General features: G+C 71.2%; 33 protein-coding genes. 13 read left to right on the top strand and 20 right to left on the bottom strand.

Translation table 11 applies throughout. From position 1 onward, the window contains the following. The coding region (locus ABZY12_RS30960) for an enolase C-terminal domain-like protein (RefSeq protein ID WP_356896150.1) at positions 1 to 480 on the top strand (480 nt) is incomplete at its 5' end. A gap of 26 nt (positions 481 to 506) precedes the next feature. Next, the gene (locus ABZY12_RS30955; RefSeq protein ID WP_356896148.1) at positions 507 to 1,475 is read left to right on the top strand and encodes a hypothetical protein; all 969 of its coding nucleotides are present in this window, start codon (positions 507 to 509) and stop codon (positions 1,473 to 1,475) included. Positions 1,476 to 1,610: 135 nt separating this feature from the next. Here ABZY12_RS30955 and ABZY12_RS30950 read toward each other — a convergent pair whose 3' ends face one another. The 9 genes from ABZY12_RS30950 to ABZY12_RS30910 all read right to left on the bottom strand — a co-directional run bounded on the left by ABZY12_RS30950 (position 1,611) and on the right by ABZY12_RS30910 (position 11,693). Continuing rightward, on the bottom strand, positions 1,611 to 2,597 hold the full coding sequence (locus ABZY12_RS30950; protein WP_356896146.1) for an arabinan endo-1,5-alpha-L-arabinosidase: 987 nt from the start codon (positions 2,595 to 2,597) through the stop codon (positions 1,611 to 1,613). A gap of 101 nt (positions 2,598 to 2,698) precedes the next feature. Continuing rightward, positions 2,699 to 3,583: a carbohydrate ABC transporter permease gene (locus ABZY12_RS30945; RefSeq protein WP_356896144.1), complete on the bottom strand. Its 885-nt coding sequence runs from the start codon at positions 3,581 to 3,583 to the stop codon at positions 2,699 to 2,701. Then, positions 3,580 to 4,548, bottom strand: coding sequence for a sugar ABC transporter permease (locus tag ABZY12_RS30940; protein ID WP_356896142.1), 969 nt, complete (start codon positions 4,546 to 4,548; stop codon positions 3,580 to 3,582). Before ABZY12_RS30940 ends, ABZY12_RS30945 begins: the two co-directional genes overlap by 4 nt. Then, complete coding sequence (locus tag ABZY12_RS30935) at positions 4,545 to 5,885, bottom strand: extracellular solute-binding protein (RefSeq protein ID WP_356896140.1); 1,341 nt, start codon at positions 5,883 to 5,885, stop codon at positions 4,545 to 4,547. Before ABZY12_RS30935 ends, ABZY12_RS30940 begins: the two co-directional genes overlap by 4 nt. A 247-nt stretch (positions 5,886 to 6,132) precedes the next feature. Further along, positions 6,133 to 7,662, bottom strand: coding sequence for an alpha-N-arabinofuranosidase (locus tag ABZY12_RS30930; protein WP_356896138.1), 1,530 nt, complete (start codon positions 7,660 to 7,662; stop codon positions 6,133 to 6,135). Positions 7,663 to 7,709: 47 nt separating this feature from the next. Then, positions 7,710 to 8,720, bottom strand: a complete 1,011-nt coding sequence (locus tag ABZY12_RS30925) for an arabinan endo-1,5-alpha-L-arabinosidase (RefSeq protein ID WP_356896136.1) — start codon at positions 8,718 to 8,720, stop codon at positions 7,710 to 7,712. 283 nt (positions 8,721 to 9,003) lie between these two features. Next, positions 9,004 to 10,260 (bottom strand): cation:proton antiporter, encoded by a 1,257-nt coding sequence (locus ABZY12_RS30920; RefSeq protein ID WP_356896134.1) that lies wholly within the window; start codon positions 10,258 to 10,260, stop codon positions 9,004 to 9,006. Between the two features lie 4 nt (positions 10,261 to 10,264). Beyond that, positions 10,265 to 10,750, bottom strand: a complete 486-nt coding sequence (locus ABZY12_RS30915; protein WP_356896132.1) for a TrkA C-terminal domain-containing protein — start codon at positions 10,748 to 10,750, stop codon at positions 10,265 to 10,267. A gap of 91 nt (positions 10,751 to 10,841) precedes the next feature. Next, positions 10,842 to 11,693 (bottom strand): class II glutamine amidotransferase, encoded by an 852-nt coding sequence (locus tag ABZY12_RS30910; protein ID WP_356896130.1) that lies wholly within the window; start codon positions 11,691 to 11,693, stop codon positions 10,842 to 10,844. A 520-nt stretch (positions 11,694 to 12,213) separates the two neighbouring features. On the opposite strand from ABZY12_RS30910, the gene ABZY12_RS30905 reads away from it, so the two are divergent. From ABZY12_RS30905 to ABZY12_RS30890, 4 genes are all read left to right on the top strand, one after another. After that, the gene (locus ABZY12_RS30905; protein ID WP_356896128.1) at positions 12,214 to 12,624 is read left to right on the top strand and encodes a hypothetical protein; all 411 of its coding nucleotides are present in this window, start codon (positions 12,214 to 12,216) and stop codon (positions 12,622 to 12,624) included. Between the two features lie 156 nt (positions 12,625 to 12,780). Further along, positions 12,781 to 13,371 carry a carbonic anhydrase gene (locus ABZY12_RS30900; RefSeq protein WP_356896126.1) on the top strand — a complete coding sequence of 197 codons (591 nt, stop codon included), beginning with the start codon at positions 12,781 to 12,783 and terminating at the stop codon, positions 13,369 to 13,371. Then, a complete protein-coding gene (locus ABZY12_RS30895; RefSeq protein WP_356896124.1) occupies positions 13,368 to 14,867 on the top strand; it encodes a SulP family inorganic anion transporter in 1,500 nt (499 codons plus the stop codon). Before ABZY12_RS30900 ends, ABZY12_RS30895 begins: the two co-directional genes overlap by 4 nt. Positions 14,868 to 15,240: 373 nt before the next feature. Beyond that, positions 15,241 to 16,794 carry an FAD-dependent oxidoreductase gene (locus ABZY12_RS30890; protein ID WP_356896122.1) on the top strand — a complete coding sequence of 518 codons (1,554 nt, stop codon included), beginning with the start codon at positions 15,241 to 15,243 and terminating at the stop codon, positions 16,792 to 16,794. A 451-nt stretch (positions 16,795 to 17,245) separates the two neighbouring features. Here the strand turns inward: ABZY12_RS30890 and ABZY12_RS30885 are convergent, their stop codons facing one another. After that, entirely contained in the window at positions 17,246 to 17,836 is a 591-nt protein-coding gene (locus ABZY12_RS30885; RefSeq protein ID WP_356896154.1) for a helix-turn-helix domain-containing protein, read from the bottom strand. A 106-nt stretch (positions 17,837 to 17,942) separates the two neighbouring features. On the opposite strand from ABZY12_RS30885, the gene ABZY12_RS30880 reads away from it, so the two are divergent. After that, positions 17,943 to 18,893 (top strand): TIGR03620 family F420-dependent LLM class oxidoreductase, encoded by a 951-nt coding sequence (locus ABZY12_RS30880; RefSeq protein ID WP_356896120.1) that lies wholly within the window; start codon positions 17,943 to 17,945, stop codon positions 18,891 to 18,893. Between the two features lie 216 nt (positions 18,894 to 19,109). Here the strand turns inward: ABZY12_RS30880 and ABZY12_RS30875 are convergent, their stop codons facing one another. The 6 genes from ABZY12_RS30875 to ABZY12_RS30850 all read right to left on the bottom strand — a co-directional run bounded on the left by ABZY12_RS30875 (position 19,110) and on the right by ABZY12_RS30850 (position 26,025). Then, a complete protein-coding gene (locus ABZY12_RS30875; protein WP_356896118.1) occupies positions 19,110 to 19,667 on the bottom strand; it encodes an XRE family transcriptional regulator in 558 nt (185 codons plus the stop codon). Positions 19,668 to 19,677: 10 nt separating this feature from the next. Then, complete coding sequence (locus ABZY12_RS30870) at positions 19,678 to 22,008, bottom strand: helix-turn-helix domain-containing protein (RefSeq protein WP_356896116.1); 2,331 nt, start codon at positions 22,006 to 22,008, stop codon at positions 19,678 to 19,680. A 167-nt stretch (positions 22,009 to 22,175) separates the two neighbouring features. Beyond that, positions 22,176 to 22,397, bottom strand: a complete 222-nt coding sequence (locus ABZY12_RS30865) for a hypothetical protein (protein ID WP_356896114.1) — start codon at positions 22,395 to 22,397, stop codon at positions 22,176 to 22,178. 40 nt (positions 22,398 to 22,437) lie between these two features. Then, on the bottom strand, positions 22,438 to 23,418 hold the full coding sequence (locus ABZY12_RS30860; RefSeq protein WP_356896112.1) for a PhzF family phenazine biosynthesis isomerase: 981 nt from the start codon (positions 23,416 to 23,418) through the stop codon (positions 22,438 to 22,440). A gap of 112 nt (positions 23,419 to 23,530) precedes the next feature. After that, positions 23,531 to 25,054 (bottom strand): leucyl aminopeptidase, encoded by a 1,524-nt coding sequence (locus tag ABZY12_RS30855; protein ID WP_356896110.1) that lies wholly within the window; start codon positions 25,052 to 25,054, stop codon positions 23,531 to 23,533. Positions 25,055 to 25,125: 71 nt separating this feature from the next. Continuing rightward, positions 25,126 to 26,025 (bottom strand): DMT family transporter, encoded by a 900-nt coding sequence (locus ABZY12_RS30850; protein ID WP_356896152.1) that lies wholly within the window; start codon positions 26,023 to 26,025, stop codon positions 25,126 to 25,128. A gap of 139 nt (positions 26,026 to 26,164) precedes the next feature. Between ABZY12_RS30850 and ABZY12_RS30845 the strand changes: the two genes are divergently transcribed. The 3 genes from ABZY12_RS30845 to ABZY12_RS30835 all read left to right on the top strand — a co-directional run bounded on the left by ABZY12_RS30845 (position 26,165) and on the right by ABZY12_RS30835 (position 30,026). Further along, positions 26,165 to 27,100: a LysR family transcriptional regulator gene (locus ABZY12_RS30845; RefSeq protein ID WP_356896108.1), complete on the top strand. Its 936-nt coding sequence runs from the start codon at positions 26,165 to 26,167 to the stop codon at positions 27,098 to 27,100. 604 nt (positions 27,101 to 27,704) lie between these two features. Then, the gene (locus tag ABZY12_RS30840; RefSeq protein WP_356896106.1) at positions 27,705 to 28,931 is read left to right on the top strand and encodes a S1 family peptidase; all 1,227 of its coding nucleotides are present in this window, start codon (positions 27,705 to 27,707) and stop codon (positions 28,929 to 28,931) included. Between the two features lie 117 nt (positions 28,932 to 29,048). Then, on the top strand, positions 29,049 to 30,026 hold the full coding sequence (locus tag ABZY12_RS30835; RefSeq protein ID WP_356896104.1) for a helix-turn-helix transcriptional regulator: 978 nt from the start codon (positions 29,049 to 29,051) through the stop codon (positions 30,024 to 30,026). A 70-nt stretch (positions 30,027 to 30,096) separates the two neighbouring features. Here the strand turns inward: ABZY12_RS30835 and ppk2 are convergent, their stop codons facing one another. From ppk2 to ABZY12_RS30820, 3 genes are all read right to left on the bottom strand, one after another. Continuing rightward, on the bottom strand, positions 30,097 to 31,089 hold the full coding sequence (gene ppk2, locus ABZY12_RS30830; protein ID WP_356896102.1) for a polyphosphate kinase 2: 993 nt from the start codon (positions 31,087 to 31,089) through the stop codon (positions 30,097 to 30,099). A gap of 120 nt (positions 31,090 to 31,209) precedes the next feature. Then, positions 31,210 to 31,974 carry a class I SAM-dependent methyltransferase gene (locus ABZY12_RS30825; protein ID WP_356896100.1) on the bottom strand — a complete coding sequence of 255 codons (765 nt, stop codon included), beginning with the start codon at positions 31,972 to 31,974 and terminating at the stop codon, positions 31,210 to 31,212. A 115-nt stretch (positions 31,975 to 32,089) separates the two neighbouring features. Next, positions 32,090 to 33,979: a ricin-type beta-trefoil lectin domain protein gene (locus ABZY12_RS30820; protein WP_356896098.1), complete on the bottom strand. Its 1,890-nt coding sequence runs from the start codon at positions 33,977 to 33,979 to the stop codon at positions 32,090 to 32,092. A 284-nt stretch (positions 33,980 to 34,263) separates the two neighbouring features. Here ABZY12_RS30820 and ABZY12_RS30815 point away from each other — a divergent pair, with 284 nt between their 5' ends. Then, the gene (locus ABZY12_RS30815) at positions 34,264 to 35,244 is read left to right on the top strand and encodes a LacI family DNA-binding transcriptional regulator (RefSeq protein WP_356896096.1); all 981 of its coding nucleotides are present in this window, start codon (positions 34,264 to 34,266) and stop codon (positions 35,242 to 35,244) included. Positions 35,245 to 35,373: 129 nt separating this feature from the next. Continuing rightward, complete coding sequence (locus ABZY12_RS30810; protein ID WP_356896094.1) at positions 35,374 to 38,457, top strand: glycoside hydrolase family 3 N-terminal domain-containing protein; 3,084 nt, start codon at positions 35,374 to 35,376, stop codon at positions 38,455 to 38,457. A gap of 252 nt (positions 38,458 to 38,709) precedes the next feature. On the opposite strand, the gene ABZY12_RS30805 is transcribed toward ABZY12_RS30810, so the two are convergent. After that, the gene (locus ABZY12_RS30805; RefSeq protein WP_356896092.1) at positions 38,710 to 41,478 is read right to left on the bottom strand and encodes a S8 family serine peptidase; all 2,769 of its coding nucleotides are present in this window, start codon (positions 41,476 to 41,478) and stop codon (positions 38,710 to 38,712) included. A 323-nt stretch (positions 41,479 to 41,801) separates the two neighbouring features. Between ABZY12_RS30805 and ABZY12_RS30800 the strand changes: the two genes are divergently transcribed. After that, positions 41,802 to 42,635: a (2Fe-2S)-binding protein gene (locus ABZY12_RS30800; RefSeq protein WP_356896090.1), complete on the top strand. Its 834-nt coding sequence runs from the start codon at positions 41,802 to 41,804 to the stop codon at positions 42,633 to 42,635. The last annotated feature ends 26 nt before the right edge of the window (positions 42,636 to 42,661 follow it).

Raw genomic sequence — 42,661 nt, 5'->3', positions numbered from 1 at the left:
GTCGCCGCCAAAGTCGACACCCCCATCGCCACCGGCGAACGCATCCACGACCGCATCGAATACCGCGAACTCTTCGAAACCCAAGCCGCCGACATCATCCAACCCGACCTCGGCCACATCGGCGGCATCCTCGAAACCCGCAAACTCGCCGCCACCGCCGAAACCCACTACACCCTCATCGCCCCCCACAACGTCGGCGGCTCCGTCCTCACCGCCGCCAACCTCCAACTCGGCGCCTGCACACCCAACTTCAAAATCCTCGAACACTTCAACGACTTCGCCGACGCCGACATCAAGAACATCGTCACCGGCGCCCCCCAGATCAACCCCGAAACCGGCTGCTTCCCCATCTCCCACGCACCCGGCCTCGGCATCGAACTCGACACCGACGCAGCCGCCGAACACCCCCAACAACAAGCCCGCTTCGACCTCTGGGCCGAAGGCTGGGAACAGCGCAAGCCCCGCCGGGCCACCCGTTGAGCACCGCCGAACGCCCAGGAGGCCCCGTGCCCGACTCCCCCGCCCTTCCGCCCCGCCGACCGGGCGAGCGGATCCTCGGCCCGCTGGGCCTCGCCGCCCCGGCGCTCTCTCCCCAGGACGCCTCCCCGCACGCCTTCCCGGACGGAGGGCGGTGGCGTACCGAGATTCCCTCCGTCGAGGGTCCCGAGGCGCTCGACACGGTGCTCCGGGAAGCCGAACGGCTCGACGTCCCCGTCCACCGGGTCAGTCAGGGCAGCGGCGTCTGGATGCTCACCGACGCCGAGATCGACGAGATGGTGAAGGCCGCCGCCGAATCCTCCGTGGAGCTCTGCCTGTTCACGGGGCCGCGCGGCACCTGGGACATCGGGGCCGCCACCCGGACCGACTCCCGGGGCGGCGGGCTGCGCGCCCGCGGCCACGACGCGGTCGCCGGCTGCGTGGAGGACGCCGTCCGCGCCACCTCCCTCGGAGTCACGTGTCTGCTGGTGGCCGACGAGGGCGTTCTGTGGACGCTGCACCGGGCGCGGGCGGCGGGCCTGCTTCCGGCGGACACGACCCTGAAGGTGTCGGCGCTGATCGGGCCGGTCAACCCCGCCTCGTACGCCGTGCACGAGCGGCTGGGGGCGGACTCGGTCAACGTCCCCAGCGACCTGACGCTCGATCAGCTCACCGAGATCCGCCGGGTGAGCGGGGCTCCGATGGACATGTACGTCGAGGCGCCCGACGACCTCGGTGGCTATGTGCGCATGTACGAGGTGGCCGAGCTGATCCGCCGGGGCGCTCCCCTCTATCTGAAGTTCGGTCTGTCGAAGGCTCCTTCCGTCTATCCGTCGGGGGCGCACCTGCGGGAGACCGTCCTGAGCACGGCGCGCGAGCGGGTGCGGCGCGGCAGGCTCGTCCTGGACCTGCTGGCCCGGCACGGGGCGGACGGCGCCATGTCGCCCCTCGGTTCGCGTCAGCCGGGGCCGCTGCGCAGGTTCCCCGCGGACGCCTGACCCTGCGGGACGGCGCACTCCTTCGCCCGGGCATACGACGGCTCGAGGCGACGGGCCCGCACCCCCTCGCGGGGACGCGGGCCCGTGGTGCGTCGTCGGCAGACCTCAGCCGAGCTCAGTGGACCTCGGTGGACTTCAGTAGACCGAGGGCCAACCGCCGGACCAGCCCAGCAGGTTGACGCCGAGCTTGGCGCGGCCCCCGTCCTGCCCGTCGTAGTAGTGGTACACGAGCAGATGACCGTCGGCGTCCTTGAGAACCGACTGGCCGCCCGGTCCGATGACCCGGTCGTGCGAGTCGAGGACGAGCGTGCCCCCGTCGGCCGTCATCGGCACCCCGGCGCGGTCACGGTACGGGCCGGTGATGCCGGTGGCGCGGCCCACCTTGATCCGGTACGTCGAGGCGGTGCCGGCGCAGCACCGGTCATAGGAGGCGAAGAGGTAGTAGACACCCTCGCGCTTCACGATGAACGGTGCCTCGATGCCCTGGCCGGCGGGACGGGCGGCCAGGCTGTGCACGGCGGTGTCGCCCGGCCGCCGCAGGCCCGTCGCGGGGTCGAGGCGGATCAGCTTGATCCCGCTCCACCAGGAGCCGAAGGAGAGCCACCAGCTGCCGTCGTCGTCGACGAAGAGGTTGGGGTCGATGGCGTTGAAGTCGCTTCCGGAACCCGAGGACAGCACGATGCCCCGGTCCGTCCAGCTGCCGGGCTGTCCGGTGGTGGACGTGGCGAGGCCGATGGCGGAGGTGTTGGAGCCGAAGCGCGAGACGGCGTAGTACATGACGTACCGGCCGTTTCGGTACGAGAGGTCCGGCGCCCATGCCTCGGGAACCGTCGAGTAGCGACTCCACCAGCTCGGCCTGGTGGTGAACGCGTCCCCGCTGCCCGCGAAGGCGATCCGGTCCGTGGAGGTGCGCAATTGGAGGCCGTGGCCGGTGGAGGCGAGCAGATAGCGGCCGGTGGCGTCGCGGATCATCGACGGGTCGTGGACGGCGATGTCTCCGGTGACGTGGCCCGGCGCCGGGTAGGCGAGGGCGGTCTGGGGCACCAGCGCCAGGACCGCCGCCGCTGCCGCGGCGAGCGGGACGGAGAACCTGCGACGGCGGCGGTGTGCGATGCGGTTCATCGGCGTGCTCCTCGGTACGTGGGGTGGACGAGGACAGCGGTGCGTGAGGTCGCCGTGGTGCCCGCCGCCCGCCGGATCCGACGGCGGGCACCACGGCGGTATCACTGGCCGGCCAGACCGGTGTGGGCGATACCGCGCACGATCTGACGCTGGAACAGCGTGAAGACGATCAGGAGGGGAAGGCCCGCGATCACCAGCGAGGCCATGACCTGGGCGTACCGGACTCCGAAGCCGGACTGGACGTTGACCAGCCCCACCGGCAGGGTCATGGCGTGGGGATCCGTGGTCACGAGGAACGGCCAGAGGAAGTTGTTCCACGTGGAGATGAAGGTGAAGATCGCGACCGCGGCGAGCACGGGCCGAGACAGTGGCATGACGATCGTCCAGAAGACCCGCCAGCGGCCGGCGCCGTCGACGAAGGCGGCCTCCTCCAGTTCGCGGGGCACGCCTTCGAAGAACTTCACCAGGATGAACACCATGGCCGGCACGGCGACCTGGGGCAGGATCACGCCCCAATAGGTGTCGACGAGCCCCATGCGGACCATCTGGGTGAACAGCGGCGCGATGAGGACCTGGGGCGGCACCACGATCCCGGCGAGGACCAGGCCGTACAGCAGCCTGCGGCCGCGGAAGTCGGTGCGCGTGAAGCCGTAGGCCGCCATGGCGCAGAGGACCACGGTGAGCAGGGTGGTGGCGCCGGAGACGATGAGGGAGTTGACGGTCCAGCGCAGCAGTGTGCCGGACTCCCACACCTTGGCGTACGCCTCGAAGGTGATCCGCGAACCGATCCACTCCAGCGGCGTCCTGGTCGTCTCCCCCTCCGGCTTGAGCGAGGTGGCGACGGCCCAGAGCAACGGCAGCAGCCAGGCGGCGGCCGTCAGGAGCGCGGTGACGAGCAGGGCGATCCGGCCGGCGGTCCAGCGAGGGCGCCGGCCCTCGGTCCGTCCGGTACGTCCGGTACGGTCACGGGCGGTGGCGAGGCTCACTTGCCGGCCTCCTCTTTGCGCCGGGCCAGCCAGGGCTGGACCAGGGAGACGGTCAGGACGAGGGCGAAGAAGATGTAGGAGACGGCGGAGGCGTAGCCGATCCGGTAGCCGGTGAAGCCCTGTTGATAGACGTACTGCAGGATCGGCCGGGTGGAGTCGTCGGGCCCGCCGCCGGTCATCAGGTAGACCTGGTCGAAGATCTTCAGCGAGGCGAGGACCTGGAGCACCAGGACGAGGCCGGTGGTACGGCGCAGGAGCGGCAGGGTGATGTGCCGGAGCCGCTGCCACGCGCCGGCGCCGTCGAGTTCGGCCGCCTCGTACAGGTGCTGTGGCACGGCCTGCAGGGCCGCCAGATAGAGCAGGAAGTTGAAGCCGACCGTCCACCACACGGTGGTCAGGACGATGGACAGCATGGCGTAGCGCTCGTCGCTCAGCCAGCCGATGCCGGGCTCCAGGCCCACGCCCGCGAGGAGTTGGTCGGCGAGGCCGAAGTCGGGCGGGAAGATCATCTGGGAGAAGAGGAGGCACACGACGCCGGACGGCAGCAGGAAGGGTGCGAACCAGCTGATCCGCCACAGCCACTGGACGACGCGCAACTGATGGGCGAGCAGGGCGAGTACGAGGCCGACGGCCACGAGCGGGACGGTGGAGAGCACCGTGAACCACACGGTGTTCCCGAGCGAGGACCACATCTGCGGGTCGGCCAGCGCCTCCGCGTAGTTGTCCAGACCGACGAACTCCGCACCGGTGCCGGTGATGTTCTCGCTGGTCACGCTCATACCCAGGCCGCTGATCAGCGGCCAGACGAGAAAGAGGCCGTAGACGAGGAGAAAGGGGGCGACGAAGACGAGCCCGTGCTCCGTCCACCTCCGCCGGACGGCTCCCGGCCGCGACGCCGCGCCGGCCGCGCGGCCCGTCCCGGCGGTCGGCCGCGCCGGGACGGCGGTGGGGGTGAGAGTGGTCATGACGCGACTCCGGAAAGGGGGTTGCGGATGTCGAGAAGGCGTCCGAGCCGGAGCTTGGCCTCGGCGAGTGCCGCGCGGGGGGTGCGGGAACCGATGAGGAGGGTGGAGAACACCTCACCGAGTTCGATCCACATCCGGGAAGCGGAGCCGGCGAACCAGGCGGGCTCGTCGAGCACCACGTCGTCGATGACGCCGCGGTACGCCGACTGCGGTTCGAGCGCCAGGTAGGCGGGGTCCTCGAGGATGGGCCGGTACGCGGGGACGTGACCGCCGGCCGCCCACTCCACGGAGTGCTTGAGCATCCAGGCGACGAAGGCGCAGATCGCCCGGTCCGTCGCCACGTCGCGGTTCCGCTGGTGGGGCAGGACGAAGGCGTGGGAGTCGGCCTGGGTGGTGGCCCGGCCGAAGAGGGCGGGTACCCGGGTCATCGAGAAGGGCGTCCCACCGGTGCGGAAGGTGGTCACCTCCCAGTCCCCGTTGAGGTGGAAGGCCGTACGTCCCTGGCTGAAGATGCCCACGGAGGCTCCGTAGTCGGCGCGGCGCGCCCAGAGCCCCTCCTCCACGAGCGAGGCCATGAACTCCAGTACCCGCAGGGCCTTGGCGTCGTCGAGGACGAGGCTCTTGCCGTCGGGCGAGAGCACCGCTCCACCGGTCTGGGAGTAGAAGGTGGAGAAGAGCCGCCAGGGGGTGATGCAGTCGGGGCCGAGTGTCTCGGTGACGAGGGAGGGTGCCCCGGTGACCTTCTTGGCGGCGCGCAGTGCTTCGGTGAACTCCGCCGCGCCCGTGACGGTCTTGAGCCGGTCGCCGTCCATGAGACCGGCCTTGCGGCAGATCTCGGTCTGGTAGTAGAGCACCAGCGGGTGGGTGTCGAGGGGGACGGCGTACTGTTTCCCGTCGATCTGCCCGCGCCGCCAGAGGTCCGGGGGGAAGTCGTCCGGACGTAGGCCGGCCTCGGCCAGCCGGTCGGCCGGGAAGGGGTCGAGCAGCCGGCCGGGCCCGAACCCGGCGAGCCGGGCCATGTGGAGCGCGGCCACTTCCGGCGCGCGTCCGCCGGCTCCGGCCATGCCGAGCTTGGTGTAGTAGGGAGCGCCCCACTGGAGGGTGGTGGCCTCCAGTTCGATGTCCGGATGAGCGGCGCGGAAGGCGCCCAGCATGTTCTGCATGTTGACGCCGTCTCCGCCTCCGAAGAGGTGCCAGAAACGCAGCGGGGTCCGGCCGGACGCCGCGGCCGAGGGCGCCGCGCAGCCCGTGGCCAGAGGGCCGAGGGCGCCGGTGGCGGCGAGGGCGCCCAGGGAACCGGCGAGCACACGGCGCCGGCTGGGGTGGGGTGAATGCATAGCGGCTCGTCTTCCCAGGGTGCGGGTCGAGGGGACCGGGGGCGGTGCGGGACCGCCCCCGGCGGGGCTTCGCGGGGACCGGACTCGGGCCGGGCGCCCGCTACGGACAGAGGTGTCGGCGCCCGGTGGGGCGGCGACGGCCACGCGGCCGGCGCTCGGCGGGGCGGCGCGACGGACACGAGATCGGCGCTCGGCCGGATGGGCGGACAGAGGTGTCGGCGCCCGGCCGGGCGGCCGTGTCGCGCCGTCAGGCCAGGCGGATCATGGTCCAGGAGAGCGGTTCGAGCGTGACGGTCAGCGCGGAGTCGGCCAGATCCGCGCCCTCACCGGCGTGGGGCGTGACCCGGTCCGGTGCGTCGAGGGTGTTGCGGGCCTCCGGGTCGGCGTCGGCGAGGACGGTGTGCTCGACGATCTCGCCGAGGTCCAGGCCGTTGAGCGCGACGCGCAGCGGCAGGGGCCGGCGCTGGTCACGGTTGACGGCGAAGACGGTGACCGCGCCCGTACCCGGGTCCCGGACCGCCGTGGCGTGCAGCAGGGGCACGTCTCCGTACGCCGCCGTCGGGTACGTCGGTGCGTCGACCCGTACGTCGAGCACCTCGCCGCGGCCGTGGCGCGCGGCCTGCGCGAAGGGATGGAAGGTCGTCTGGCGCCAGGCGGGGCCGCCCGGTTCGGTCATGATGGGCGCGATGACGTTGACCAGCTGGGCGAGGCAGGCGACGGTCACCCGGTCCGCGTGGCGCAGCAGCGCGATCAGGAGGGAGCCGAAGACGACGGCGTCGGTGACGGAGTAGTTGTCCTCCAGGAGCCGGGGGGCCTCCGGCCAGTCGAGCGGGTTGGCCCGCGACTCGGCCTCGAAGCGGCTCATGTACCAGACGTTCCACTCGTCGAAGGAGAGGTTGAGCTTCTTCTTCGACTTCAGCCGGGCACCCACGTGGTCGCAGGTGGCGACCACGTTCTCGATGAACGACTCCATGTCCACGGCGGACGCCAGGAAGGAGTCGCGGTCGCCGTCCTTCTCCTCGTAGTAGGCGTGGAGGGAGATGTGGTCGACGAGTTCGTACGTCTCCTCCAGCACCTTCGCCTCCCACGCGGCGAAGGTCGGCATGGCCTGGCTGGACGAGCCGCACGCGACGAGCTCGACGTCCGGGTCGATCTGCCGCATGGCGCGCGCGGTCTCGGCGGCGAGCCGGCCGTACTCTTCCGGCGTCTTGTGGCCGGTCTGCCACGGGCCGTCCATCTCGTTGCCCAGGCACCACAGCCGGATGCCGTAGGGCTCCTTGTCGCCGTGGGCGATCCGCAGGTCCGAGAGCGCGGTGCCGGAGGGGTGGTTGGCGTACTCCTGGAGCTCGATCGCCTCGGCCACGCCGCGGGTGCCGAGGTTGACGGCCATCATCGGCTCCGTCTCGGGGCCGGCCTTCTTCAGGAACGCCATGAACTCGCTCAGGCCGAACCGGTTCGTCTCCGTGGAGCGCCAGGCGAGGTCGAGGCGGCGCGGCCGGTCCTCGACGGGGCCGACGGAGTCCTCCCACCGGTAGCCGGAGACGAAGTTGCCGCCGGGGTAGCGGATGGCGGTGACGCCGAGTTCGCGTACGAGGTCGAGGACGTCGGTGCGCAGCCCCGTCTCGTCCGCCGTGGGGTGATCGGGCTCGAAGACACCGGTGTAGACGCAGCGGCCCAGGTGTTCGACGAAGGATCCGAAGAGACGGGGGTTCACCTCGCCGACGGTGAAGGCCGGGTCGAGAGTGAAGCGCGCCGCGTGGGCCGGGGTCGGGGACATGACTTCCTTTCGGTTGCGGAGATCGCCCGGTGGTGCGGGCGTGGTGTTCAGCGGGCGAGCGTCGGCCAGCCGTCCGGGCGCCAGGAGAGCGGAGCGAGGCCGAGCTTGGGCGTGCCTCCGTCCTCCCCGTCGTAGTAGTGGTGGACGAGGATGTCGCGGCCCCGGTCGCGGAGCACCGACTGGCCGCCGGGCCCGATGTACTTGCCGTGTCCGGCGAGGAGGACGTCTCCGCCGCCCCGGGTCATCGGCGTACCGTCGCTGCCGGTGTAGGGGCCGGTCGGCGAGGTGGACCGGCCGACCCGGATGTTGTAGGTCGAGTCGGTGCCGGCGCAGCAGCGGTCGTAGGAGACGAAGAGGTAGTAGTGCCCGCCGCGGCGCACGATGTACGGCGCCTCGACCGCGTAGGGCGCGTCCGGCCGGGTGGCCAGGTGGTGCACGGTCGCTCCCGCGACCGGGCGGCCGGTGCGGCCGTCGAGTTCGACCATGCGGATGCCGGTCCAGTAGGAGCCGAAGGACATCCACAGCCTGCCGTCGCCCTCGACGATGCCGGGGTCGATGGCGTTGTACGGGTCCGCGGGGCCGGTCTCGAAGATCTTCCCCTGGTCGGTCCAGGTTCCGGGCAGGCCGGTGGGAGACGTGGCGAGCCCGATGGCGGAGTGGTTGGAGCCGAAGGAGGACACCGCGTAGTAGAGCCAGTAGCGGCCCTGGCGGTGGACGATCTCGGGCGCCCAGGGGTCGCTCTCCGAGGAGTAGGCGCGCCACCAGGAGGGGAGGGCGGTGAAGGCGGATCCGGAGCGCTGCCAGTGGCGCCCGTCCCGCGAGGTGCGCGCCTCCAGTCCCCCGTGCGTGGAGTAGACGACGTAGGTGCCGTCCTTGAGCCTGATAGCCGACGGGTCGTGGACCACGGTGTCGCCGGTGACCGGCAGCGGGTCGGGGTGGCCGGCGCCCGGGGGTGGTGCCGGCGCGGCGACCGCGGTGGGGGCGAGGCAGGCGAGGACCGTGGCGCCGGCGGCGAGGAGGGTCGCGGTGCGACGGCGGGCGGGACGGCCGACGGGCATGGAGGAGCTCCTTCACCGAAGATACGCACGGAGAGTCGTTCGAGATTACGAACAGTGATCGCTACTTCGGACGCGAAGCTAGACGGCCGGAAAGGGGCCGTCAATGGTTTGAGCAAAACTCCGAACAGCGTTCGAAATTACGAACAAGGAGGTGGGTAACGGGAAGGGAACCGGCGGCCCGGTGACGGCGACGGCCCCGGCGCTCGGCTGCCCGCGCCGGCGCGGTCCCTGCGTGCGCCGCCGTGCGAAGTGCCCGGTCGGGTCGGCCCCGACCGGGCACGCCTCACGTCCGGCCGGCCGTGCCGTCGTCGACGGCTTCCAGCGCCTCGGGCAGCGTCTCCCGGTCCACACCGCCGATCCTCTCGACCACGGCGGCCCGGCTCCGGCGTCCGGTGAGCCAGGTGGCGACCGGTTCGGTGTATCGGGCGGTGAGCGGGCCGGCGATGACCAGGACGAGGACGTACGCGGTGGCGAGCGGACCGAGGGCGGGTTCGATGCCGGCGGTGACGGCGAGGCCGGCGATGACGATGGAGAACTCGCCTCGTGCCACGAGCGTGCCGCCGGCCCGCCAACGGCCCTTGGCGGAGATCCCGGCGCGCCGGGCCGCCCAGTAGCCGGTGGCGATCTTCGTGCCGGTGGTGACCACGGCCAGGGCCAGGGCGGGGAGGATCACGGGCGGGATGCTCGCGGGGTCGGTGTGCAGGCCGAAGAAGACGAAGAACACCGCCGCGAACAGATCCCGCAGGGGGCTGAGGAGGCTGTGCGCTCCCTCGGCGACCTCGCCCGACAGGGCGATGCCGACCAGGAAGGCGCCCACGGCGGCGGAGACCTGGAGCTGCTGGGCGATCCCGGCGACGAGCAGCGTCAGGCCGAGAACGACGAGCAGGAGCTTCTCGGGGTCGTCGCTGGAGACGAAGCGGGATATGTGGCGGCCGAAGCGGACCGCGAGGAACAGCACGAGCCCCGCCACGCCGAGGGCGATGGCGAGCGTGAGGCTTCCGGCGGCCAGGCTCACGCCCGCCAGCAGCGCGGTGATGATGGGCAGGTAGACGGCCATGGCGAGGTCTTCGAGGACCAGGATGCTGAGGATCACCGGCGTCTCTCGGTTGCCCAGCCGCCCCAGGTCTCCCATCACCTTCGCGATCACGCCGGAGGACGAGATCCAGGTGACTCCGGCCAGCACGACGGCGGCGACCGGGCCCCAGCCCAGGAGCAGCGCCATGGCCGCGCCTGGCAGGGCGTTCAGGGCGGCGTCGACCAGACCGGCCGGGTACTGGGTCTTGAGGTTGGAGACGAGGTCGCTGGCGGTGTACTCCAGGCCGAGCATCAGCAGGAGCAGGATGACGCCGATCTCGGCGCCGATCGCGACGAACTCCTCGCTCGTGCCCAGCGGCAGCAGCCCGCCCTCGCCGAAGGCGAGACCGGCGAGCAGATAGAGAGGGATCGGGGAGAACCGGAAGCGGCCGGCGAATCGGCCCAGCAGGCCCAGGCCGAGGATGATGGCCCCGAATTCGATCAGGAAGACGGCGGAGGAGTGCACGCGATCACTCCCGGTCGAGGATCGCGGCGGCGCCTTCGACACCCTCGCGGGTGCCGATCACGATCAGCGTGTCGCCACCCGCCAGGCGGAAGTCCGGGGTCGGGGACGGTATCGCGCCCGAGCGGCGCAGGATGGCGACGATCGACGCGCCGGTCTCGGTCCGCATGCGGGTCTCGCCCAGCACCCGGCCGTTCCAGTGCGACGCGGAGGACAGTTCGATCCGCTCGGCGACCAGGCCCAGATCGGTGGTGGAGAGCAGGTTCGGGCTGTGGTGCGAGGGCATCAACGCGTCGATCAGCGCCTCCGTCTCACGGGACGTCAGCTTCACCGAGAGCGCGCACTCGTCGGGATCGTCACGCCGGTAGGCGTTCAGCGTCCGCGCCCCGTCCCGGTGGGCGACCACCGACAGGAGCTGTTGTTCGCGAGTGGTGAGATCGTAACGGACGCCGATGCCGGGCAGAGGCGTACGACTCAGGCGAGGAACGGGCACGACAAACCCCCAGGTCCGGGCTGGTTCAGCAGTGGAGGGGGCACACCCGCACGCCCCCTCGCACCTTACCGGGACGCGCCGACGGGGTCGTCTACGGCGCCGTGACGGGGTCCTCCGTCAGGGGGACGAACGGCCGGAGGAAGTCCCCGCTTCCCCGGACCAGGCCGTAGGTGGACTCGGGAACCTCGAACCAGGCGCCCGGCAGTCCGCTGAGGGGCTCGGAGACGACGAGGCGGCTCTGGTCGGAGAAGTGGTCCAGGAACGTCAGGTCGGGGTGCAGCCCTCGGAGGGTCTCCAGTTCGGCGCTGTAGAACAGGGAACGTGAGCGGCGTTCGCTGGAGTAGCGGAAGGCCCACAGTCCCTCCCCGTCCGTCACCGCGATCGTCATCTGGAGCGGGTACTCGACGCCGTGCTCCCGGCCCAGCGTCTCCACGTGACCGGCCATCCGCGCCACCGCGGTGGGCGGGTCCTGGTCCAGCCCGTAGGTGAGCGCCAGGAAGAACATGACCTCGGAATCCGTCGACCCCTCGATGTCGGCGAACAGGGACGGGTCGATGCGCAGGCACAGGTCCCGACGCAGCCGGTTGAAGTCGGTGATCGCACCGTTGTGCATCCACAACCAGCGCCCGTGACGGAAGGGGTGGCAGTTGGTCTGCTGGATCGCCGACCCCGTGGACGCCCGGATGTGGGCGAAGAACATGTGGGAGCGGACATGCGCGGAGATCTCACGCAGGTTGCGGTTGTTCCACGCGGGGCCGGTGTCGCGCACAACGGCCGGGGTGTCCATCCCCACGGTGTACCAGCCGATCCCGAAGCCGTCGCCGTTCGTGGTCTCGACGCCCATGCGAGAGTGCAGACTCTGATCGATCAGCGAGTGCGCCGGGCGGTACAGCAGGGAGTCGAGCAGCACCGGGGTTCCTGAGTAGGCGAGCCATCGGCACATGCGGCGTTCCTTCCCTCGCCTCGTCCCCCATGACGCGTGGACCCCTCCATCATCACGCGCCGTCAACGGTGATCGCCAGACAGCGTGGCCGCCGGCGAGGGGGCATCCGGGGGCGGCCGGAGGACAGAACCGAACGGTGGCCATTTCACGGGCCCGGATATGCCACCTGACTATCACGGGAGGCGAGGGAAACCCCTTATTTTACGGCATCGCCGCGCCACTTCACCGGCTCGATCCCCCGTGCGAATGACACAAGACCGTGATGGCCCGAATGGGACGGACCGACACCAATGACGGATATAAGAATCGCGTCAGCACCCGTCCCGGCCTGCACGGACGTCGGTTACTCCCGGCGAGAGCGTGCGTCCGCGACACCGCTCCCCACCGATGCATTTATCACGCAAGGATTCGGCCGTCCGGCCCAAGACTTTCAGACTTTTCACACGGCGTTAACTCGTCGGGCTTTTCCGGCTGTTAGCGTTCTTCAAGCCATGGACAGGAAGGCGAGAGGAGGCGCGAGATGCCAGCCACGGCGACCCGGTTCGTGGTCACCGTCCTGACCGCCCTCCTGTTGGCCCTGCAGTTCCCGGCCACCGGCCCGTCCTTCGCATCCGCCCACGACGCCCCCGTGTCCGGCGCGGAACCCCCGCAGAGGCCCGCGCCCGCAGCAGCGGCGGCGGAAGCCGAGCGGGATCACATCACGTGCGGTACGCCCGACAGTGACGGCGACGCGAACGGACTTCTGCGTACGCGTGACCGGCACCGCAGCGCGGCCGGCTCCACGCCCGACACGCCTTCCCGTTCCCTGCTGAGGGGCAGCACCGCCGGCACGCAGCCTCAGGTGGAACTCTCCCCGTTCGGCGACGCGCACCGCGTATCGAGATCCTCCACCGCTCACACGGCGGCGGCCCTTCAGGTCTTCCGCTGCTGAGCTGATCCGCGGCGCCCACCGACGTACATCCCCTCCCCCACCGCATCGCACCGCCGTGTGCGTCGGCGGGGGGTCATGTCGACGTGGCCGCCCGCGCCCTGTTCTCGTACGCACACCGACGCGCCGGCAACCGGCGCGCCAGGAGGAACCACTGGTATGCAGCCCCTCATCGATCACGCCCGATCCTTCCGTGAGCAGTCCGCCGAGCGTTCTGAGGAGTTCGCCCGTCTGGCCCAGGGCCAGTCTCCGCAGGTCCTGTTCATCACCTGCTCCGACTCCCGGGTCGTCCCCGCCCTCATCACCGGGGCCCGGCCCGGTGAACTCTTCGAACTGCGGACCGCCGGAAACATCGTCCCTCCGTACGCCTCGCAGCAGCCCACGGGCGAGGCGGCCACGATCGAATACGCGGTGGAGGTGCTGGGGGTCACGGACATCGTCGTCTGCGGCCACTCGCACTGCGGCGCCGTCGGCGCGCTGGTGCGTGGCGACGATCTGACCGCCGTGCCCGCGGTGCGCGACTGGCTCGCGCACGCCGCTCCCCGCCCCGAAGGCACGGTCGACGACCCGGCCGTCACCGAAGCCGTACAGAGCCATGTGCTGACCCAGCTGCTGAGACTCCGCTCGTACCCCTGCGTCGAGAAGCGCCTGGCGGACGGACGGCTGCGCCTGCGTGGCTGGTTCTACGAGGTGCACACCGGATCCGTCCTCGCGCATGACGCGCGCACCGACTCCTTCGAGGCGCTGTGAGCGCCGCCGCGGACCACCGAAGGAAGTTCCCCCATCTGCGGCAGGACTTCGCCGCCTCGATCGTCGTGTTCCTCGTCGCCGTGCCCCTGTGCGTGGGCGTCGCCGTCGCCTCCGGTGTCCCGGCGGAACTGGGTCTGATCACCGGCATCGTCGGCGGTCTCGTCACGGGCATGATGCGCGGCAGCAGTCTCCAGGTGTCGGGTCCCGCCGCGGGTCTCACCGTGCTGGTCTTCGAGGCCGTCCAGACGTTCGGGGTGCCCGCGCTGGGCGTGATGGTGCTGACCGCAGGCCTGCTACAACTGGCCATGGGCGCCCTGAAGCTGGGGCGCTGGTTCCGGGCCATCTCGGTCTCGGTCGTCGAGGGCATGCTCGCCGGCATCGGACTCGTCCTCATCGCAGGGCAGTTGTACGCGGCGGCAGGCGCGGAAGCCCCCTCATCGGGTCTGGGCAAAATAGCCGGGCTCCCCGGCGCTCTGTTCGAGGCCCTCGGAAGCACCTCGGCCCTCGCCTCTCTCGCCGTCGGGGCGGGGACCATCGCCGTGATGGTGCTCTGGAAGCGCATGCCGCGGCGCCTGCGGGCCGTTCCGGGTGCGCTCGCGGCGGTCGTGCTGGCGACGCTCGTCTCTCTGGCGTTCGGCCTGCCGGTCGCCACGGTCGAGGTACAGGGCCTGCTGGGCGCCATCCAGCCGCCGGGGCTCGACGCGTTCGGCGAGCTGGCCACCTTGGGCATGCTCGGAACCGTCCTGGCCTTCACCCTGATCGCCTCCGCCGAGAGCCTGTTCAGCGCGGCGGCCGTCGACCGCCTGCACGACGGTCCGCGGACCGAGTACGACAAGGAGCTGATGGCCCAGGGCGCCGGCAACAGCGTGTGCGGGCTGCTCGGCGCGCTGCCGATGACCGCCGTCATCGTGCGCAGTTCCGCCAACGTCCAGGCGGGCGCGAGGACCAAGGCCTCCCGGGTCCTGCACGGCGTGTGGCTGCTGCTGTTCGCGGCCCTCCTGCCCTCCGCCCTGGCGCTCATCCCGCTGCCCGCCCTCGCCGGCATCCTCGTCCACGCGGGCTGGAAGCTGATCCCGCTGCGGACGATCGCGCCGCTGTGGCGCGAACATCGGGGCGAGGCGGTGATCCTGGTGGTCACGGCCGTCTCCATCGTCGCGGTGAACATGTTCGAGGGCGTCCTGATCGGCCTCGCCCTGTCCGTGGCGAAGACGGCGTGGGAGGCCTCGCACACCCGGCTGGAGGTCGTCGACAAGGGCGCCGGCCCCGTCCAGGTGTACCTGTCGGGCAACGCGACCTTCCTTCGGCTGCCGAAGATTCTCGACAGCCTGGAGGCCCTGCCCCAGGACCGTCCCATCAAGCTGGACCTCTCCGGCGTGCACCACTTGGACCACGCGTGCCGCACGGCGCTGGAGAACTGGGCGGCCCGCCACAGCTCCGCCGGTACCGAGCCCGTTCACGTGACCGAACTGGCGACGGTGAAGAGCGCTTCCGGCTGACGCCGGGTCATACGCGGGGCCGCTCCTCGGGCTCGTGGCCGGCGCCTCCGGGCGTCCGGCCGCGAGCCCCCGGGGCGGCCCTTCCTGCTCCGCGGACCGGACTCATGAGCCGAAGCGTTAGTTGTCACAGTTGTCACAAAGGCAGGCTGGTTGTCACCGGCGGGTCCGCCGGCCGTCCGGTCCGGAGTACCTCCGGCTTCCGTATCTGGGGCTCCGATGAACTGGCGAGGGGCGGCTGAGGTAGCCGAGGAGGAGTGCGGAGGGCCCGCTTCCCGGCCCTGCTCGCGGTGCCCGGCCCCTTGACACCGCGACGGCATTGTGGCTGGTCAGGGCGGTGTAAGGACCATTTTGACCCTCCGTCATAGTGGGCACCATGGACTATGACGTAGTGGTGGCCGGAGGCGGCCCGGTCGGACTGATGCTGGCCTGCGAGCTCCGGCTCGGAGGCGCGCGAGTGGCCGTCCTGGAGCGCCTCACCGAAGTGGACCCGACGATCAAGGGCGGGGCGATCACCACGCCCAGCGCCGAGGCACTCTACCGCCGGGGCATGCTGCCCGCGCTGGCCGAGATTCAGCGACAGGCGATGGACCGCTTCCAGGCGTTCATGCGCGAGCGGAACGGCGGCGGGGCAGTAGGCCAAGGGCTCGGGTTCGTCGGGCACTTCGCCGGAATCATGCTGCGCGCCGACCTGGTCGACCGTACGGAGCCGGGCTTCGGCGACGCCGGACCCGCAGCCGAGATCAGTCTCGTGGCGCAGCAGGACATCGAGCGGCTGCTCGGCGGGCGGGCGGACGAGCTCGGCGTCGACGTGCGCCGGGGAGTGGAGCTGACAGGCTTCGACGCGGACGAAGAGGCCGTCACCGTGCGGACGAGCGACGGGGAGATACGCGCCGCCTGGCTCGTGGGCTGCGACGGCGGCCGCAGCACGGTCCGCAAGCTCGCGGGGTTCGAATTTCCCGGTACGGACCCGGAGATCACCTGCCACCAGGCGGTCGTGGAGATGACCGGCGCCGAGGACCTGAAGGTCGGCTGGACGGCCACGGACACCGGGGTGTACGCCCACGGGCCGATGCCGGGCCGCGTCGTCACCGTGGAGTTCGACGGCCCGCCGCCCGACCGGGACGCACCGGTCACCCTCGAGGACCTCCAGGCGCGGCTGCGCCGCGTCTCCGGCGTGGACGTCACGATCACCGGGGTGCGGACCGCGACTCGCTTCACCGACCACGCCCGCCAGGTCACCGAGTACCGCAAGGGCCGGGTGCTCCTGGCGGGCGACGCGGCGCACGTCCACTCCGCGTTCGGGAGCCAGGGACTGAGCCTGGGCATCGGGGACGCGATGAACCTCGGCTGGAAGCTCGCCGCGGTGATCGGCGGCCGGGCACCGAAAGGGCTGCTGGACACGTACACGTCGGAGCGGCACCCGGTCGGCGCGTGGGTCCTGGACTGGACCCGGTCCCAGGTCGCGGCCATGCGCCCGGACCCGCAGTCCCGCGCGCTGCGCGAGATCGTCAGCGACCTGGCGGAGACGGTCGTGGGCACCACGTACCTGTCTGCGCGGCTCAACGGTGCCGGGGTGCGGTACGAGCTGCCGGGCGAGCACCCTCTGACCGGCCGCAGCGCCCCGGACCTCGAACTCACCGACGGCGGCCGCCTCGCGGACCACCTCCACAGCGGCCGGGCGCTCCTGCTCGACCTCGCCGACGACCCGGAGCTCCGGGCCCTCGCCGCGGGGTACGCCGACCGCGTCGATACCCTGACGGCCGGCTGCCCGTCCCGCCCGGAACTGGCGGCCCTCCTCGTCCGTCCGGACGGCTTCACGGCCTGGGCGGCCGACGCGGGGGTGCAAACCCCGATGTCGACTACCGGGTTGGCGGGGGCGCTGGAGGAGTGGTTCGGCGTGCGGGAGGGCGCGGTGACGTCGGGCTGATCCGCCGCTCCGGGTGGGGCGGGGCGTGAGCTGTGCCCCACCCCCGGACAACGGTGCTCTCCCCGCCGCAGGTGACAAGCAGTGCGCCGATCTGGTGACAACTGCCGCGCCTCACCCCACGGAAACAACAGGTCGAGGGTTGCCGCCGGTGACAACTACCGTGCTGTGACTGAGCGCTTCAGTTGGCCAGCTGAGCAAAGCCCGCTGCCAGTGGTGATGCCCGAAGTCGCTCTTCGCGGGATGGATCCCACGAAGCGGCCGCACCCGCTGGCCAGGTGCGGCTCTTAGCGGTGGATGACGCCGCGATACCGAGGTGGCAGGGGCTCCAGCTGCCCCCGCCGTTGATAGCTCGCCTGCGTTTCGCGACAGTTGAACCGACTTCGAGATCGGTGTCGGCATACGGCGAGGCGGCTCCAGCAGGCAGAAGTCCGCGTGCGTGGATCGGCAGAGATCACTTGCTTCGGCGTGGTGCCCCGTACGCAGCATCAAGCACGAGAGCCAGCAGCCGGTGGGCCTGTTCGGCGTCCTCGTTACGGGCCGTGGACAGCCCGATCCCGGTGATGAGCTGGACCAGGTCCCCGGCGGTCAGGTCGGCACGAGCGGTTCCGTGCTGTTGCGCTCGGGTGAGCAGACCGTCTGCCGCGTTCAGGATCAGCTGATGACAGTCGAGGTCCGGCGCGTCGGGCTCGTTGACCATCAGCGCGCTGCCCATGCCTTGGTTGGCACGGGCATGGGCCAGGAACGCACCCAGCCACTGCGACAGAGCGTCGTCGGCGGAGTCCGAGGTGCGCAGCTTCTCTGCTTGCTCGCACAGGGCCTGAACCCGGTCTGTGAGTACTGCGGTCAACAGGATCTGGCGGTTCGCGAAGTGCCGGTACAGGGTGCCGGGGCCTACCCCGGCCCGGCGGGCGATCTCGTTGAGGGATGCCCCGGGGCCGGCCTCGGTGAACACTTCCTGCGCGGCGGCCACCAGGCGTTCCCGGTTGAGGCGCGCGTCCGTGCGCCTCAAAGATCGAGCGGCATGGGGGTGTTCGGCCGTCATCATCCTGCCCTTCTGTTGCCTCCGGGGATAGCGAAACGGAGAAGTTCTCCGTATTGTAGCGAACCTCAACCGGAGAACCTCTCCGGAACGGCACCGAGGAGTGTGCATGACGGACGACCCGTCGGCAGGGCTCGGCCAGGTCGGGATCTGGACCTTTGCCTATGAAGAGCAGCCCGCCGGACGCGTGCGGGAATCGGCCGCGGAAATCGAGGAGTTGGGCTACGGAGCCCTCTGGTACGGAGAGGCGTTCGGCCGCGACGCGGTGGGCCAGGCATGGCTGCTGCTGTCGGCAACCCGTCGCATCACCGTGGCATCCGGCATCGCCAACATCGCTTTCCGGGAACCGCTCACCACTGCCGCCGCGGCGCGCACGCTCGGCGAAGCGTTCCCCGGGCGCTACCTACTTGGCCTGGGCGGGCACCGCGTCGACGACACCGTTCACGAAGTGGACGGTTACCCCGTACCGACCCGCGGCAGGGCGGTGACCACGATGCGCTCCTATCTGGACGCCATGGACAGGGCACCCGCCCACGGCCTGACACCGGACCCGGCCCCACGCCGCCTACTGGCGGCCCTGGGCCCGAAGATGCTGAAGCTGGCCGCCGAACGCACCTGGGGCGCGCACACGTACTTCGTGCCCGTCGAGCACACCGCACGGGCACGCCAGATCATGGGGCCGGATGCGTTTCTCGGGGTGGAGCAGGCCGTCGTACTTGACCATGACCTCGACCGGGCCCGGGAGGTGGCCACGGCGCATGTCGCCGGATACCTGGCAATGGCGCCGCACCAGGAGGCGAACGTACGCCGGCTCGGCTTCGGAGACGAGGACATCGTCGGCCGCCCGAGTCGCAGACTAGTGGACGCGATCGTCGCCTACGGAGACACGGAAGGGATCTGCCGGCGCGTTCAGCAGCACCTCCAGGCGGGAGCCAACCACGTCTGCCTGCAAGTACTGACCGCTGACCCGACCAGGCTGCCGCGACGAGAATGGCGCGAGCTTGCCCCCGTTCTCGTACCCAGCCATAGCCGGGTGTCCGCCCCAAGCCGAACAACCTGACAGGCCGACGCGCAAGGCGGCCATTCCGCCGCCAGAACGCGATGGGACACGCACGGCTCCACATACCCTGCCGCCCACCGGCCCAGGTGCTACCGCGGCCCTCGAAATCTCCCACCGGGGAAAACGCCGGTACTCAACCGGCCAGATCGAACGCTCACTGGCCAACTGAAGCGCTCAGTCACACGTGCTCCGGCACAACTCACAGGTGGACCGGACTCACAGGTCGAAGTCGATGTGCTCCACGTCCGTGAAGCGCACCTCCTCCAGGCCGCCGGCGCGGCGGCCGCCGTCCTGGAAGTACACCTCCTTGAGGGCCTCGGCGGCGATCTCCCGGAGTCGCTGGTCGCCGGCCCCTTGCTCCTGCGCCTCGAAGAGGCGGGCGGCGTACCGCGGCGGGAGGGCCACGGTGAGGTGGCGGATCCGGTCCTGGTCGGTCGTGCCGATCGGAGCGGTGTAGCCGAGCCGGGCGCGGGTGTCGATGACGATGCCGCCCGTGGTGGCCGCCGTCCGCCTGGCCTTGGCGCGGATCTGCGGCTGCCACCGCTTGGTCACCTCGCGCTCCAGGCGCTCCGCGAGGTCCCGGCGGGGCTTCTTGATCTCGTCCTTCACGTACCGCTCCACGGTGCGCTGGGACACCCGCAGCATCCGGGCGACGGCCCTGGTGCCCTTGAGCTGCTTGACCAGGTACCGCATCCGCGCGCCGGCCGACTTCGGGATCGGGCGGGTGAACGCACGCTGCACCGCCTTCTCCAGGCCGTCCCCGAACATGCTCATCGCGGTCTACCTACTCCCCGTCGTCCACGGTGGTGACGTTGCCGTCCTTGATGTAGCGGGCGAGGTTGAGCTCCTGGCCGTACTCCTCGCGTACGCCTTCGCCCCACAGCACGCTCTGGGTGCCCTCGTGCTTGACCATCCCGGGTGAGACGCCGAGCCGGAAGCCGCCCGGCAGGGGCTTGCCGTCCCGGTACGGCAGGAAGTCCAGCGGGGACGGTCCGTCGGAGGCGTACACGGCGCAGTCGGAGAGGACGGCGACCGGGTACTGGCCCGTGGCGGCCGCGTGCCTGACCATCTTGCGGTGCATGTTGACGCGCGTACGGGAGATGACGGCGGCGCGGATGTCTGGCCGCCAGGTCGGACGGGACAGCGCCCGCCACGGCTCGCCCGGCCTCCACCCCTCGCCGCGGGGACGCTCGCGCAGCTTGCCGATGCCGCCCTTCACAGTGGCCTTGATCGCGGACAGCACGATCGCCAGCTGCGGGTCGCGCTGCCGGTAGCCGTCCATGGCCGCCAGGAAGTCCTCCGGTGACAGGTCGCCGGTGACGCCCAGGTCGGCCATGGTCGCCACATAGGCGTCGCGCAGCCGGTTGTACCAGCCGTCCAGATAGCGCCCGTTGTCGTACCGTACGTACGCCTCGGTCGGTGCCACGTCGTAGCCGAGCTCCACCGCGTACGCCACCGTGGGCGTGGCGTACCACGCCGGGCCCTCGGGCCTCTCGCCCTTGGGCGTGAACGGGCTGGGCAGCAGGTCGCCTTCGAGGCACCGCCACTCCTTGCCGACCAGCACGCGGGACAGGTCGACGTGGGAGAGGTCGACCAGCCAGGAGCCGGGCAGCTTCGGGTCGAAGCGTGGGTTCTCGACGTACGTCGGCGCTCCCAGGCCCACGATCGTGCCGTTCGCGCCCGCGGCGAAGGCCATGTTCACGTCGATGCCGACGAGGTGCCGCTTGAGGCACTCCGCGTCGGTGAGCGGCCGCGCCCAGTCGTACGCCTCCTCCATCAGCACCTCGGCCGGGGTGCGCCGGTGGAAGCGCGGCAGGCCCTTGAGCAGCGGGTGACCGTCGGGGGCCTCGCACGGCGCGCAGTCGACCGGGTCCTTCCCCAGCGAGCTCGGGTTGTGCTCGCTGTGCCGGACACCGTGCTCGTCCGGCTCACTGGCACGCGTGGGCGGGTGGAGGGCGGTCATCAGCTCCAGGCCGGTGACGGCGGTGGAGCCTCTCGGCGTCATCACCCGGGACGCGTACGTGCCCAGGAGCCGGGCCAGGTCCGGGGGCGGCAGCTCCGCCGCGCCGTCCCAGTGCCGGGTGTCGAGCGCGCCCCATGTCGGGAGGCACAGCTGCACGCACATCCGTTGCGAGCCCTGCGCCGGGCGGTAGATCCGCGCCCACGGGCCGAACCCGCGCTTCGTCAGCTTCCAGTCCGCGCGTGCCAGTTGCCTGACGACCTTGTGGCTGTCCGGCAGCCGCCCCGACAGGCGCTCCTCCTCACCGAGCCGGACGGGAAGACCGTAGCGCCGGCAGGCGGCCTCGGTCAGCACGATCAGCGGGTCGGCGTCCTTGCCCGCCCCGCTGAGCCTGCGCGCGCCCAGTCTCGCGTCGCGCAGCGTCCAGTCGACCAGCGCCGGGAGGGACTTGGCGGGCACGTCCAGGACGAGGCCGCCGACGCAGTACGCGTAGACCTGTCCGTCGTCGGCGTCCACGACGGCGAGCGGCCCGTGCTCGAAGCGGGGGTCGGTGATGCCGGCCGCGGGGGCGGGCTTCGCCGCGGTGGTCTGCGCGGTGTTCCGCGAGACGTTCTTCGCGCGCGGGCTCGGCGACGTCGGCGACGTCCTGGCGGCGGGGGCGGACGTGCGCGGGGTGTTCTGACCGGAAGCCGGGGCGGGGGCGGACCTGCGCGGAGTGTTCTCTCCGGAAGCCGGGGCGGGGGCGTCCGAGACCGGGTCGGAGAGCTGGGGGCGCGGAAGCGGCCGAGCGGACTCGGCCTCGCGGGGCGCGGGAGTGGCGGGGCGGGGCGCGGGTTCGGGTGCGGGGCCGGTCGCGGGCGCGGGCGTCACCGTGTCCCGGGTAGCTGCCGTGTCCCGCGCGGCCGGCGTGGCGCCGGCCGGGTAGAGTTCCGCGAGCTTCTCCAGCAGCCGGGCGTACGCCTCGCGCTCCGGCGGCCTGGGTTCCGTCTTGCCCGCCTCCCACCCGCTGACGGTCGCGCGTCGCACCTGGAGGGCCGCGGCCACCTGGTCCAGCGTCAGGCCGTGCGCGGTACGCAGTCGCTTGCGCTCGGCCGGTGGCGGCAGCGGGGAAGCGGACGCGATCAGCGCGTCGACGGCGTCGAACAACTCGGACATGGAACACCTCCGCCACCACCCTAGCCCGCCCACCGTACGGATCGCGTACTTTCCACGTACGGGTCGCGTACCGACAGCGCCTTTTTGCGCGGGTGGCGGCGCTGGTCTGAGGCTGCACCGACCGTGCCCGAACCGGTTCTCGCGCTACGGCGGCCGCAGGCGCGAGCTCACGGCGGCGACTCCGCCCATACGCCCGGGCCGCCGCCGCGCCACTCGATGAGGGGCGACTCCACCACTTCGTCCGGCCCCAGCTCGAGCCCCACCGAGGCCAGCAGATCCGCTACGTCCGCCACGCTCTCGGCCAGCCCGAGGATCCGTCCGTCCGCACGGACACGGCGGCCGCCGGTCGCGGAGGGCGGATGGACGACGACGGGCGGGTGACTGCTCATGAGCCCACGGTGGCTCCGGTACGCCCCGAACGCATCCGCCTTACTCCAGACGGCGCACCCCCGGGGGCGGTCGGCCGGGAGCCTCCGGGGCGACACTCGGGGACGCCAGCTCGGCCCGGAACGCGGTCACCGCGTCGCCGATGATGGTCACCGAGAGGCCGCCGTCAGGCCGCACGTCGACACGTACCCGGACGTCCCCGGGCCGTCCCATGGCCACCCCCTGGCGACCGGTGAAGTCGAGCCGCCCCTCGGTCGCCGGCACGAGGCCGTGCCGTACCAGGTAGGCGCCGAGCGGGCCGTGTCCGTTGCCCGTGACCGGGTCCTCGGTGATGCCGATCGCCGGTGCGAACATCCGGGACCAGGTGAGCAGTCGGGCGTCGCCGGTGGCCCGGGTGAAGACGAAGAAGCCGTTGCTGCCGACCTCACGGCTGAGCGCCGTCAATGCCGACGGGTCCGGTCGCAGCGCGTCGACGACGGCGCGGTCCCGTAGCTCCACGAGCACCTTGGAGTGGCCGGTCGACACCGTCTGGACGGGGGCGTTCTCCACCAGGTCGGCGGTGCCGGCTCCCAGGGCCCGCAGCAGCCAGTCCACTTGGCCGCCCTCCAGCTCGGGTCCGAACTCCGCCCGTCCCTGGTGCATGCCGATCCGTACCCGGTCCCGGTCCCCGTCCCCGTCCCCGTCCCCGTCCCGGTGGATCTCCACCCGTTGGATCAAGCCGGCGCCCGTCTTCTGCCGCAACGATCCCGACGGCAGCCCGTACTCCACCGCACGGGCGAAGTGCGCCCCCACGGTGGCGTGCCCGCACGTCGGCACCTCGGTCGTCGGGGTGAAGAAGCGGACGCGCACGTCGTGGTCGGCGGCGTCCGCGGGCAGAACGAAGGCCGTCTCGGAGTTGTTGAGTTCCCGCGCGACCGCGAGCATCTCGGCGTCCGACATGCCTTCCGCGCCCAGCACCACACCCGCCGGATTGCCCGTGAAGGGCGTCCGGGTGAAGGAGTCGACCTGATAGAGGACTCTCATCGCCGTCGGCCTCCTCGGCCCGCGCACCGGGAACGGGCCGCCCGCGTCCCGGCTCGGAAGGGTGCGGGGGCCCCGGCTGCCGTGACGGGGCGGACGGCGGGCACGGGGCGGCTCACCGGTACGTCCCCAGCCGGTCGAGCGCGCCGGCCGCGGCGTCCTCGGCCAGCCGGACCAGGGTGCGCACCGCGGAACCGGTGCCGCCCCTGGGGGTGTAGCCGTACGGCGCGCCTTCGTGGAAGGCCGGTCCCGCGATGTCGATATGGGCCCAGGGCACGCCGTCCGGCACGAACTCCTTCAGGAAGAGGCCGGCCACCAGGCCGCCGCCCATCCGCTCACCGGTGTTGGCGATCTCGGCCACCGGTGAGTTCAGGCTCTCCCGCAGTTGGTCCGGGAGCGGCATGGGCCACGCCTCCTCCCCGGCTCGCCCGGCCGCGTCGACGACCTGGTCACGGAAGGCGTCGTCGCCGGACATGACGCCGAAGATCCGGTGGCCCAGCGCCATCTTCATCGCGGCGGTCAGGGTGGCCACGTCCACGAGGGCGTCCGGTTCCTCCTCGCCCGCGCGGACGAGGGCGTCGGCCAGCACCAGGCGGCCTTCGGCGTCGGTGTTGAGCACCTCGACGGTCTTTCCGCCGTACATCCGCAGTACGTCCCCCGGTTTGGTCGCCGAGCCGGACGGCATGTTCTCGGCGAGGGCGAGCCATCCGGTGACACCGACCCGCAGCCCGAGGCGGGCGGCCGCCACCACGGCGGCGAAGACGGCGGCGGCGCCGGACATGTCGCGCTTCATGATCTCGTTGAAGCCGACCGGCTTCAACGAGATGCCGCCGGAGTCGTAGGTGATGCCCTTGCCGACGAAGGCGAGGGTGGTACGCGCGGCCGGGTGGCGGTAGGCGACCCTGACGAGGCGTGGCGGCCGGACCGAGCCCTGGCCGACGCCGAGGATGCCGCCGAAGGACTTCTCGGCGAGCGCCCTCTCGTCGAACACCTCGACGTCGAGCCCGTACTCCTCGCCGGCCGTCCTCACGGTGGCGGCGAAGATCTCCGGCGTGAGGTGGTTCGCCGGCATGTTGACGAGGTCGCGCGAACGGTTCGTCTCCACACCGATCACCGTGCCGCGCCGGACACCGGCCGCGACCTCCTCCCGGACCTCCTCGGCCGCAAGGATCACCAGTTCACCGACGGGGGCCTCGCGGTCGCCGGGGGCACGGTAGGCGGTGAAGGCATAGGCGCCGAGCAGGCCGCCGAGCGCCACCGCCTCCGCGGCCTCGGCGGTGGCGACCGGAAGCGCGAGGGCGGCCCGCCCGGTACCCGTCAGGACGCGGGCGGCCACACCTGCCGCCCGCCGCAGCGCTTCCGTGGCGGGCAGGCCGCCGTCGGCGGCCTCGCCCAGGCCTACCGCGAGAACCATCTCGGCCTTGAGGCCCGCCGGTGCGGGCAGCTTGAGCGTCTCCCCCTCGGCGCCCGTCATACCGAGGGAGCCGAGCGTCGCGGCGAGCCCGCCGCCGAACGCCTCGCTCACGGCTTCCGCGCCCGGCGCCGGAACCGGCCCTCCGGGGCTCGTCACGACGCCGATCACGACGCAATCCGCAGGCAGCGCCGCCGCGGTGGAATCGGCCACGGCAAGGGTTGTCACGTCACTGTCCTGTTCTCCAGCGGTTTTCTCTGGCGGTTTCTCTGGCGGTTTCGGGATCGGGAAGCGTCGGCTCAGCTCCGGCCGCGCGTGGTGAGAGGGGACGGCGGGTGGACCGATGCCGCCGGAGCCGGCTTCTTCCGGCGCGTCATGCCGACGCCGACGAGAACGATCAGCATCCCCGCGGCGACCCGGAGGCTGAAGGGTTCGTCGAGCACGAGGGCGCCCAGCCCGACCGAGACGACGGGCAGCAGATAGCCGACGGTCGCGGCATCGGTCGCGCCTTCGTCGGCGATGATCCGGTACGTGAGGTGGAAGGTGATCCCGGTGGCGAAGACCCCCAGGATCACCACCGCGACCAAGACCGCCGGGTCGACGCGCACCGGCGCCAGGCCACCGGCCGGCAGGCTCAGGGCGGTGAGTCCGGACGCGGCGAGGAGCTGGGCCGTGGAGAGGGAGAGGGTCGCGTACCCCTTTCCGGCGAGGGTGCGTCCCATGTACGTGAAGCCGATCGCGTAGCTCGCCGCGGCGGCGACGATGGCGAGGGCGCCCCAGCTGACGATCCCGGCTCCTCGCCATGGAGCGAGGATCAGCACCACACCGCCGAACCCGAGGAGGATGCCGCCCCAGCGCAGCGGGCGGACTCCGCGCTCCGTGCCGATGGCGATACCGACGAGCAGGGACCAGAGCGGGGTGGTCGCGTTCAGCACCCCTGCCACCCCGGAGTCGACGGTCTGCTGGCCGATGCTGAACATCGCGAACGGCAGCGCGTTGCACCAGAAGGCCGCGACGAACACACGGCCCCAGACGGCGCGTTCACGAGGAAGACGCTGCCCTGACTTCAGGCACAGCACCAGCAGTGTGCCGGCGCCCAGCAGACAGCGGGCGAGGGTGACCTGTACCGGGGAGAGTGCCTCCAGGGCCAGTTCGATCCACAGGAAGGTCGACCCCCACAGCAGGGCGAGCACCCCCATCCGGGCCACCGCCCATGTCCTGCCCGCGGCAGCGTTCACGCTCGGTTCTCCTCCCAGGTCTCCCCCGAGAGAACGACGATGCCGCGAGCCGCACATAAGCACAATCAAAAGGTTCTGCATGACCATTAAGCTGTGCTACATGCTGGATTTGAGACGGATGCAGGTGCTGCGGGCGGTGGTCACCAGTGGATCGGTGACCGCGGCCGCGGCGCACCTGGGATACACCCCCTCCGCGGTGAGCCAGCAGGTGGCGGCGCTGGAGAAGGAAGCCGGGATCACCCTGCTCGAACGGGTGGGACGCGGCGTACGGCCGACCGCGGCGGGCCGGCTTCTCACCGAGCACACCGCGATCATCAGCCGGAACATCGCCGAGGCCGAGACGGCGCTGGCCGACCTACGAGCCGGACGCACCGGCAGGCTGGCCATCCGTTACTTCACCTCGGTGGGCCCGACGCTCGTCGCGCCCGCCCTGGCCCGGCTCCGCCGCGAGCATCAGGGGGTGCGGATCGACCTCAGACTGATCGACCCAAAAGACCCGCTGGCGGAGGTCGCACAGGGCGATGCCGACCTGGCGATCGTGGTCCGGCCCCGTGACGGCGGTCGGCAGGGCGTCCACCTGGTGCACCTGCTCGACGACGAGTACCTCGCCGCGCTCCCCGCCGACCACCCGCTCGCCGCGCAACGCGTACTCGACCTCGCCGATCTCGCCGGCGAGCCGTGGATCGGCAGCGAACCGCCAGGTCCCTGCCTCGACGTCATGCTGGAGGCGTGTGCCGCGGCCGGCTTCAGCCCCGACTTCGTGGCGAAGAGCGAGGACTACGCCACCGCGCTCGGTTTCGTCGCCGCCGGCCTCGGCGTCGGACTCATCCCCCGCCTGGGAGCGGCCGGCCGCCGCTCGGGCGTCGCCCTCCGCCGGGTCCGGCGGCCGGAACCGGTCAGAACCATCCACGCGGCGGTACGCGAAAGCACCCTGGACCAGCCCGCCCTCCGCATGCTGCTCCACGCGCTGGAAGCGGCCGCGAAGCACCCGGCACCCGGCACCGCGTCACGCGCTCGCCGGCTCGGGAGGTCATGACTTCTCGGCTTGTTGCCGCCCTCGGAAGGGCGGGGTATTCGAAGAGCCGGCTGAGCGATTCGGTCGCGCTCGGCGGTTGAGGCGGTCGCGGGCGGGCGGGTCCCGGCTGGGCGTTGTCGTTAACCGTTGGGCCCGGAACTGTTAAATCCCGGTGGTTCCCGGCTTCTTGCGGACAGCCGCGGGGTGCGCGAGCATTTCGTCCGCAGCCCGGCCCTTTTCGACGCGGCGGCGGCCATCCCCGCGCCGGAAAAGGTACTTCACGAAGTGCCGACGCAAGGTGTGACGAGCGAGCGGGAAACGCCCCCCACATCGAATTCACGCTTGCGTGTGCATCGTCGTCGGCGCGGGTTGCCTGGCCGACCGGTGGCAGTCAACTCCGGTCGGCATTCTTCATGTTCTCTTCTGCGGTTTCTTCCCGGCTCACGTCCTGATGGAAGGCCAGCGGGAAACAGTTCCGCCGAACTCTGTTAAATACTCACCGCCCCCTTTCTCTTGTCATGATCGCGACGCTGCCAACAGAATTCACCCGCTGGCCATTTGGAGACCGAGGCCCCGCATCGGCGATGTGGAAGCCAGTCAGGTCGAAGGCTCAAGAGGAGAACGCGTGAACAGACTCAGTAGGACTTTGTCGATCGGCGCGATAGCCGGGGTGATGGCTCTGACCGGAGGTGTGGCGACCGCCTCGCAGGGCCCCGCCGCGGACCCGACGCCCGCCCCGGCCGCCCGTAGCCAGCCCACCGGCATGGTGAAGGCGCTCGCCGACTCACTCCGCGTGTCCGTCGCGCAGGCTCAGCGGACGCTCGACCATCAGAGCTCCCAACAGGAGACTCTGGAGCGCCTGGGAACGTCCGGAATCCCCACCGGGAGCGCGTTCTTCGACGCCAAGGGCACCCTCACGGTCAACGTCGCCACCGCACGACAGGCCGCCGAGGTCAAGGCGGCCGGACTCGCCGCCCGCATCCCGGCCCGCACCCCGGCAGCGCTCGACCGGATCAAGTCGGCACTCGACAAGCTCGCCGAGAAGAAGGTTCCGGCGGGCGTGGAGTCGTGGCACGTCGACCCGGTCAGCGACAAGGTCGTCGTCACCGTCCGCGACACCGCCGACGCCACCAGCCGCGCCTTCGTGACCGCGGCGCGCTCCCACGGCCCGGCCGTCACCGTGCGGACCACGGAGAACGACGCCTCGCAGCCCGCCGCCGCCATCGCGCCCGGCAGCAAGATGAACATCAACACCTCCGACGTGAACGGCCCCTACTGTTCTGTCGGCTTCGGGGCCCGCGACTGGCAGGGCCGGCAGTACCTCGCCACCGCCGGCCACTGCATCGAGGGCCTGCCCACGCTGTACTTCAACGGCTCACGGTTCGCCAAGGGCACCAGCGGCCGCTACGCACTGGGCTACGACAGCGTCGACATGGGCGTCGCCGCCATCGACTCCGGCAACTCGATCACCACCGCGGTCGGCGGCTGGCGGGTCGTCGCGGACACCCCGGTCCGAGGGAGCCAGCGGGCCGCCGTCGGCGCGACGGTATGCAAGTCCGGCGCGACCACCAAGTGGACCTGCGGCACCATCAAGAGCTACAACAACTCGGTGACCTACACGGCCAAGGGCCAGCCGGCGACCCTGGTCAAGGGCCTCGGCGGGTCCACCGTCTGCATCCACAAGGGCGACAGCGGCGGCGCCTGGATCACCGGCCAGGGCCAGGGCCAGGGCGTCACCTCCGGCTCGGGCAACCTCACCTGCGACGGCAGCTTCGGCAGCGGGGTCGGCTGGTTCCAGCCGCTGGACGACCTGCTCGACTACTACGGCCTGACGCTGAACACCGCCCCCTGAGCGATCCGGACCGCTTCCCCAACGTCGGCTCCGGCCCGGTGAAAACGGCGGCCACCCGTCCCTCCGGTCAGGTGGCCGCCGACTGTACACTCCCTGGATCGGAGACCAGGAGGCACCATGGCTGACCAGGGTGAAAGCCTCTCCGCCCCGGACACGCCGCCGGTCCAGGGACACGACTGCTCCCCTTCCGCTTTCGGGCAGGCACTGCGCGAGGCGCTGGACCGCAAGGGGCTGACCCTGCAACGCCTGCGCGACCACCTCGCCCTCCGCGGCATCCAGGTGAGCACGGTCACGCTGAGCCACTGGCAGCGTGGACGGAGCCAACCGGAGCGGCTGGAGTCACTGCGCGCGGTGACCGAGACCGAGGCGATACTCGGGCTGCCGACCGGAGCGTTGCTGACCCTGCTCCGCCCGCGGCGCCCGCGCGGACGCTCGCTGCCCACCCCGCCGGAGCGGCTGGAAAGCGCCCGCCCCGTCTTCGGACCGAAGCACCCGCTCGCCCAGGCTCTGGGGGAAGAGGAGTTCAGCCGCCTGAACGCGGGCACGGTGCCGCTCAGCGTCCACGAGACCGTCCACCTGGACCACATGGGCCGCATCACCCACTACGCGGTGACTCAAGTGGTCCGGGCCACGCACGACGGGGCCGACCACATCACCGCCCACCTCAACATGGACGAACGCCCCGGGCCCTCGATGAGCGCATCCGTCCAATGCGGCACCCTCATCGACCAGCAGCGCGTTCCCGAACTCTGCCTGATGACCCTGCGGATCGGCTTCGGACGCCCGCTCGCCCGCGGCGAGAGCACCGTCGTCTCGTACACCGTGGACATCGGACCCCACCCCCACAGCGACACGAACCACGAGCGCACCTTGCCACTGCACGTGCGGCAGTACCTCCTGCACGTGTACTTCCATCCCGACGCCCTGCCCTCGTCGGTCTATGGCTACTACCGCGAACGGGACGGCGCCCCCCGCCGCGACATCCGCCTGCTCGCCCTGAGCGGCTCGGGCACAGCCCATATCCTGCCCGCCGACGCCTCGGCCGGGGTGCACGGCATCTTCTGGAAGTGGGGCACCCCCTCCCCCACCGCCTGACGACTTCCCGGGATCACCGCCGGCAGGCGGTGCGATCCTGCGCCTCCTCAGGCTGCGGCGGCCTTCGGCGTTACGCGTCGGCTCCTCCGCGTCCCGGGTGTTCCCCCGGGCCCTCGCGGAGCGGAGCCAGAGGGGTGGGAGAGAGCGCGGTCGTCTCCTCCCCCGGTTCGAGAAGGGTGTCCGCGGCGCCGACGATGAGGGGGTCGGGGGCGCCCACCGCTTCCGGGTCCTTGCTCGCGTAGTCGATGCGCGACAGCAGGCTGCGCATGGCCTCCAGGCGTGCCCGTCGCTTGTCGTTGCTCTTGACCACCGTCCACGGCGCGTGCTCGGTGTCCGTTGCCCTGAACATGGCGACCTTGGCGGTGGTGTAGTCGTCCCAGAGATCGAGCGAGGCCAGGTCGGTGGGTGAGAGTTTCCACTGCCGTACCGGGTCCACCTGCCGGATGGCGAAGCGGGTGCGCTGCTCGGACCGCGACACGGAGAACCAGAACTTCATCAGGTGGATGCCGTCCTCGACCAGCATGCGCTCGAACAGCGGGCACTGATGGAGGAAGAGCGAGTACTCCTCGTCACTGCAGAAGCCCATGACCCGCTCGACGCCGGCCCGGTTGTACCAGGAACGGTCAAAGAACACGATCTCGCCGGGGGCGGGGAGGTGGGCGATGTAGCGCTGGAAGTACCACTGCCCGGATTCTCGCTCGGTCGGCTTGTCCAGGGCGACGATCCGGGCGCCGCGAGGGTTGAGCCTTTCGGTGAACCGCTGGATGGTGCCGCCCTTGCCGGCGGCGTCCCGGCCCTCGCACACCACGACCAGCCGGGCTCCGGTGTCCTTGGCCCATCGCTGCAGCTTGAGCATCTCGATCTGCAGGATCCGCTTGGCCCGCTCGTACTCGCCCCGGCGGATCTTGCGGTCGTACGGGTAGTTCTCCTGCCAGGTACGGATGGGGTCGCCCGCGGCGCTGAGCAGGACGGGCTGCTCGGGGTGCGTGTCGTCCACGCTCAGCCCCTTCAGCAGGTTTCGCTCCTTGGCGGCCTGATCGTCTCCGCCGTTCGTCCCGCTCACGTGATCACCTCGTCGTCCGGGGCCTCTGTCCCTACCAGTGTCGGCCGTGGACGGCGTGAACGGGGTGAACGGCGTGAACAGGGTGGACGGCGTGAAGGGGGCGAGGCCGTGGCGCCTCGCTCAGGGCGCGGACAGCACGGCCACGTCATAGCGCTCGATCACCGGGACAGGGCGCGTCGTGGGCTCCTCCTGGGCGTCGGCCCGCAGCCGCCGCAGTCCTTCCTGGAACTCGGCGGCGGTGAGCTGGGTGAACTTCGACTGGGGCCGGGACGTCATGCGGGCGTGGTAGTCGCGCAGACTGGCGGTGACCGGCCGGGCGAAGGACGTGACCGACCGGACCGTGAAGCCGGCCGCCGCGAAGTCATCGAGCAGCTCCGACCGGGACGGGAACCGCTGTGCGTCCAGCTCACGCAGGCGCGGCCAGTAGTCGTAGACCAGTGCGTCCAGCCGTTCGCGGAACGTCGTCCGGATGACCACCGCTCCGCCGGGGCGCAGCACGCGGGCCAGCTCCCGTGCCGCCCGGACCCGGTCCGGCAGATGGTGGACCACCCGGGACAGCAGCGCGAGGTCGAACCGGTCGGAAGCGGTGGGAACGGACTCCGCTGTGCCCACCACGTACCGGACGGAGGGGTGGGCGTTGAGGAGCCGGGCCTGGGTGAGCATGGGTACGGAGGTGTCGACCCCGACCACCGTCGACGCGTTCAGCCAGCGGGCCATCGCCGAGCAGAACATGCCGGTCCCGGCCCCGATCTCCACGACGGCGGGCGTCGGACGGTCCGTGAAGGAGCCGATGAGGTGCGTCCAGTCGCGCAGTGACCGGTCCGGCATCTCGTTGCCGCTCTGGTAGACGCCCGCCAACCGCTCATCGTCATAGACCCTGGCCATGCCGATGATGCTGCTGGTTCCGGTCCCCCAGGGCAAGACCGCACCTCTCCGGCCGAGAGCCCGTGAACCACGGGCCCCCGCCCCTTCACGTGCCGCCTCTCCGCGCGGGATCGGTCTACCGCAGCTGCCACTTCTGGTTGGCCGCGCCCGTGCAGGACCAGATCTGTGCCCGGGTCCCGTTCGCGGAGCTGTGGTCGGAGGCGTCCAGGCACTTGTCCGCCGGGACGTTCACCAGGTCCTGGCCGGCCGTCTCGTAGCGCCATGACTGCGCGCCGGTGCCGTTGCACGTGTACAACTGCGCCTTGGATCCGTCCGCCGTCGCCCCGGACGTCACGTCCAGGCACTTGCCGAGCGCCCGCACCGAACCGTCGGTGCCGATCGTCCAGCGCTGGGCCGCGGAGCCGTTGCAGTCCCAGAGCTGGACCGGCGTACCGTCGGCGCTGGAACCGCCCGCCACGTCGAGACACTTGCCTCCCAGGCCCACCAGGGCGCCGGACGTCTCGGGTCCGTCGGCCTGGCCGCCCGACCAGGTGAAGGTGGCGGACGTCTTGCCGGGCAGGGAGTACGTGAAGTGCCGGCCGCCCCATTCGACGGTCATGGTCCGTGCGCTCGTGGAGTCGTTGTAGGCGATGAGGGCCTTGGAGCCGTCCGTGTTGCGCCAGGCGACGTTCGGCACGGCCGAGTCGGCGGTGGAGGCGATCCGGTGCGCGCCGGGCCGCACGAACTTCGTGAGGTGGCCCATCGTGTAGTACTCGACGGTGTAGTCGACCTGGCCGTGCCGGGAGTCTCCGTTGTGCACGGTGATCAGGCCGTCGCAGGTGCCGCAGCCGCCGTTGTGCGGGCCGCGGTTCTGGTCGACCGCGAGCGACCACTTCGTCACCGACTTCGCCCAGTTACGGGTGTAGTCGATGATGTTCATCATGTCCTCGCGCTGTTGGTTCGCGATCCAGGTGCCGCCGGAGTGCTCGGTCTGGAAGGCGTCCAGCTGCGGATACTGGTGGTGGATCTCGGTCTGCTTGGCGACGTTCCCGCCGTAGCCGTGCCAGGCGACGCCGCCGAAGTTCGGGTGGCTGCGCACCGCGGCGTCGTTCACGGTCTGTGCCGCGTAGGCGTCGTAGGTGTCCCAGTTCCAGTCGTGCGCCAGGACCTTGGTGGGGAGGCCCGCCGCCTGGAGCTCGGGCAGCAGTTCGTTCTTGGTGAAGTACGCGAGTCCCGAGGCGTTCCAGCTCATCGACGGGTAGTCGGAGCAGCAGGTCGGTTCGTTCTGGGCGGTGACGTAGTCGACGGGGACGCCCTGGTCGCGCCAGGCCTGGAGGTACTTCACGAAGTAGTCCGCGTAGGTGCCGTAGTGCTCGGCCTTCAGCCAGCCGCCGTTGAGCTGCCCGCTGTCCTTCATCCAGGCGGGCGCGGTCCACGGCGACGCGACCAGGGTGAGGCTCGGGTTGAGCTGTGCGGCCTGTCTGGTCAGGGGCAGCACGTCCTGGAGATCGTGTGCGATCGAGAACTTCGACAGGGTGGGGTCGGTCTGCCCGGCCGGCAGATCGTCGTAGGTGTAGCCGTACCGGGCCAGGTCGGAGCCGCCCATGGGGTTGCGGACGAACGACAGGCCGATGCCCTCGGTGGGTGAGAAGAGCTTCCTCATCGTCGCGTCGCGGGTCGCCGCGGAGAGGGCTCCGGAGCCCTTCATCAGCCAGGCGGCGGTGTCGGTGAAGGAGGCGCCTCCGCCGGTGAAGGTCTGGTAGCGGGTGTTCTCGTCGACGGTGATGCGGGAGCCGCCACCGCCGGTGCCCGCCTGGAAGGTGACCGGCGTCTGCTGCTGGAGGCCGCGCGTGACGTGGCGGCCGCCCGCGTCGTCGGTCGTGGTGAGCCAGATGTTCACCTGCTCGCCGGCGGCCTGTGCCGTGCCGGTGGAGAGGCCGCTCAGTCCGGCCGTGGCGAGCGCGGCGGCGAGGAACACGCTCGCGAGCCGGCGGACGGTCGGCGGCCTCTTCGGCGGTCTGGTCATGTCGGTGCCCTTCTCGGTGGGTGTGGGGGGTCCGTGGACCGAGTGATGGACCGAGGCGTGAGTGAACTGCCCGGGCGAACCGCCGTCAACCCTTTGCGTATTCAGATCTTGAACACACAAGTGGCCGCCATTGCGGGGAATTTGGAATTCAGCCGATGTCGGTGTGAAGTCTTGACGGCACGACGGCCTGGCTGTTGACTCGCCGCACCGCGCCGGAACCGGTTCCGGTACCGGTTCCGACAGCGATGTCAGTCCCTGCACGGCACCCGCCACGGAGGCCCCCGATGCGTGTCACCATCGCCGACGTCGCACGTGAGGCGGGGGTCAGCAAGACCACCGTCTCCCGCGTCCTGAACACCGGGGCGGAGGTGGACGCCGCCACCGCCGCCCGTGTTCGCGAAGTGATCGGTGTGCTCGGTTACGTCCCCAGCTCCGGTGCGGTCGGCCTGGCCCGGGGCAGCAGCCGTACGATCGGCATGCTGACGCCCTCGCTCACCTGGCCGTGGATGGGCGAGGTCCTCCAGGGCGTCGCCGACACCGTCGAAGCCGCCGGCTACGGACTGCTGCTGTTCACCTGCAACCGGGGCGCCGACTCCGTAGAGCACTTCGCCGGCCAGGTCTCCGCCCGGGCCTTCGACGGTCTCCTCGTCATCGAGCCGGAGAACACCCTCGACACCATCACGGCCATGCACCGCCGGGGTCTGCCCGTCGTCCTCATCGACGACCGCGGCCACCATCCGGCGTTCCCTTCCGTGGCCACCACGAACCGCGCCGGCGGCGCGTCGGCGGCAGCCCATCTGCTCGCCTCGGGACGCCACCGCCCCCTCGTCCTCACCGGGCGCCGTGACTTCGGATGCGTACGCGACAGGCTGGCGGGGTTTCTCGAGGTCTTTCCCACCGATCTGGTCGTCGAGGGCGAGTTCACCGAGGACTCCGGCCGGCGCGGCGTCGAGTGGGCCCTCGCCGAGGGCCGGGACTTCGACTGCGTCTTCGCGCACAACGACCTCATCGCCGCCGGTGTGATGCGCTCCCTGCGCGAGGCGGGCCGCCGAGTCCCGGAGGATGTCGCGGTCGTGGGCTTCGACGACATCCCCATGGCCCGGCACACCGAACCACCGCTGACCACGGTCCGCCAGCCCATGCGGCGGATGGGTGAGACCGCCGCCGAGATGCTGCTCGCCGGGCTCGTCGGCGAGACGATTCCCGACGAACCGGTCGTCCTCCCCACCGAACTCGTCGTCCGCCGCTCCGCGCCGGCTTCCTGAGCCACCCTCCTGGCGACCCACTTCGGCCGCCTCCCCGATGCGGCACGGCGCCCCCGCCCCTGCCCGCACGCGCCGGCGGGCATGAACCCCGACCCCGCACACCGCCCCTGTCGTACAGAAGGAGCCGCAATGCCACGACCCCGTCTCAGAAGCAGAACGAGTACGGCGTTGATCGCAGCCACCGCCGTCCTCGGCGGTCTGCTCGCCGGTGCCCTGCCGAGCGCCGCGGCCGCCGACGACCCCGTGCCCGTGGCCGTCGACCGCTTCGAGGGAGAGATCCCCTTCGCGAACCCTCCCGCGGAAGGGATCTTCACCTGGGGCAGCGACGCCGACGACCACCCGACCCTGCGGATCGACGAACGTGCCGACGCGCCGGAGGGCGACAAGGTCCTCGAAGGCAGCTACGACATCAGCGGCTGGGGCGGTTTCAGCCACGACTTCGCCTTCGACGCACCGGCCCACGACTGGACCGCGTTCAAGGGTGTCCGCTTCTGGTGGTACGGCCAGAACACCGCGCCGCTGCCGCCGGGTTCGGGCAAGCGCGTCCACTTCGAGATCAAGGACGGTGGCGCGAACGGCGAGGCGTCCGAACTGTGGACGACGTCGTTCACCGACGACTGGGAGGGCTGGCATCTCGTCGAGATCCCGTTCTCCGACTTCCAGTACCGCGCGGACTACCAGCCCGTCGGCGGCATCGACCAGATCCTCGGCCTGAACGAGATGTGGGGCTACGCCCTCACCCTGCCGCCGGGCTCCCCCGGTTCCTTCGCCCTCGACGGCATGGAGCTGTACGGGAAGGCCGAACCGGCCCTGAACACCAAGGTCGTCACCGACGCCGCCGTGTACCCGGTCGGTGAGGGCGGCACCGCCCAGGTGAGGCTCTCGGTCGCCACCACGGGCTCCGGGCCGATCGACGAGCCGGTCACGGTCACGTACACCACCGAGGGCGGCACCGGCGGCGGCGCCGAGGCCGGCAAGGACTACACGCCGGTCACCGGCAGCGTCACCTTCCCGGCCGGCACGGCCTCCGGCACGTCCCGTTCGATCGCGGTGGCGACGACGAAGGACGGCGCCGCCGAGTCCGCCGAGACGATCCCGCTCACGCTGTCCGTCACCGGGGCCAAGGCCCCCGCGGAGACGCCCCAGGTCGTGGTGGACGCCCACGGCCTGCCGTACCTCGACAAGAGGCTCCCGGTGAAGAAGCGGGTGGCCGACCTGCTCGCACGGATGTCGCTCGCCGAGAAGGTCGGCCAGATGACGCAGGCCGAGCGGAACGCGCTCAAGTCCCAGGGGGACATCGCCTCCTACGACCTCGGCTCGCTGCTCTCCGGCGGCGGCTCGGTGCCCACGCCCAACGCGCCCGAGGCATGGGCGAAGATGATCGACACGTACCAGCTGCGCGCCCGGGCCACCCGCTTCCAGATCCCGTTGATCTACGGGGTGGACGCGGTGCACGGCCACAACAACGTCATCGGGTCGACGATCATGCCGCACAACATCGGCATCGGTGCCGGCCGTGACCCGAAGGTCGCCGAGAGGACGGGCGCCGTCACCGCGAAGGAGGTGCGGGCCACCGGCATCCCGTGGGACTTCGCGCCCTGCCTCTGTGTGACCCGCGACGAACGCTGGGGCCGCTCGTACGAGGCGTTCGGCGAGGATCCCGCCCTGGTGACCGCGATGGAGACCGTGATCAACGGTATGCAGGGCGCGCCGAACGGTAAGGACCTCGACCGCAACGACAAGGTGCTCACCAGCGCCAAGCACTTCGTGGGCGACGGCGGTACCGAGTTCGGCTCCTCGACGACCGGCTCGTACACGATCGACCAGGGCGTCACCAAGGTCACCCGCGAGGAGCTGGAGGCGGTGCATCTCGCGCCGTTCGCCGAGGCCGTCGAGCGCGGCGCGGGCACGGTCATGCCCTCGTACTCCTCGCTGGACGTCCTGGGCGACGACCAGGGCCCGGTGAAGATGCACGCCAACGCCGAGATGATCAACGGCGTCCTCAAGGGCCGGATGGGGTTCGACGGCTTCGTCATCAGCGACTGGCAGGCCATCGACCAGATTCCGGGGGACTATCCGAGCGATGTCCGTACGTCGGTCAACGCGGGCCTCGACATGATCATGGTGCCGACCAACTACCAGGACTTCACCCGGGTCCTGGAGGACGAGGTGACGGCCGGGCGCGTCGGCCGGGCACGCGTCGACGACGCGGTGTCCCGGATCCTGACGCAGAAGTTCAGGCTCGGTCTGTTCGAGCAGCCGTACGCGGACACCACCCACCTCGGCACGGTCGGCTCCCCCGAGCACCGCGCCGTGGCGCGTGAGGCGGTGGCCAAGTCCCAGGTGCTCCTGAAGAACGACGGCGCCGTGCTGCCGCTGAAGACGTCGCAGAAGGTGTACGTCGCCGGTTCCAACGCCGACGACCTCGGCAACCAGGCCGGCGGCTGGACCATCAGCTGGCAGGGCTCGTCCGGCCGGACGACGACGGGGACCACGATCCTCGAAGGGATGAGGAAGGCCGCCCCCGACGCCGAGATCACCTACTCCAAGGACGCCTCCGCCGCCACCGACGGCTACGACGTCGGCGTGGTCGTCGTCGGCGAGACGCCCTATGCCGAGGGTTTCGGGGACGTGGGCAACGGCCACGACCTCGAACTGAGCGGAGCCGACAAGGCGGCCGTCGACAAGGTCTGTGCCGCGATGCGGTGCGCGGTCCTGGTCGTCTCCGGCCGTCCCCAGCTCATCGGTGACCGGCTCGGTGACATCGACGCCCTGGTCGCGTCCTGGCTGCCCGGCACCGAGGGCGACGGCGTCGCCGACGTCCTCTACGGCAAGCGCCCCTTCACCGGGCAGCTGCCGGTCACCTGGCCCAAGTCGGAGGCGCAGCTGCCGATCAACGTCGGTGACGCCGCCTACGACCCCCAGTTCCCGTACGGGTGGGGCCTGACCACTCTGTCCAAGGCGCCCGCCGGCGGGGAACCCGCCTTGAAGGCCATCGCCCTCGCGGCCAGGGTGCTTGAGGCGACCGGTCGCGGAACGTCGGCGGAGGGCAGGGAACTGGTCGCCAAGGCGCGGACGATCGTGCAGCAGCGGATCGGCCAGGACATCACCGAGGCGACGGCCAAGCCGTTCGCCGAAGCGGACCATCTGCTCCTGACGGGCGATCTCACCGGCGCCGTCGGCAAGCTGACGGCGGCTTATCGGGCGGCCTGAGAACCCGGGTGCGGGACCGCTGCGGCCCGCCCCGCGGCCGTCCCGTACCTACCGGGTCGTGCCGGGTCATGCCGGGTCGTGCCGGGTCGTGCCGGGTCGTGCCGGGTCGTGCCGGAGGGACCGACGAGGCACCGCCTCGCTCGGTTCTCGGGTTCATCGTTCCGGCGGCCGGAACACGTGAGGCCCTGGAGGGGAATCCTCCAGGGCCTCACTCATCGGATGCGTCCGGTCAGCTCCGGATCACCGTCGAGGTCAGCCGATCGCCCAGCCGAATCCGCCGCCCGCGGCCGGGAGGCCGTTCTGGCCGGGCTGGTGCACGCTCACCGTCCCGGTCGCGCCGGTACGACCGCCGGTGGCGTTGCCCCACGGCAGGGCCTGCGCGACGCCGTACGGGGTGGTGTTGGGCACGCCGACGTAGAGCCGGGAGGCCGTGACGCCCAGATGGTTGCCGATGGCGTGGCCGGCCGTCGGGCTGCCGCCCAGACCGGAGGCGTTGCCCGCCTCGAGCCAGAAGTCGGTGTCGCCGGGCGCGCCGAACGGGTAGAAGGTCTGCACCGCGCCCGCGTCCGCGGTGGTGCCGACGTCCTCACCGGGGATGCCGACCGCGAGGACGAGGGTGTCGGCCGTGCCGGGCTCGCGCGGTGACAGGTTGGCGAGGGCGAGTTTCTGGCCGAACTTGTCGCCGGCCTCGGCTCCGCCCTGCACGTTCTCGACCTCGGCGTTGAAGTTGGCGGCCTGGGTGACCGCGCCGGCCCCGGTGACCCTGAAGGACTGGACGGCGCCGGCCTGGCTGACGTTGGTGGTGCCGACCGTCAGGGCCTCGCCCGGGGAGCCCACCGCGAAGACGGTGTCGGTCGCGGCGGCCGTGGCGGAGGGTGCGTAGGCGACGGCCGCGACGGCCGCGCCGAACTGGTCGCCCGCCTCCGACGCGCCGGACACGAAGTCGTCGTCCTGGCTGATGCCCTGGAGGGGGGTGGGGATGTCGTCGGCGTTCAGGTCGTGCTTGAGGATCTGCACACCGCCCGCGCTGGCCAGGGTGCCGATCGCCTCGCCCGGCGAGCCGATGACGAGGTGGTTGGCGGAGGCCGCGACGGCGGAGCCGAACTTGTCGCCGGCCTCGGCGGTACCGCCCATGCCCGGCTTGTCCTGGTGGACGGCGACGTTGACGCTTCCGCGCAGGTAGTGGGCGCTGCCCGCGTCGGCGACGCTGCCCAGGTCCTCACCGGGCACGCCGATCACGAGGTACGGCTCGCCCGCGGTGGTGTGACCGGCTGCGACGGCGGCGCCGAAGCGGTCACCGGCCTCGGGGGCCGAGCCCAGGATCGAGCCCGAGCCGGTGCCCTGGACGAGGTCGACAGGAGCCTTGCCGGTGGACAGACCGGCCGCCGCGCCGTAGAAGATCTGGGCGGAACCGGCGTCCGTGGTCGTGCCGACGTCCTCGGCCGGGACACCCACCAGGAGGTCGGTGCAGCCGTCCTTGTCGTCGTCGAAGGTGGCCAGGTTCTCCCCGAAGCGGTCACTCGGCTCGGCACCACCCGAGACGGCGGCGAGGTCCTGGTTGATCTCGGCGGTGCCCTTACCGCCGCCGTGGATCACGCGGACGACACCGGCGCCGGCGTCACCGCCCACGGCCGCCTTCGGGTCACCGACGACCGTGTCCTCCACGCCGTCGCAGTTGAAGTCCGTGATCCGCGGCGCCAGCGCCAGGTCGAGCCTGATGCGCGGAGTGGTGGCGGTCGCGTAGGAGATGGGCTTCCCGGTGGTCTCCAGGGCCGTCTCCAGCTCCGAGACACTGGCCCGCGGGTACGCCTGCTTGAGCACCGCGAAGGCGCCCGCGACGTGCGGGGCGGCCATGGACGTGCCGTTGCCCGAGGAGTAACGGTTGCCGGTGACCGAGGAGACGACGTTGCTGCCGGGGGCGAACACGTCCAGCAGCGGACCCCGGTTGGTGAAGGACGACAGCTGGTCGTCGTCCATGGTGCTGCCCACCGCGATGGCCGAGGAGATGCAGGCGGGGGTGGCCACGCCTTCCACGCCGTTGTTCATGGCGGAGACCACCGTGGCGACACCGGCGGCGCGCAGGTTGTCGATGACCGCCTTGCGGAAGTCCGTGTCACAGTGCGCCGTGTAGGTGGTGCCGGAGCCCAGGCTCATGTTGGCCGCGACGATCGGCATGCCGGACTGCCGGAGCTGCAGGACCTTCTCCAGGCCCGCGAGCTGGTCGCTGTTGTACGCCTTCACGCACGGCGCCTTGCCGACGCCGCAAACCGCCTCGGTGCTGTTCTTGTGGAACACCTGGATGGCGACGATGCCGGCGCCGGGGGCCACACCGGTCTTGGGGGCCCCGGTCAGGCCCTGCCCGTTGCCGGCGGCGATGCCGGCGACATGGGTTCCGTGATGGCACGCCCAGAACCCCGCGCAGGGGCCGCTGTCCGCGTCGGCCGAGCCCGGCCCCTCCTGCTGGTCCGTGCCGTCGGGGCACAGGCTGGTGACGCCGGCGGCGGTGTCGGTGGTCGAGAAGCACGCCTCGGCGATCACCCGGTTTCCGAAGAAGGGGTGGTTGACGGCGACACCGGTGTCGATGATGGCCACCGCGGTGCCGGCGCCGGTCTTCCCCGCGGCGACGGTCTTGTCCGCGCCGATGAGCGGAATGGTCGAATCCAGGCCGGGGGACGCGGCCTCGTCCTCGGTGACGCTCACGACACCGGGCTGGGCGGCCAGTTCCGCCAGACCGGCCTTGTCCACCCGCAGCGTGGTCACGGGCACGGTGGACAGGGTCTGGAGGGCCTTGCCGGTCTTGCCCGCCCGGGCGGCGGCGGGCAGGTCCGCGCGGCTCCTGGTGAGGACGTTGACCCTGACCGTGCCGCCGGCGGCGACCTCGTCGTGAAGGGCCGGATCGATGGGTGCGGTTGCCGCCGGGGTTGCCGTGTCAGCGCTCACCGGGGCGGCGTTGGCCGGTATCGCGCCGAGCGTCACGGCCACCATCGCCGTGATGACCGTGGACCATAGAGGTCGTTTCATGTCGCTCCGTAATGAAGCGGACAGTGGGGGATGCCCGCGTGATCATGGATGGGAAGGCGACACGGTATCGAACGGCCTGTCGAGGGTGAGCCGTACCCCGTTCGGTGGTCGGCACCGGAACTGGCCCCTCTGGGCCGCCACTACGCCGTCCCGCCGCGGTCGGCCGTCCGGCGGCGCGTTCCGGTCTGCCGCCGGCGCGTCGAATGCGAGTTCGTCGCTCACGTGGCGGACACGCACGCGATACACCGTGCGCTCCACCCCGGGGTCGCTATAAGGTAAGCCTTACCTCTCTCGTGTGACTCGTGTGGAAGACGGGAAGTAACGTGCCGCTCTCGACCACCCCCGCCGCCCCGGCCCCCTCCGTCGCGTCCGTCGCGTCCGTCGCGTCCGTCGAGCCGCTCGCGGGTGTCTATCGGCGGCTCGGCGAGATCTCCCCCCTGGTACGGATCCAGGCCGGCCCCGCCCCTCAGGAGACGGCGGCCGGATGGGTCGAGGGGCGACGACTCGGGCGGGAGGCCGAGGCGGTGGAGGGCCTGGTCGCCGCTGAGGAGCGGCGCATCGAGCAGGCGTACGGAAAGGCTCCCCGGCGCGATGTCGCGGCGACCTGGGCGTTCCAGCGGTACACGTTCACCGCCTGTCTCGCGATGAGCGGGCCCTGGTATCTCGAACGGCGTGTGCCGCGCGTGCCGTTGGAGCTGGTCGCGTACGGCTGGCGGGAGCGGGAGATGACCGTCGGCGCCGAGGCGATGACATGTCTGCCCGGCGACCCGCTGGAGGGGTTGCCCGGGGTGCGCACGGTCGCCGGGCCGGAGGCCCTGCGGGCCGAGTTGCGGTCCGCCGTCGCCGAGCATCTCGCCCCGGTGCTGGAGGCCTTCCAGCCGCACGTCCGACGCCGGCCGCACGCCCTGTGGGGCATGGTCACCGATCAACTCGCGGGAGGCGTCTGGCACCTGGGCCGGGCGCTGGGCGACGCGGGTGCCGCGACCGCGGCCGCCGACGCGCTGCTGCCCGGCTCCACACCGCCGTACGTCGGTGCCGCCGGGTTCCGGCCGTCTGCGGATCTGGACGGCGAGCCGACGCGGACCCGTACCAACTGCTGTCTGTACTACACGATCCGGCCGGACGAGCTCTGCGCCACCTGTCCCAGGAAGCGCTGAGGGGGGCCGGACACCTTCCGGTGTCC

Source organism: Streptomyces sp. NPDC006551, from assembly GCF_040611675.1.
Lineage (GTDB): Bacteria > Actinomycetota > Actinomycetes > Streptomycetales > Streptomycetaceae > Streptomyces.
This window is presented reverse-complemented; position numbering and strand designations above follow the sequence as displayed.

Excerpts from the sequence above, each read along its gene's own strand:
- ABZY12_RS30950 (WP_356896146.1), bottom strand. The coding sequence starts at position 2,597 with ATGAACCGCATCGCACACCGCCGCCGTCGCAGGTTCTCCGTCCCGCTC.
- ABZY12_RS30940 (WP_356896142.1), bottom strand. The coding sequence starts at position 4,548 with ATGACCACTCTCACCCCCACCGCCGTCCCGGCGCGGCCGACCGCCGGG.
- ABZY12_RS30935 (WP_356896140.1), bottom strand. The coding sequence starts at position 5,885 with ATGCATTCACCCCACCCCAGCCGGCGCCGTGTGCTCGCCGGTTCCCTG.
- ABZY12_RS30930 (WP_356896138.1), bottom strand. The coding sequence starts at position 7,662 with ATGTCCCCGACCCCGGCCCACGCGGCGCGCTTCACTCTCGACCCGGCC.
- ABZY12_RS30925 (WP_356896136.1), bottom strand. The coding sequence starts at position 8,720 with ATGCCCGTCGGCCGTCCCGCCCGCCGTCGCACCGCGACCCTCCTCGCC.
- ABZY12_RS30910 (WP_356896130.1), bottom strand. The coding sequence starts at position 11,693 with ATGTGCCGATGGCTCGCCTACTCAGGAACCCCGGTGCTGCTCGACTCC.
- ABZY12_RS30905 (WP_356896128.1), top strand. The coding sequence starts at position 12,214 with ATGCCAGCCACGGCGACCCGGTTCGTGGTCACCGTCCTGACCGCCCTC.
- ABZY12_RS30900 (WP_356896126.1), top strand. The coding sequence starts at position 12,781 with ATGCAGCCCCTCATCGATCACGCCCGATCCTTCCGTGAGCAGTCCGCC.
- ABZY12_RS30890 (WP_356896122.1), top strand. The coding sequence starts at position 15,241 with ATGGACTATGACGTAGTGGTGGCCGGAGGCGGCCCGGTCGGACTGATG.
- ABZY12_RS30885 (WP_356896154.1), bottom strand. The coding sequence starts at position 17,836 with ATGACGGCCGAACACCCCCATGCCGCTCGATCTTTGAGGCGCACGGAC.
- ABZY12_RS30880 (WP_356896120.1), top strand. The coding sequence starts at position 17,943 with ATGACGGACGACCCGTCGGCAGGGCTCGGCCAGGTCGGGATCTGGACC.
- ABZY12_RS30875 (WP_356896118.1), bottom strand. The coding sequence starts at position 19,667 with ATGAGCATGTTCGGGGACGGCCTGGAGAAGGCGGTGCAGCGTGCGTTC.
- ABZY12_RS30870 (WP_356896116.1), bottom strand. The coding sequence starts at position 22,008 with ATGTCCGAGTTGTTCGACGCCGTCGACGCGCTGATCGCGTCCGCTTCC.
- ABZY12_RS30865 (WP_356896114.1), bottom strand. The coding sequence starts at position 22,397 with ATGAGCAGTCACCCGCCCGTCGTCGTCCATCCGCCCTCCGCGACCGGC.
- ABZY12_RS30860 (WP_356896112.1), bottom strand. The coding sequence starts at position 23,418 with ATGAGAGTCCTCTATCAGGTCGACTCCTTCACCCGGACGCCCTTCACG.
- ABZY12_RS30850 (WP_356896152.1), bottom strand. The coding sequence starts at position 26,025 with ATGGGGGTGCTCGCCCTGCTGTGGGGGTCGACCTTCCTGTGGATCGAA.
- ABZY12_RS30845 (WP_356896108.1), top strand. The coding sequence starts at position 26,165 with ATGCTGGATTTGAGACGGATGCAGGTGCTGCGGGCGGTGGTCACCAGT.
- ABZY12_RS30835 (WP_356896104.1), top strand. The coding sequence starts at position 29,049 with ATGGCTGACCAGGGTGAAAGCCTCTCCGCCCCGGACACGCCGCCGGTC.
- ABZY12_RS30825 (WP_356896100.1), bottom strand. The coding sequence starts at position 31,974 with ATGGCCAGGGTCTATGACGATGAGCGGTTGGCGGGCGTCTACCAGAGC.
- ABZY12_RS30820 (WP_356896098.1), bottom strand. The coding sequence starts at position 33,979 with ATGACCAGACCGCCGAAGAGGCCGCCGACCGTCCGCCGGCTCGCGAGC.
- ABZY12_RS30815 (WP_356896096.1), top strand. The coding sequence starts at position 34,264 with ATGCGTGTCACCATCGCCGACGTCGCACGTGAGGCGGGGGTCAGCAAG.
- ABZY12_RS30810 (WP_356896094.1), top strand. The coding sequence starts at position 35,374 with ATGCCACGACCCCGTCTCAGAAGCAGAACGAGTACGGCGTTGATCGCA.
- ABZY12_RS30805 (WP_356896092.1), bottom strand. The coding sequence starts at position 41,478 with ATGAAACGACCTCTATGGTCCACGGTCATCACGGCGATGGTGGCCGTG.